This is a genomic window from Rhodoplanes tepidamans, assembly GCF_030813915.1.
Lineage (GTDB): Bacteria > Pseudomonadota > Alphaproteobacteria > Rhizobiales > Xanthobacteraceae > Rhodoplanes > Rhodoplanes tepidamans.
Genome location: NZ_JAUSUJ010000005.1, coordinates 1 through 57,671, shown reverse-complemented (window position 1 = coordinate 57,671; position 57,671 = coordinate 1). Strand labels below are relative to the sequence as shown.

At 71.6% G+C, this 57,671-nt stretch carries 42 protein-coding genes and 1 pseudogene (1 of these 43 running past the window's edge); 33 read left to right on the top strand and 10 right to left on the bottom strand.

The window, feature by feature from the left end:
- The 3 genes from J2S22_RS07715 to J2S22_RS07705 all read right to left on the bottom strand — a co-directional run.
- On the bottom strand, nt 1-512 hold the 5' portion of the coding sequence (locus J2S22_RS07715; RefSeq protein WP_272776642.1) for an SLC13 family permease. 859 nt of this gene lie to the left of the window's left edge; only the first 512 of its 1,371 coding nucleotides appear in the window; it begins with the start codon at nt 510-512; its stop codon lies beyond the left edge, outside the window.
- Nucleotides 513-756: 244 nt separating this feature from the next.
- Complete coding sequence (locus J2S22_RS07710; RefSeq protein ID WP_272776643.1) at nt 757-2,724, bottom strand: methyl-accepting chemotaxis protein; 1,968 nt, start codon at nt 2,722-2,724, stop codon at nt 757-759.
- Between the two features lie 218 nt (nt 2,725-2,942).
- Nucleotides 2,943-3,935, bottom strand: coding sequence for an aldo/keto reductase (locus tag J2S22_RS07705; RefSeq protein WP_272776644.1), 993 nt, complete (start codon nt 3,933-3,935; stop codon nt 2,943-2,945).
- A 132-nt stretch (nt 3,936-4,067) separates the two neighbouring features.
- On the opposite strand from J2S22_RS07705, the gene J2S22_RS07700 reads away from it, so the two are divergent.
- Together J2S22_RS07700 and J2S22_RS07695 are read left to right on the top strand one after the other, a co-directional pair.
- Nucleotides 4,068-4,982: a LysR family transcriptional regulator gene (locus J2S22_RS07700; RefSeq protein WP_272776645.1), complete on the top strand. Its 915-nt coding sequence runs from the start codon at nt 4,068-4,070 to the stop codon at nt 4,980-4,982.
- 89 nt (nt 4,983-5,071) lie between these two features.
- Nucleotides 5,072-7,159, top strand: coding sequence for a sulfatase-like hydrolase/transferase (locus J2S22_RS07695; protein ID WP_272776646.1), 2,088 nt, complete (start codon nt 5,072-5,074; stop codon nt 7,157-7,159).
- Nucleotides 7,160-7,198: 39 nt separating this feature from the next.
- Here the strand turns inward: J2S22_RS07695 and J2S22_RS07690 are convergent, their stop codons facing one another.
- The 5 genes from J2S22_RS07690 to J2S22_RS07670 form a co-directional block, all read right to left on the bottom strand.
- Complete coding sequence (locus tag J2S22_RS07690) at nt 7,199-7,966, bottom strand: glutamine amidotransferase (protein ID WP_272776647.1); 768 nt, start codon at nt 7,964-7,966, stop codon at nt 7,199-7,201.
- 185 nt (nt 7,967-8,151) lie between these two features.
- Entirely contained in the window at nt 8,152-8,976 is an 825-nt protein-coding gene (locus tag J2S22_RS07685; RefSeq protein WP_272776648.1) for an SDR family NAD(P)-dependent oxidoreductase, read from the bottom strand.
- Complete coding sequence (locus J2S22_RS07680) at nt 8,973-9,449, bottom strand: tellurite resistance TerB family protein (RefSeq protein WP_272776649.1); 477 nt, start codon at nt 9,447-9,449, stop codon at nt 8,973-8,975. The genes J2S22_RS07685 and J2S22_RS07680 overlap by 4 nt, the downstream gene beginning before the upstream one ends.
- Nucleotides 9,450-9,631: 182 nt before the next feature.
- Nucleotides 9,632-10,222: a tetratricopeptide repeat protein gene (locus J2S22_RS07675; protein ID WP_272776650.1), complete on the bottom strand. Its 591-nt coding sequence runs from the start codon at nt 10,220-10,222 to the stop codon at nt 9,632-9,634.
- A gap of 297 nt (nt 10,223-10,519) precedes the next feature.
- Nucleotides 10,520-11,407, bottom strand: a complete 888-nt coding sequence (locus tag J2S22_RS07670) for an NAD(P)-dependent oxidoreductase (RefSeq protein WP_272776651.1) — start codon at nt 11,405-11,407, stop codon at nt 10,520-10,522.
- Nucleotides 11,408-11,722: 315 nt separating this feature from the next.
- Here J2S22_RS07670 and cpaB point away from each other — a divergent pair, with 315 nt between their 5' ends.
- The 11 genes from cpaB (at nt 11,723) to J2S22_RS07615 (ending at nt 28,043) form a co-directional block, all read left to right on the top strand.
- Nucleotides 11,723-12,574, top strand: a complete 852-nt coding sequence (gene cpaB / locus J2S22_RS07665) for a Flp pilus assembly protein CpaB (protein WP_272776652.1) — start codon at nt 11,723-11,725, stop codon at nt 12,572-12,574.
- Nucleotides 12,575-12,655: 81 nt separating this feature from the next.
- The gene (locus tag J2S22_RS07660) at nt 12,656-14,167 is read left to right on the top strand and encodes a type II and III secretion system protein family protein (RefSeq protein WP_272776653.1); all 1,512 of its coding nucleotides are present in this window, start codon (nt 12,656-12,658) and stop codon (nt 14,165-14,167) included.
- Nucleotides 14,154-14,516, top strand: coding sequence for a hypothetical protein (locus J2S22_RS07655; protein WP_272776654.1), 363 nt, complete (start codon nt 14,154-14,156; stop codon nt 14,514-14,516). The genes J2S22_RS07660 and J2S22_RS07655 overlap by 14 nt, the downstream gene beginning before the upstream one ends.
- Before the next feature lie 43 nt (nt 14,517-14,559).
- On the top strand, nt 14,560-15,789 hold the full coding sequence (locus J2S22_RS07650) for a CpaE/TadZ family protein (RefSeq protein WP_272776655.1): 1,230 nt from the start codon (nt 14,560-14,562) through the stop codon (nt 15,787-15,789).
- A gap of 97 nt (nt 15,790-15,886) precedes the next feature.
- Nucleotides 15,887-17,314 carry a TadA family conjugal transfer-associated ATPase gene (locus J2S22_RS07645; RefSeq protein ID WP_370878188.1) on the top strand — a complete coding sequence of 476 codons (1,428 nt, stop codon included), beginning with the start codon at nt 15,887-15,889 and terminating at the stop codon, nt 17,312-17,314.
- A 13-nt stretch (nt 17,315-17,327) separates the two neighbouring features.
- On the top strand, nt 17,328-18,293 hold the full coding sequence (locus tag J2S22_RS07640) for a type II secretion system F family protein (protein WP_272776657.1): 966 nt from the start codon (nt 17,328-17,330) through the stop codon (nt 18,291-18,293).
- Between the two features lie 30 nt (nt 18,294-18,323).
- A complete protein-coding gene (locus J2S22_RS07635) occupies nt 18,324-19,274 on the top strand; it encodes a type II secretion system F family protein (RefSeq protein WP_272776658.1) in 951 nt (316 codons plus the stop codon).
- Between the two features lie 160 nt (nt 19,275-19,434).
- Entirely contained in the window at nt 19,435-22,200 is a 2,766-nt protein-coding gene (locus tag J2S22_RS07630; protein ID WP_272776659.1) for a bifunctional diguanylate cyclase/phosphodiesterase, read from the top strand.
- 3 nt (nt 22,201-22,203) lie between these two features.
- Entirely contained in the window at nt 22,204-23,292 is a 1,089-nt protein-coding gene (locus J2S22_RS07625; RefSeq protein WP_272776660.1) for a DUF2336 domain-containing protein, read from the top strand.
- Between the two features lie 100 nt (nt 23,293-23,392).
- Entirely contained in the window at nt 23,393-25,816 is a 2,424-nt protein-coding gene (locus J2S22_RS07620; RefSeq protein ID WP_272776661.1) for a putative bifunctional diguanylate cyclase/phosphodiesterase, read from the top strand.
- Nucleotides 25,817-25,961: 145 nt separating this feature from the next.
- Nucleotides 25,962-28,043 (top strand): hypothetical protein, encoded by a 2,082-nt coding sequence (locus J2S22_RS07615; protein WP_272776662.1) that lies wholly within the window; start codon nt 25,962-25,964, stop codon nt 28,041-28,043.
- A gap of 30 nt (nt 28,044-28,073) precedes the next feature.
- On the opposite strand, the gene J2S22_RS07610 is transcribed toward J2S22_RS07615, so the two are convergent.
- A complete protein-coding gene (locus J2S22_RS07610) occupies nt 28,074-28,379 on the bottom strand; it encodes a hypothetical protein (RefSeq protein ID WP_272776663.1) in 306 nt (101 codons plus the stop codon).
- 736 nt (nt 28,380-29,115) lie between these two features.
- On the opposite strand from J2S22_RS07610, the gene J2S22_RS07605 reads away from it, so the two are divergent.
- The 3 genes from J2S22_RS07605 to J2S22_RS07595 all read left to right on the top strand — a co-directional run bounded on the left by J2S22_RS07605 (nt 29,116) and on the right by J2S22_RS07595 (nt 29,941).
- The gene (locus J2S22_RS07605) at nt 29,116-29,313 is read left to right on the top strand and encodes a hypothetical protein (RefSeq protein ID WP_272776664.1); all 198 of its coding nucleotides are present in this window, start codon (nt 29,116-29,118) and stop codon (nt 29,311-29,313) included.
- Between the two features lie 35 nt (nt 29,314-29,348).
- Nucleotides 29,349-29,549, top strand: a complete 201-nt coding sequence (locus J2S22_RS07600; RefSeq protein ID WP_272776665.1) for a hypothetical protein — start codon at nt 29,349-29,351, stop codon at nt 29,547-29,549.
- A gap of 68 nt (nt 29,550-29,617) precedes the next feature.
- Nucleotides 29,618-29,941 (top strand): hypothetical protein, encoded by a 324-nt coding sequence (locus J2S22_RS07595; protein WP_272776666.1) that lies wholly within the window; start codon nt 29,618-29,620, stop codon nt 29,939-29,941.
- A gap of 61 nt (nt 29,942-30,002) precedes the next feature.
- On the opposite strand, the gene pcaB is transcribed toward J2S22_RS07595, so the two are convergent.
- Nucleotides 30,003-31,361, bottom strand: a complete 1,359-nt coding sequence (gene pcaB, locus J2S22_RS07590; protein WP_272776667.1) for a 3-carboxy-cis,cis-muconate cycloisomerase — start codon at nt 31,359-31,361, stop codon at nt 30,003-30,005.
- 107 nt (nt 31,362-31,468) lie between these two features.
- Here pcaB and J2S22_RS07585 point away from each other — a divergent pair, with 107 nt between their 5' ends.
- The 17 genes and pseudogenes from J2S22_RS07585 to J2S22_RS07505 all read left to right on the top strand — a co-directional run bounded on the left by J2S22_RS07585 (nt 31,469) and on the right by J2S22_RS07505 (nt 57,539).
- Complete coding sequence (locus J2S22_RS07585) at nt 31,469-32,602, top strand: TonB family protein (protein ID WP_272776668.1); 1,134 nt, start codon at nt 31,469-31,471, stop codon at nt 32,600-32,602.
- A 49-nt stretch (nt 32,603-32,651) separates the two neighbouring features.
- The gene (locus J2S22_RS07580; RefSeq protein ID WP_272776669.1) at nt 32,652-33,131 is read left to right on the top strand and encodes a DUF6790 family protein; all 480 of its coding nucleotides are present in this window, start codon (nt 32,652-32,654) and stop codon (nt 33,129-33,131) included.
- A gap of 413 nt (nt 33,132-33,544) precedes the next feature.
- Nucleotides 33,545-33,739: pseudogene (locus J2S22_RS07575) on the top strand ((2Fe-2S)-binding protein); the annotation flags it as partial.
- 526 nt (nt 33,740-34,265) lie between these two features.
- Nucleotides 34,266-34,745: a bacterioferritin gene (bfr, locus tag J2S22_RS07570; protein WP_272776670.1), complete on the top strand. Its 480-nt coding sequence runs from the start codon at nt 34,266-34,268 to the stop codon at nt 34,743-34,745.
- A gap of 389 nt (nt 34,746-35,134) precedes the next feature.
- Nucleotides 35,135-36,595, top strand: coding sequence for an efflux transporter outer membrane subunit (locus J2S22_RS07565; RefSeq protein ID WP_272776671.1), 1,461 nt, complete (start codon nt 35,135-35,137; stop codon nt 36,593-36,595).
- Nucleotides 36,562-38,079, top strand: coding sequence for an efflux RND transporter periplasmic adaptor subunit (locus J2S22_RS07560; protein ID WP_370878185.1), 1,518 nt, complete (start codon nt 36,562-36,564; stop codon nt 38,077-38,079). The genes J2S22_RS07565 and J2S22_RS07560 overlap by 34 nt, the downstream gene beginning before the upstream one ends.
- Nucleotides 38,076-41,228, top strand: coding sequence for an efflux RND transporter permease subunit (locus J2S22_RS07555; RefSeq protein WP_272776673.1), 3,153 nt, complete (start codon nt 38,076-38,078; stop codon nt 41,226-41,228). Before J2S22_RS07560 ends, J2S22_RS07555 begins: the two co-directional genes overlap by 4 nt.
- A gap of 214 nt (nt 41,229-41,442) precedes the next feature.
- Nucleotides 41,443-44,568, top strand: a complete 3,126-nt coding sequence (locus J2S22_RS07550; RefSeq protein WP_272776674.1) for an efflux RND transporter permease subunit — start codon at nt 41,443-41,445, stop codon at nt 44,566-44,568.
- A 319-nt stretch (nt 44,569-44,887) separates the two neighbouring features.
- Nucleotides 44,888-45,796 carry a metal ABC transporter substrate-binding protein gene (locus J2S22_RS07545; RefSeq protein ID WP_370878187.1) on the top strand — a complete coding sequence of 303 codons (909 nt, stop codon included), beginning with the start codon at nt 44,888-44,890 and terminating at the stop codon, nt 45,794-45,796.
- A gap of 95 nt (nt 45,797-45,891) precedes the next feature.
- On the top strand, nt 45,892-46,815 hold the full coding sequence (locus J2S22_RS07540; protein ID WP_272776684.1) for a manganese/iron ABC transporter ATP-binding protein: 924 nt from the start codon (nt 45,892-45,894) through the stop codon (nt 46,813-46,815).
- 10 nt (nt 46,816-46,825) lie between these two features.
- Complete coding sequence (locus tag J2S22_RS07535; protein ID WP_272776685.1) at nt 46,826-47,686, top strand: metal ABC transporter permease; 861 nt, start codon at nt 46,826-46,828, stop codon at nt 47,684-47,686.
- Complete coding sequence (locus tag J2S22_RS07530) at nt 47,683-48,540, top strand: metal ABC transporter permease (protein WP_272776676.1); 858 nt, start codon at nt 47,683-47,685, stop codon at nt 48,538-48,540. Before J2S22_RS07535 ends, J2S22_RS07530 begins: the two co-directional genes overlap by 4 nt.
- Before the next feature lie 301 nt (nt 48,541-48,841).
- The gene (locus tag J2S22_RS07525; protein ID WP_272776677.1) at nt 48,842-49,768 is read left to right on the top strand and encodes a DUF6662 family protein; all 927 of its coding nucleotides are present in this window, start codon (nt 48,842-48,844) and stop codon (nt 49,766-49,768) included.
- Between the two features lie 184 nt (nt 49,769-49,952).
- Nucleotides 49,953-51,377: a carbohydrate porin gene (locus tag J2S22_RS07520; protein ID WP_272776686.1), complete on the top strand. Its 1,425-nt coding sequence runs from the start codon at nt 49,953-49,955 to the stop codon at nt 51,375-51,377.
- Nucleotides 51,378-51,744: 367 nt separating this feature from the next.
- A complete protein-coding gene (locus J2S22_RS07515) occupies nt 51,745-52,980 on the top strand; it encodes an efflux RND transporter periplasmic adaptor subunit (RefSeq protein WP_272776678.1) in 1,236 nt (411 codons plus the stop codon).
- A 9-nt stretch (nt 52,981-52,989) separates the two neighbouring features.
- Nucleotides 52,990-54,201: an efflux RND transporter periplasmic adaptor subunit gene (locus J2S22_RS07510; protein ID WP_272776679.1), complete on the top strand. Its 1,212-nt coding sequence runs from the start codon at nt 52,990-52,992 to the stop codon at nt 54,199-54,201.
- A 170-nt stretch (nt 54,202-54,371) separates the two neighbouring features.
- Nucleotides 54,372-57,539, top strand: coding sequence for an efflux RND transporter permease subunit (locus J2S22_RS07505; RefSeq protein ID WP_272776680.1), 3,168 nt, complete (start codon nt 54,372-54,374; stop codon nt 57,537-57,539).
- The last annotated feature ends 132 nt before the right edge of the window (nt 57,540-57,671 follow it).

Below are 57,671 nucleotides of genomic sequence, written 5' to 3'. Positions count from 1 at the left end.
GCCAGCATCACGCCGGCGCGGCCGCGCGAGCCTTTCGGCAGGCCGGCGCGCTGCGCAAAGGCGGCGAGCAGCGGCGCCAGCAGGAAGATTCGGCCCATGCCGGACGGCATCAGGAAGGCGAGCGCGGTGCCGAACACGGCGACCCGGGCGATCACGGCCCGGAACGAGCCGTTGGCGATCGCCGCGAGCCTGGCGCCGAGCCGGTCGGCGAGACCGGTGTGGCCGAGCGAGGCGCCGATCACCGAGCCGGAGAAGACGAGCCACGCGGCCGGCCCGGTGAAGCCGGACAGGAACACCGAGGCGGGCGCCACGAGCCCGATGGCGCAGATCACGAAGAACACGAAGGCGGCGAGATATTCGGGGACCACCCGGGTCGCCCACATCAGCACGGTCGCCAGGACGACGAAGAAGGCGAGCCACAGGCTGTGGCCGCCGCCGGCGTGCTGGACCGCGGCCGCGATCGCCAGCGCGATCACCGGGACGGCGACGACGGCCGATTTCCACGCGGCCATCAGCGGGCCGCCCGGAACGGGGCCGGCATGGACACGGCCGGGCGGGGCAGGGTAGGGGCGGGCAGGCGGCGCAGGAGCGCGGAACGGGCGGGCACGGGTCGACCTCCGACGGGGGCGGAACCCATGCATGTGACAGGCCACGCGGCGCTCGACCACTGCGAAGTTGGAAACCGGCCCGTGCGGCCGGCGAGGGCCGCCGGCCGCCTGGTCTTCGCGATCGTCGTCGGGCCGGCGGCGCGGCGGATCAGGCCGCCCGCACGGTGGCGAGGAACTTCTCGACCTCGGTGCGGAGCTGGCTGCTTTCGAGGGCGAGCTGGCCGGCCGCGGTCAGGACCTCGCCCGAGGCGGCGCCCGTCTCCTCGGCGCCGCGGCTCACCTGGATGATGGTCGCGGCCACCTGCGTGGTTCCGGCCGCCGCCTGCTGGATGTTGCGCGAGATCTCCGCGGTCGCGGCGCCCTGCTCCTCGACGGCGGCGGCGATCGCCGACGCGACCTCGGCGATCTGCCCGATCGTGCCCGAGATCTCCCGGATCGCCGACACCGAGTCCCGGGTCGCCGCCTGCATGGCCGCGATCTGGGCGGAGATTTCGCCGGTCGCCTTGGCGGTCTGGCCGGCCAGCGCCTTCACCTCGGCGGCAACCACGGCGAAGCCCTTGCCGGTCTCGCCGGCGCGGGCCGCCTCGATGGTGGCGTTGAGGGCCAGCAGATTGGTCTGCTCGGCGATGGCGGTGATCATCTCGACCACGTCGCCGATGCGGGTGGCGGCCTGGGACAACTCGTTCACCCGTGCGTCGGTCTTGGCGGCCTGGGTGACGGCCTCGTCGGCGATCCGGCTCGACGCCTGCACCTGACGCGAGATCTCGCCGATCGACGAGGACATTTCGTTGGTCGCGGCGGCGACCGCCTGGACGTTGGTGGAGGCTTCCTCCGAAGCGGAGCTGACGGTCGCCGACATCTGCTGGGTGGTGTCGGCCGTGCGGGTGAGCGTCGTCGCGGTCGCCTCCAGCTCGGTCGCCGCCGACGACACCGTGCCGATGATGCCGCCCACCGTCGCCTCGAACCGATCGGCGAGCCGGACCATGTCGGCCCTGCGCTCGGCCGCGAAGGCCCGTTCCTGTTCGGCCTGGGCCATCGCCTCGCGCCGCGATCGGTCCTGTGCCTCGACCTTGAACACCTCGACGGCGCGGGCGATGTCGCCGATCTCGTCGGCGCGCGCCAGGCCCGGCAGCGCGACGTCGAAGTCGCCTGCCGCCAGCCGCTGCATGCCCGAGGTCATGGCCGACAGCGGCCGCGACACGGCGCGGGCGATCAGGAAAGCAATCACGCCGACGCCGAGCGTGACGACCACGATGGCGATCTGCATCAGCCGGCCGGTCTCGGTGCGCGAGGCCGTCTCGGCGCCTTCGCTGGCGGCGCGGGCCTGGTCGAGCGCCCGGTGGATGGCGTCGAACCGCGGCTCGATCCCGGCGAAGGCCTCGGACACCCGCTTCTGCGCCGCGGCGGCGCGGCCGGCCTCCGCCATCCAGGCGAGGACGTCGGTCTGGTAGGCGTCGAGCATCGCCAGAAGGTCGGCCCGCACGGTCTCCGGCACGGCGGAGGCGGCCAGCCGCGAGCGGAACTCGGTCGCGCGCGCCTTCATCTCGTCGCCGTAGCGCGGGTCGCCGCGCAGCATGAAGTCCTTCTCGTGACGGCGCATCATCAGCATGGTGACGGTGAGCCGCGGCTCGTCGAGGCTGCGGAGCCGGGTCTCGATGGCGTGCACCGACTTGCGCAGCCGCCCTTCCAGCCCGGCATTCTCGTCGAGGCCGAGGGCGGTGCGGGCGGCCGCGAGGTCGGCGAAGTGGCGCGCATAGGTCTCGAAGCCGGTCCGGACCGCCTCGAGATCGCCCCGGATCGTGCCGCCGGCGGCGGCCGTCATGGTCTGAAGAGCGGCGATCTCGTCGCCGATCGACCGGCTCAGCTCGGCGTGGCGGCGCACATACTGCTCGTCCTTGCGCAGCAGGAAGTCCTTCTCGGCGCGGCGGATGTCGAGGAGCCGCACGAGCAGGCGGTCGGCGCTGCGACCGATGGCGCGCGCGTCCTCGGCGGCCAGGCGGAACTGCGACTGGGTGGCGTTTCCGGCGAAATACAGGCCCGCGACGATGAACAGCCCGACGATCCCGAGCGCCCCGAGGCCCGCGATCTTGTGAGTGAGACGTAGCCGAAACGTCATGCGGGATCCTTTCGCCGTCGAGCGCCGCCGTGCGGGAGCGCTCGCATCTTTGCAATTTTCTGGTTGTAACGAGAGAAGGTAAATTCTTTCGCCGGATCGGTGCCGCGAGAGGCGCTTTGCGGTGCAGGGGAGCCATGCCCGTCCGGCGCCGATCCGCGTTCGGCGCGGGTCCGGTCGAAGCCGGGGGCGTCCCCGCCGGCCTTCGACCGCCGCTTCCGTCACCGCTCGGAGTCGAGCACCGCCATCTGCGCCTCGGCGTAGCGCGCGCCGGCGGCGGCCCCCTTCGGCACGGCCCGCTCGATCGCCGCGAGGTCGTCGGCCGACAGCGTCACGTCGAGGCTGCCCAGCGCCTCGGCGAGGCGGTCGCGGCGCCGCGCCCCGACCAGCGGGACGATGTCCGGCCCCTGTGCCGCCACCCAGGCGATCGCCGCCTGGGCCACGGTGATGCCGCGGGCCTCGGCGACCGTTCGCAGCGCCTCGACCAGGGCGAGGTTGCGGTCGGCATTGTCGCCCTGGAAACGCGGGCTGTGGGCCCGGAAGTCGGCCGCCGACGCAGCCTCCTTCGTCCAGTGGCCGCTGATCAGGCCGCGCGACAGCACGCCGTAGGCCGTGACCCCGATGCCGAGCTGGCGCAGCGTCGGCAGGATGGTCTCCTCGATGCCGCGCGAGATCAGCGAGTACTCGATCTGCAGGTCGCAGATCGGGTGGACGGCGGCGGCCCGCCGGATCGTCGCGGCGCCGACCTCGGAGAGGCCGATGTGCCGCACATGGCCGGCCTTCACCATGTCCGCGATGGCGCCCACCGTCTCCTCGATCGGCACGGCCGTGTCGAGCCGGGCCGGGCGGTAGACGTCGACATGGTCGGTGCCGAGCCGCTGCAGCGTGTAGGCCAGGGCCGTCTTCACGGCGGCGGGCCGCGCGTCGTAGCCGAGCCAGCTGCCGTCGGGGCTGCGCTGGGCGCCGAACTTCACGCTGATCCGCACCCTGTCGCGCGGCACCTGCTTCAGAGCTTCGGCGATCAGCAGCTCGTTGTGGCCCATGCCGTAGAAATCGCCGGTGTCGAGCAGCGTGACCCCGGCGTCGAGCGCGGCCTGGATGGTGGCGAGGCTCTCCGCACGGTCGGCCGGGCCGTAGAAGGCCGACATGCCCATGCAGCCGAGCCCGAGGGCCGAGACGGTGGGGCCGGTGTGTCCGAGCTGACGCTGTTGCATCGATAGTCTCCGTCGTGGGGGGGCGACCGGGGCTCCCGGTCCGCTGCGGCAGACTATGGGGGCTGGCGCTCTGTTCGATAACGCGGCAAACTCGGAACGGGTTGTTCGCTTGGCCGAACAGTGGCAGGGCCGATGGCACAGGCGGATCTGGCCGATCTCGACGCCTTCGCGGCGGTGGCGCGGGCGCGCAGCTTCCGCGGGGCCGCGGCGGTGCGCGGCGTGTCGCCGTCGAGCCTCAGCGAGGCGGTGCGGCGGCTGGAAGGGCGGCTCGGCGTCCGCCTGCTCAATCGCACGACCCGCAGTGTCACCCCGACGGAGGCCGGCACGCGCCTCCTGGAGCGACTCGGCCCGGCGCTCGGCGAGGTCGCGGCGGCGCTCGACGCCGTCAACAGCTTCCGCGACAGTCCGACCGGCACGCTGCGTCTTAACGTGCCGTCCATCGTGGCGCGCTGCGTGCTGCCGCCGATCGCCTGCGCGTTCCTGGCCCGCCATCCCGGCATCACCCTGGAGGTGGTCGCCGAGGACGGCTTCCTCGACGTGCTGGCGGCCGGCTTCGACGCCGGGGTGCGCTACGACGAGCGGCTCGAGCAGGACATGATCGCGGTGCCGATCGGGCCGCGGGTGCAGCGTTTCGTCTGCGGCGCGGCGCCGGCCTATCTGGCGGCACGCGGTGCCCCGCAGCACCCGCGCGATCTGCTGGAGCACGCCTGCATCCGCCACCGCTTCGCCAGCGGCATGGCGCTGCCGTGGGAGTTCGAGCGCGACGGCGAGGTGGTCCGCATCAGCCCGAAGGGGCCGCTCGTCGCGTCCGCCATCGATCTGGAGCTCGCCGCCGCCGAGGGCGGGCTCGGCGTCATCACGTCGTTCGAGGAGTTTCTCGCGCCGGCCTTCTCGCGCGGCACGCTGGTGCCGGTGCTCGCCGACTGGTGGCAGAGCTTCTCGGGGCCGTTCCTCTACTACGCCGGCCGGGATCACCTGCCGGCGCCGCTGCGTGCCTTCGTCGCCTTCCTGCGCGAGCGGGCCCGCGGCGGCGCGACCTCGGCGTGAGGCGCGGCCGCACGACTTGACAGCGGCGGACCCGATCGCATCTTCCGCGCTTTCCGCCGCGTTACCCCCGCCGAGAGTCCTGTCGTTTCATGACCATCGCATGTCTCGCGTCCGGTGCCTGCGCGGTGTCCGCCGGTCTGGTCGTGGTGGTCGCGCTCGTGACGGCCGGCCTCACCGCCCGCCGCATCGTCGCGATCGCCGACCCGCGTCGCCGGCTCGAATGGGCCGTGCTGGCGCCCGTCGTCTATGCCGTGGCTCTGCTGGTGCTGGCGCGCCCGCTGCTCGCCTTGCTGCTCGCCGAGGCGCTCGTCCGCCTTTCGATCGAGCTGCCGCCGCTGATCAAGGCGCTGCGCAAGGCCACGGACTCCGCCGCGGTGCTGCGGCGCGTCGCCCGGGCATGGCCGGCCGTGACGGTGCGTCTCGGGCTGCTCGCGACGGCAACCGTCCTGGAGCCGGTCCATCCCGGTCTGGCGGCGCTTGCCGCGACGGCGCGCGCCGGTCTCGACGGGCTGCGGCCGGCGGCGGGATGGCTGGTCGCCGCGCTGGTCCTCTACACGGTGGCGAAGCGCATCCTGCGCAGTGAGCCGGGCGCAGCCGACGCGCGCTTCGCCGGCGCCATCGCCCTGCTGGTCTTCTCGGTCGGGCTCGTGGCCGGCGGCCGCCCGGCCGCGGCGGCGCTCGCCGTCGCCGTGCTGGTCGATCTCCTGATGGCGCTGTCGGCCGCCAAGTTCCGGCACACCGGCATGAACCTGCACGCCTACGACCTCGTCGCCTTCCCGCGCGACCGGGCGGCGCTGCGGTTCCTGATCGGCACCCATCGCGGGCTGGTGATCCGCACGGCCGGCCGGGCGCTCGCCGGTGCCGTCCTGGTCGGCGCGGCGGCCGCCGTCGAGCCGGTCGCGATCGACCGGATCGCGGCGCTCGGGCTGTGCCTCGTGGCGGCCCTGCTGGTGGCGGCGACGCGGCGCGGCGTGCCGGCGCATCGCGACTTCGTGCACTACGCCCGTCCCGTGCATCTCGCCCGGCTCGCCCTGAGCGCCGGCGAGGCCCTGCAGGCCTGGCGGCGCGGCGGGGTCCTCGCGGTGGCGTCGCCGAACGGCCTGTCGTCGCCTGCCGGGCCGGTCCCCGGCGCCGTCGGCGCGCCCGACGACGCGCCGCCCGACATTGTCCTGATCCTGAGCGAGTCGACCTTCCCGCCGCCGCTGTACGGCATCCCGCTCGACCCGGAGCTCGCCGGCTTCTTTCGTTCGGCCGACGGGCGCAGCCGCGGACTGCGGGTCGAGACGTTCGGCGGCATGTCGTGGAGAACCGAGTTCTCGGTCCTGACCGGCATTCCGTCCGGGTGCTACGGCGCCTTCGCGACCCATGTCTTCCACTGGGCGACCGGACGCGTCCGCACCGGCCTGCCGGCCCGGCTCGCTCGCCGCGGCTACCGCAGCACGGCCGTCTATTCGAGCGTGAAGTCGTTCGTCGGCACCGGTGCGTTCTACGACTCCGTCGGTTTCGACACGGTGCTCGACCGCGACAGCTTCGGCATCGACAGCGACTGGGCGCCCGACCGGTTCTATTACGATCGCGCGCTCGACTGGCTGCAGGGCCATGCCGAGGCGGGTGGCGGCCCGGCCTTTCTCTATGTCGTCACCAGTTCGAACCACTTTCCGCACGACCGGCGTTTCGACGGCGGCATGGCGCCGCCGACGCCGCCGATCGCCGGCACGGAGACGGACGAGTACATGCGCCGTCTGCGCGCCTCGGCGCAGGACTATGCCGCGCTCCGGGAGGCGCTCGCCCGCCGCGTTCCGTCGCGCCGCGTCCTGATCGTCCGGTTCGGCGACCACCAGCCGCCCTTCACGGCGCGGCTGCTCGGGCACGACCCCGCGGCCGCGGCGTTTCCGGAGCAGGCGCCGCGTGAGGAGCTCGCCTATCGCACCTTCTTCGCCGTCGACGGGATCGGCACGACGCCGGTGCTCGATCACGAACTGCCCGACGAGATCGAAGCCGCCTATCTCGGCACCGTGCTGACGCGGGCGGCCGGGTTGCCGCTCGATCCGCTCGATGTGCTGCGCTACGGGCTGATGGTCCGGCTCGACGGCCGGCTGTACTTCGCCGACGACGGCCGCACGGCGGCGCGGCTCAACGGCCGCATGGTGGAGCAGGGGCTGCTGCTGCCGCACTGACCGGCGACGGTGGCGCGGTTCGGCCGGCGGCCGGCCGTCTCAGCCGGCCGCGTAGGGGCCGGCGGCCATCGCCATGCCGGTGACGCGCTCGGCACCGCGGCCGGGGCGGGCCTCGGACCGCGGGGCGAGCCAGCCGTCGAGGAACTCGGCGAGCCACGCCCGGATGGCGCCGTCGTACATGGGCCGCTCGGCGAAGTGGTCGGTGCGCGGCCGCGCCCCGGGCAGCGCCAGTCGCTCGTGGCCGCGGGTGGTCCAGCGGCACATCATCGCATGGGTGACCTCGGGGTGGAACTGGATGCCGTAGGCGGCCGGCCCGTGCCGGAACGCCTGCACCCGGAACATGTCGCCCTCGGCGAGCAGGCGCGAGCCCGACGGCAGCTCGAACCCCTCACGGTGCCACTGATAGACGTGATCGGGCCAGCGCGGGCAGACGCGGTGGCCGTCGAGGGTGGCGCGCAGCGGATAGTAGCCGATCTCGGCCTTGCCCTCGGGGTGCGGCGCGACGCGGGCGCCGAGGTGCCTGGCGAGCATCTGGGCCCCGAGGCAGATGCCGAGAAACGGCTTCTGCTCCTTCAGCGGCACGGCGAGCCAGTCGATCTCGGTCTTGATCCAGTCGTCGGGATCGTTGGCGCTCATCGGCCCGCCGAACACCACGACACCGGCATGCTCGGCCAGCGTCTCCGGCAGCCGCTCGCCGAAGCGGGGTCGGCGCACGTCGAGCGGGATGCCGCGCGCCTGCAGGAACTGCCCGACGCGCCCCGGCGTCGAGGTCTCCTGGTGCAGAACGATCAGAACGGGCTCGGGCATCGGCGTTTCGGTCCCTGGCAGCGGCTGGGAAGCAATCAATCTGCGAGCCTAAATGGGCCGCATTGCGACATGCAAGCCTCGCGCCACGCACAGCACGAAAGAGAAATTCGCATGCTGTCCGGTGCCGCAGGGCAGCATGGTCGTTCTTCGGTGCGAACCGGCGGAAAAACGGTTTGTCGGTCGGATCACAGACCGCCGCGGTGGCCGAGCCGGCGGATCTGGGTCGCGGCGATCAGGGCGATCATGGTGCGGCGCGGCAGCAGGCGGGCGAGCAGCGGCACCAGAGCGGCGAGACGCCCCGGTATCGCCATCCGGCGGCGGCCCATCAGGGCGTCGTAGCCGGTCTTCGCGGCCTCCTCCGCCGTGACGGTGAGGAAGCCCTGCGGCCCGGTCACGGTGACCCCGGCGCGCGCCTGGAAGCCGGTCGGCACCGGCCCGGGGCACAGCACCGTCACGCCGACGCCGCGGGGGCCGAGCTCGCGCCACAGCGCCTCGGAGAACGAGATCACGAACGCCTTGGTGGCGTAGTAGACGGCCATGCCGGGCCCCGGCACGAAGCCGGCGAGCGAGCCGACGTTCAGGATGGCGCCCTGCTGGCGGACGAGATCGTCGGCGAAGGCGAGCGTCAGTCCGGTGAGCGCCCTCACGTTGAGATCGATCATGGCGAGCTGCTCGGCCGGGTCGAGCGCGCTGGCGACCCCGAGCAGGCCGAAGCCGGCATTGTTGACCAGGTACCGGGCGACGAGCCCGCGCTCGCCCAGTGCGGCCTGCAACTGCGCCGGTGCGTCCGGGGCGGCGAGATCGAGGACCACGACGGTCGGGCGCGGCCGGCCATCGGCCGCGATCGCATCGGCGAGCGCGTTCAGCTCGGCGGAGCGGCGGGCGACCAGCACCACGGCGTGGCCGTCGGCGGCGAACAGTTTCGCCAGTTCGGCGCCGATGCCCGAGGAGGCACCGGTGACGACGGCGACGGGAGTCGACGTGACGGGGGGCGGCGTCTCCGCCGTCACTGCGGATCGTCCAGCGGATCGCGGCCGGCGGCGACCTCGCGCTTGAGCTCGATGCGCTCGCGGTTCGGCACCGCCAGGAGGTCGGCGACCCGCCACATCACGTTGTCCTCGAACTCGGTGACGCCGCCGTCGGCGAACACCATCTCCCACATCATGGCGACCACCTTGCGCCGCCCCTCCTCGTCGAGGGTGCGCATCAGCAGGCTGGTGAACTGGTAGAAGTCGACGGCGTCGCGGTCGGCCGCGACGGCGGCGTCGATCAGCTCGTCGGTCGCCGCGTCGTCGAGGGCGAAGCGGGTCTTCAGCAAGGTGTGCAGCTTCTCGCGTTCGACCTCCGACAGGGTCGCGTCGAGCGTCGCCACGTGAACCATCAGGGCGGCGGCGGCCAGCCGGTAGTCGTTCGCGTCGAAGCGGGCCGGGTGCTTGCCGCCGCTGGTCAGCTCGGCCAGGAATGTCTTGATGTCGGCGAACATGCGGGTCTGCTCCGAAAGCGGCGCGTGGACAGGGCGCTCGAGTCGACAGGGCGCTCGCGACGGCGCCTGGACGCCGGTCGACCGGGCGCCCGCCGGATCGGACGCCTTCTAGCGGATCTCGGGGCGAAACAGCAAAAGCCCACCCGCCGGGACGATCAGCCGCAGGGAGACGGTTGGTTCCGCTACCGGATCCCTTCCTTCGTGGCGGTCGCCTCGGCCAGGAGGGCGAGATTGTTCTGCACGAAGGGATTGGCCGGATCCTTGCCGGCCGCCTCGTTGAGGGTGGCGCGGGCGCGACGGTAGTCGCCGCGCAGCATGTAGGAATAGCCCATGTTGTTGAGCACGGCGGCGGTGCGGCCGGTGAGGCGGATGAGCTGCAGATAGGCGCGGTCGGCGAGGTCGAACCGCTTCAGCCGGTCGTAGGCGGCGGCGAGGCACAGCCAGGCGTCTGCCGATTTCGGCGACTGCTCGACGGCGCGGCGGCAGTGCTTCTCGGCCATGCCGTAGTTGCCCTGCCGGAACTGCTCGCGCCCGACGCTGAGATCGTCGCTGGGCGCGCTCGGCGTCATGTTGTCCTGGACGAGCTTGGGTGACGTGCCGCCGGTCGAGCCGGTGATGTCGCCGTCGGCGATCGCGACCGGCACCGTGCCGGTGACGTCGGTCTGGCCGAAGCTCGGCAGCTCCGGCAGCTTGACCGATGTGGTCTCGCAACCGGTGAGCCAGAGGAGCCCCACGACCGTCACGAACGCAAAACGCTGGAACTCGGCTCTCATGACACGCTCGGGACCGACGGCCCCTGCGGCGCAGACGGAAGGATGCGCGGCGAGGACTTCGAAGGGCTTTCCGAGAGCCTAGAAAACGACGGTTAAAATTTTGCCTTCTACGCAAAATTGCATTTCTTTGTCTGTAGGGCTCGCTGTGGTTGCAGGACGTGCGTCGCGGCCGGAAAACCACCTCGGCAGCTCACGACCAACGGGCCAGATCCGAGAGACGAGGCGGCGTGATGCGCGGCCTGGATCGAAGCCCGAAACGCGCTTCGGGCGTCGCGAGGCGTCGCCCAGCTCGCCTGTTCACCCCGCCGCGTCGGGGACCGCCGGCGCCTCGGCCCGGACCTTCGCCTGGGCCGGCGCGCTGCAGAAGCGCGCGAGGGCGTCGACGTCGGCTTCGCCCTCCTGCGCGGCGAGCCGGGCGTAGAGCAGCGCGACCGCGTGATAGAGCTCGCCGCAGGGCCGGTCGGCGTGGAGGAAGTCGGCGATCTCCTCCATCTCGGCGACGAAACGGTAGGCCTTGGGGAACATCGCCGGCACCTGCCGGGTCAGCCATTTGAGGAGCTGCGGCTGGCTCTCGGCCAGCTCCGCGGCGAGGTCCGCCGCGCAGCCGGCGCGCGTCGCGCCCAGCATCATGGCTGCCCCGATCGCAGTCAGCCCCTTGGTGATGCCCGCATAGGACATCTTCAGCGCCGAGGCGGCACCGACCGGTCCTTCCAGCACACGGATGTCGAGCCCGAGCTCGCGCATCGCCGCGGTCCGGCGGGCGGCCTCGCCGGCGACGTAGAAGACGGTCCGGCCGGTCGGGCCCGGCGGCGGACCGACGATGCCGCCGTCGACGAACGGGCAGCGGGTGTCGGCGAGCGCCGCCGCGATGTGCCGCACCGTGTCGGGCGACACCGCGTTGAAATCGACATAGACGGGCTTCTCGGCGAGGCGCGAGAGCTCCGGCCGCAGCCGCTTGGCGACCGCGACCGCCTCGCCGGGCGGCACGATCGAGAGCACCAGGCCGGCGCCGGCGACGAGCTCCTGGTCGGTCCCGACGACCGTGAGCCCGGCGCGGCGGGCCCGCTCGGCGCTCGCCTCGCTGCGGCCGGCGAGCGAGGTCGTCACCCGGGCGCCGCCCGCCACGAGGCGCGCCCCGACGGCCGCGCCCATCTCTCCCGGTGCGAGAACCGCGATGCTGATCATGTCGTCGAACCCCGTGCTGGGCGAACTATTCCGCAAGGCCGCGCAGTCCGCAACCACGGCCCGGCAGGGCGGGGGTGGGGCGAGGCCGCGCCGCGCCGCCGCATTGCGCCACCGGTTTCATGGCACCACTGCGGGCGGCATTCCTTAACGTGCGGCGGTGCGATCGCGGGGCCGTGCACGGTTCGTTGACGATAACCCTTGAGGCTGCCTTCAGCATACCGTCAGAACCCTGGTCCGGTTCACGAATTCCATACTCTCCAGGGGCCTAGTGGTCGGTCAGGAGCCGCATGGTGCGGGTCCGCGGGAAACCGACCGGTGCGCAGCAGCACAGTCATCATGATCGCGGTGGCGGCCGTGTTCGGCCTGCTCGCCGTGTTCGCGACGCGGAGCTGGCTCAACAGCCAGGCCGAGGCGCGCCTGCGCAGCCTGGAGGCCAACCGCGGGACCCCGGTCGCCGCCCGCACGGTCGTGGTGGCGGCGCGGCCGCTGCGCTACGGCCACGAGCTGTCGCCGCAGGTGCTGCGCGAGCAGCCGTGGCACGCCGAGACGCTGCCGAGCGGCGCGTTCGCCAGGATTTCCGACGTGCTCGGCGAGGGCAAGCGCGTCGTCCTCACGCCGATCGAGCCGAACGAGCCGGTGCTCGCGCTGAAGATCACCGGGCCGGGGCAGCGCGCCACCCTGTCGGCGCTGGTCGGTCCCGGCATGAAGGCGGTCACCATCCGGGTCAACGACGTCGACGGCGTCGGCGGCTTCGTGCTGCCGGGCGACCGCGTCGACGTCGTGCTGACGCGCCAGACCGACAAGGAGCAGGCCTCGACCCAGGTGCTGCTGCAGGACGTGCGGGTGCTCGCGGTCGACCAGGTCGCCGACGAGCGCGCCGCCAATCCGATGATCCCGAAGGCGGTGACGCTCGAGGTCGACACCGCCTCGGGACAGAAGCTCAGCCTCGCCGCGTCGGTCGGCTCGCTCTCGCTGCTGCTGCGCAAGGCCGGCGAGACCACCGAGAGCAAGACGGCGCGGGTCACCATCAAGGACCTGCTCAACGAGCTGGTCGGCGAGAAGCCGAAGAGCGACGTCACCACCGTGGTGGTGACGCGGGCCGGGCAGAGGCAGGACTACCGCGTGCCGCACGAGGGCGGAAGCGGCGCCTGGGCGGCGGCGGAATGAGAGAGGCGGCGGGCTCGTGCCGGGGGGCGCGGGGTCGCCGAGACCAGGACTTCGGGGGCTGAAATGGACGGGGACGGCATCATGGCGGAGAGGACGGCAGGGCCGTCGCGGAATGCGGCACGCGCGGCGGGGCGCCACCGGCGCACGCTCGCCGTCGCCACGGCGCTGGCGCTCGGCGGCGCGCTCGCCGCCGCGGCGCTGCCCGGCCTCGTCTCCGAGGCGCGGGCCCAGAAGGCGATCCAGTTCTCGGCCGGCAAGCGAACCCAGGCCGTCACCGTCCCGGTCGGCAAGTCGCAGGACATCCGCACCGACACGCCCTTCCTCGAGATCTCGCTCGGCGATCCGGAGATCGCCGACGTCAATCCGCTCACCGACCGCACGCTGTCGATCCTCGGCAAGAAGCTCGGCACCACCCGGGTGTCGGTCTACGGCGAGGGCAAGAAGCTGGTCGGCGTGTTCGACGTCGAGGTCTCCTACGACGTGTCGGCGCTCGCCACCGAGCTCGCCCACCGCTTCCCGGCCGCCAAGTTCCGCGTCACCAGCGTCAACGGCCGCATCCTGCTCGGCGGCACCGCGCCCGACTCGATCACCCTCGACCAGGCCCTGTCCATCTCCCGCGAGTTCGGCCCGCAGGTGATCAACGCCGTGCAGGTCGCCTCCCCCCAGCAGGTGCTGCTCGAGGTGCGCTTCGTCGAGGCGTCGCGCTCGGCCGGTCGCGAGCTCGGCGTGCAGTGGAACGCGTGGAGCAAGAACGGCCGCTTCACCGGCAATATCGGCGATCAGACGACCTCGCTGCCGGTCACCCAGGCGGTCGGCACCACGGCGGCCGGCGTGCTCTCCGGCGGCAACCCGTTCGGCTTCCTGGTCGGCAGCCTGGTGACCAAGGGCATGCAGATCGACGTCGCCCTGAACGCGCTGGAGGAGAAGGGGCTGGTGCGCCGGCTCGCCGAGCCGAACCTCGTCGCGCTCTCCGGCGACACGGCGAACTTCTTGGCGGGCGGCGAGTATCCGATCCCGGTGTCCGGCACGCTCGGCCAGATCTCGGTCGAGTACAAGCGCTACGGCGTCAGCCTCGCCTTCACGCCGACCGTGCTCAACGGCAGCATCATCAACCTGAAGATCGAGCCCGAGGTCAGCCAGATCGACAAGTCGACGACCGTGTCGGTCGCCAACGGCATCTCGGTGCCGGGCCTCACGGTGCGGCGCGCCTCGACCACGCTCGAGCTGCGCGACGGCCAGAGCTTCATGCTCGCCGGGCTCCTGCAGAACGACTCGACCACCGAGCAGGAGCAGTTCCCCTGGCTCGGCGACGTGCCGGTCCTCGGCACCCTGTTCTCCTCGAAGTCGTATCAGAAGAGGGAGACGGATCTCGTCATCATCGTGACGCCGCGCCTGGCGCGGCCGGCGCGGCCGGGCGATCCGCTCAAGACTCCGCTCGACAACACGCTGCCGGCCAACGACCTCGACTTCTTCGTCGGCGGCAAGCCCGAGCTCGACCGCGGCCCGGCGGTGCGGGGCGAGACGGCGGCGCTGCGGCCCTACACGGGGCACATGATCGAGTTCCCGGTGGGAGGCGTCTATGTGGTGCGCTGAGACGGTCCGGTTCCGCGCCCTCGGTGGCGCCCTCGTGCTCGCCGCGCTGCTCGGCGGCTGCTCGGACATCTACTACGATCGCCGCGAGACCCTGCTGTTCGGGGCCCAGGATGCGGTCGCCACCAACGCCGCCATCCACACGATCGATCCTTGGCCGAAGGCGGCGGCCGACCGGAACATCCCGGGCCAGGGCACCACGGTCGCCATCGCCGCCGAGCGCTACCGGCGCGGCCGGGTGATCAAGCCGCAGGGCCTCGGCACCACCTCCACCTGGAAGCAGTCGCAGGGCGCCGAGGGTGCACCCACGGTCGCCGGCGCAACCTCGGGAGGCGAGACCGTCAAGGACTGACCGCGGCGCCGCCGCCTTTCCGCGAGTCCGAAAGACCCCCATCATGCGAAGTCCCCGCACCAGATCCTCCGGAGCCAAGACGCGCGTCGTCGTCGTCACCCCCGATCCCGAGTTCGAGCGGGTCGTGCAGGAGACGTTCGCGGCCGCGCCGCAGATCGATCTCGATCTGCTGCCGGGGACCTTGGCCGGGCAGGCCGCCGCCGTCGCCGAATCCGACGCGACCGTGGTGGTGGTCGACCTGCACGCCGCGACGGCCGAGGAGATGGCGGCCCTCGACGGCCTGACGGCGCGGTTCGCCGGCTGGCCGCCGGTCGTCACCGTGACGGACGCCTTCGACAAGGAGGTGATGCGCCAGCTGCTGAAGATGCGAATCGCCGACTTCCTGGTGAAGCCGGTGCAGCCGGTCGAGCTGGTCCGCACCTGCGCCCGCGTGGTGCAGACGCCGACCGGCAACGAGTCGAGCGAGGCCGAGATCGTCACCTATCTGCCGGCGGTCGGCGGCGCCGGGGTGACCACGCTGGCGATCCAGACCGCGCTGCTGCTGCTCGGCAGCGGCACCCAGAAGACACGGCCGGCGACCTGCCTGGTCGATCTCGACTTCCAGCACGGCGCCTGCGCCGATTATCTCGACCTGGAGCCGCGGCTCGACCTCAACGAGATCGAGCCGCGCCCCGAACGGCTCGATCGCCAGCTGCTCGAGGTGATGCTCTCCTATCATGCCTCCGGCCTCGCCGTGATCGCGGCGCCGTGCCGGCCGGCCGAGATGCGCTCGTTCGATCCCGACACCGTGACGCGCCTCCTCGACCTCGTCTCCTCGCACTTCAACTACGTGGTGATCGACCTGCCGCGAACCTGGTTCGCCTGGACCGACAACGTGCTGCTCGGCTCCAACCGGCTGTTCGTGGTGAGCGAGATGACGGTCCCCGGCATCAAGCACGCCAAGCAGCTCGTCACCGCGGTGCGCGAGCGGCTGGAGGACGGTCCGCGCCCGCAGGTGATCATCAACCGTTTCGAGCAGCGGCTGTTCGGCGCCGGCCTGCGCCGCAGCGACGTCGAGCAGGCGCTCGGGGAGGACTTCGCCGCCACCATCCCGAACGACTACCGGCTGGTGCGCGAGGCGATCGACCGCGGCGTGCCGCTCGACGAGGTCAAGGCCGGCAACAAGATCACGACCCAGCTCCGGAAGCTCGTCGCGCCCGTGGTGCCGGCCGACAGGGCGGCCGCCGAGCCGGCCGGCAAGCGGCGTCTGGGCCTGTCCTGGGCGCGGGGATGATCGCGCCGCCGGGCGGCACGACGACGAGGTGACGAGAGGGGCCATGGCCGGACGTTTCAGCTTCCGCAAGGTACCGTCGCCGCCGGTCGAGCCGGCGATGCCCGACGAGACCGCGGCCGCGCCGGACGGCATCGCCTGGACCGTCTTCCCCGAAGGCGCGCCGGAGGCGGCCGCGGCGCTCGCCCCGCCGCCGCCGTCCCCACCGCCGCCGCCCGCGCCGGCCCCCTCCGTCGCCCCGGCGAACCCGGTGCTTCGCGAGAAGCTGCTCGACGCCAAGGTGCGGCTGCATCGCCGGCTGATCGAGGAGATCAACCTCCAGGCGCTCGAGAAGCTGCCCGAGGACGAGATCCGCAAGCACATCCAGCAGCTCGTCGCGCAGTACGTGCTGGTCGAGCGGCTGGCGCTCAACACCCAGGAGCTCGCCGACTTCGTCACCGAGATCCTCGACGAGATGACCGGGCTCGGGCCGATCGAGCCGCTGCTCAAGGACGCCTCGATCAGCGACATCCTGATCAACGGCCACGAATGCGTCTATGTCGAGCGCGGCGGCATGCTGGAGCCGACCGCGGTGCGCTTCAAGGACGAGACGCATCTCCTGCGCATCGTCAACAAGATCGTCTCGGCAGTCGGCCGGCGGGTCGACGAATCCCATCCGCTCTGCGACGCCCGCCTGCTCGACGGCTCCCGCGTCAACGTGGCGATCCGGCCGGTCGCGGTGGACGGCCCGCTGGTGTCGATCCGCAAGTTCTCCAAGAAGCCGCTCCACCTGAGCAAGCTCGTCGACGTCGGAGCGCTGCGGCCGCAGATGGCCGAGCTGCTCGCCGCGCTGGTCAAGGCCCGCGTGACGACCATCATCTCGGGCGGCACCGGCTCCGGCAAGACGACGATGCTGAACGCGCTCTCGGCCTTCATCTCCGACAAGGAGCGGCTGATCACCATCGAGGACGCCGCCGAGCTGCAGCTCCAGCAGCCGCACGTCGCCCGCATGGAGACGCGGCCGCCCAACGTCGAGGGAAAGGGCGAGATCCGCCAGCGCGACCTCGTCAAGAACGCACTGCGCATGCGGCCCGAACGCATCATCCTCGGCGAGTGCCGCGGCGAGGAGGCGTTCGACATGCTGCAGGCCATGAACACCGGCCACGAGGGCTCGATGGCCACCATCCACGCCAACAATCCGCGCGAGGCGATCTCCCGCCTCGAGCAGATGATCGGCATGGCCGGGCTACCGATGACCATCGCCTCGGTGCGCGGCCAGATCGCCGCCGCCATCCGCATCATCGTCCAGCTCTCGCGCCTCTCCGACGGCAAGCGCAAGGTGATGAGCATCGCCGAGATCACCGGCATGGAGGGCGACATCATCCAGATGCAGGAGATCTTCAAGTTCGTCCGCACCGCGACGCTCGAGGACGGCACCGTGCAGGGCCATTTCGTCGCCACCGGCGTGCGCCCGCGTGTGCTGACCGAGCTGACCGCCAAGGGCATCAAGATCCCGTCGAGCTACTTCGATCCGGGCCATCCGCTGTGACCGGTTGACCGCCATGCCCGACATCGATCCCGTCTACATGATCTACGCGCTGGCCGCCGCCTCGGCGATCATGTTCGGCGAGGGCGCCTATCTGCTGTTCTTCTCGGCGGCCTCCTACCGCAAGCGGGTCAACCGCCGGCTGGCGCTGCTCGCCGACACGCCCGACCGCGAGAGCATCCTGATCCAGCTCCGCCGCGAGCGCGGCCTCACCTCGGGCGGCGACCTCACGCTGCCGATCATGTCGTTCAACCGGCTGCTGCTGCAGTCCGGCATGTCGGGCGGCATCACCCGGCTGGTGATCTACACGCTGTTCGCCGGCGTGGTCGTGTTCGGCGCCGTCCTGACCCTCCGCAACAGCATGGTCGAGGCGATTCCGGCGACGCTCGCCACGCTCGCGCTCGGTCCGATCCTGGCGCTGAAGGTGCTCCGCTCGCGCCGGCAGAAGCAGTTCGGCGCCCAGTTCTCCCACGCCATCGACATCATCGTGCGGAGCCTCAGGGCCGGCCATCCGGTGCCGATCGCCGTCACCATGGTGGCGCGCGAGCTGCCCGATCCGATCGGTACCGAGTTCGGCATCGTCGCCGACGAGATCACCTACGGGGCCGATCTCGAGACCGCCATGCGCAACCTGTTCTACCGGGTCGGGCAGGACGACCTGCCGCTGTTCGTCACCGCGGTGGCGATCCAGGGCTCTACCGGCGGCAATCTCGGCGAGATCCTGGAGAACCTCTCCTCGGTGATCCGCGACCGCTTCAAGATGCGGCGCAAGGTCAAGGCGCTCGCCGCGGAAGGCAAGATGTCGGCGATGCTGCTGTCGGCGCTGCCGATTGGCATGTTCTTCATCGTCCAGGTGGTGTCTCCGGACTTCTACGGCAGCGTGTGGAAGTACGACCTGACCAAGTTCGGTCTCGGCGTCGCCGGCGCCTGGATGCTCATCGGGAACCTGCTGATGTTCCGCATGGTCAACTTCAAGATCTGATCGCGACACCGCACGGAGCCGGCCCGCCGCATGGACACGCTGATCGCCCAGAACACCGACCTGCTGATCACCGCCTTCGTGTTCGTGGCGGCGACCGCGGCGGCGTTCGGCGTGATGGCGGTGGTGCGGGTGCGCGGCGCGGTCAAGCGGCGCGCCGCCGGGATCGTCGGCGGCGGCAGCCTGGCCGAGAGCGGCGGCCGCCGCTCGTTCCGCCAGGCCAGCGTCGAGGCCGTGCAGAAGCTCGTCGACTACACCACCAGGCATTATGCGAGCCTCGACACCGGCAACATGAAGCTGCTGCGCGCCCGTCTGGTGCAGGCCGGGATCTTCGATCCGCGCGCCGTCGGCCTGTTTTTCGTGCTGCGCGGCGGTCTCGCGGTCGGCCTCGGCGGCCTCGCCTTCGCGCTGCTGCCGACCGTGATGGACGCCGGCGCCTCGTCGTTCTGGGGGCTGGTCGGGGTCGCCGGACTGGCCGGCTATCTCGGTCCGAGCCTGGCGCTCGACCGCATCGTCAGGCAGCGGCGCGACGAGTATCGCACCGGCTTCCCGGACTTCATGGATCTGCTGGTCGTCTGCGCCGACGCCGGGCTCGGCATGGAAGGCGCGCTCGAGCGCGTCGGCCGCGAGCTCGCCGATTCCTACCCGGCGCTCGCCCAGAACATCCACATCACCAATCTCGAGATCCGGGCGGGCCGCACCCTCACCGAGGCGCTGGAGCATTTCGGCGACCGCCTCGGGCTGGAGGAGGTGCGCTCCTTCGCGACGCTGATCCAGCAGTCCGACGAGCTCGGCTCCAGCATCACGGACGCCTTGCGCGTGTACAGCGAGGACATGCGCCACAAGCGCCTGTCGCTCGCCGAGGAGAAGGCCTACAGCCTGCCCGTGAAGCTGTCCGTGCCCCTGATGATCTGCGTGTTTCCGGTGCTGTTCGTCGTCATCCTGCTGCCCGTCTATGTGCGCGTGAAGATGGGCGCGTACTGAACGACGCGACGTCTCGCCTTGTTGCTAATGCTGAAGTACTACGTCGCTGCGTGCGGTTTCCTGCAGGCATTGCATGAATCCTTAGCACTTCCGCCGGCATGATGCGGCTCGCTTCCGCACCTCGTTCCCGTCGTTCCCGTACAGCCTCGCGACCCGCCTCATGTCCCGATCATGGACGTTCCGGGCCTTGTCTGCCGCCGCCGTGCTGGTGCTCGGACTGGCGACCGGCGGGGTGGGCGTCGCCCTCTATGTCGACCGTGAGCACGAGGTCCGCGGTGGCCTGCGCGAGGTGCAGAACGTCGCCGTGGTCCTGGCAGGGCAGCTCACCAGCTCGATCCAGGCGGTGGACATCGTCCTGCGCGAGCTGCAGGCCCGGCTGTCCACCGACGTGCAGGCGCCCGGCCACGATGCCCCCGCCATTCCCGACCCGCAGGCGTTTCGACTTCTCATGCTGGAGCGGCTCGCGCACCTGTCGCAGGCGTTCGGCATCACGGTGACGGACAGCGTCGGCAGGGTTGTCCTGACGACGGCGCGCTGGCCGACGCCGGACCTCGATCTCTCAGACCGCGAGTACTTCCTCGATCTCCAGGCCCACGACGACGATCGCCTGAGCACCCCGTTGCCGGTGAGGAGCCGCATCAACGGGGCCCAGACGCTGGTCCTGGCCCGCCGCCTGAACGGCGCGGACGGAAGGTTCCTCGGCATCGTCTATGTCAGCCTCGCGATGGATTACTTCGCGCGGGTGTACCGGCCGGTCGAGCGGTTGAACCGGCAGGTGTTCACCTTCGCGCGCGCCGACGGGCGGGTGTTCATCCGCTATCCCGATTCCGAGAGCCGCACCGGTACGATCGTTCCGCTGAACTCCCCCTGGCACGACGTGGTGGCCAACGGGGGCGGCACCTACTGGTCGTGGGGGCTGTTCGACGGGCGCCCCCGCTGGGTCGCCGTGCAGCCGCTGGACGGTTATCCGTTCGTCGTGAACGTCTCGGTGGAGGAGGCCGACGTCCTGGCGCCCTGGCGCCAGCGCTCGCTGGTGGTGGGCGCCGCGACGCTGGCCTTCCTGGTGGCCGCGACCGGTCTGCTGGTCCTGATGGTCCGGCAGTATCGTCGCACCAGCGCCTCGGAGGCGTCGCTCGCCGAGAAGTCGCAGGCGCTGGTCCGCGAGCACGCCGAGCTGCTCGCCCATCAGGCCGCGCTGCAGCTCCAGAACCAGCGCTTCGACGCGGCCCTCAACAACATGACCCAGGGACTCGCGATGTTCGACCGGAGCGCCTGCCTGGTGGTGTGCAACGAGCGCTACCGCGAGATCTACGGCATCCCGTCCGGCGACACCGTGCCGGGCACACCGCTCTACGCCGTGATCGCCGCCTGCGCCGACCTGCGTGATCGACCTGAGTCGATCGAGAAGGTGACGCGCGCCATACGCGAGCGCACCACGAGCGGCAGCGTATCGAGTCACGAGTTCACCCTCGGCAACGGCCGCACGATCCTGGTCGCCAACCAGCCGATGGAGGGTGGCGGCTGGCTGTCGACCCACGAGGACGTCACCGATCGCCGGCAGGCGGAGGAGAAGATCCGACGGCTCGCCCACAGCGACCTGCTGACCGGCGTCGCCAACCGTTCGCATTTCCTCGAGCAGATGGCGACGGCGCGCCGGCGTCTGGAGGCCGAGGAGAGGCCGTTCACGGTCCTGATGCTCGACCTCGACCGCTTCAAGCCCGTCAACGACACGCTCGGTCACGCCGCCGGCGACATCGTGCTGAAGGAGATCGCCGGCCGCCTGCAGAAGGCGTTGCGCGCCGACGACGTGCTGGCGCGGCTCGGCGGCGACGAGTTCGCCGTCATCCAGTCGCCGCCGCGCGACTTCGCACCGGGGGGCGACTGGAGCGAGGCGATGCACGAGAGCGCCGTCGTGCTGGCGAGCCGGATCGTCGATCTCGTCGACGAGCCGTTCGACATCGACGGGACCAAGGTCTCGGTCGGTGCCAGCATCGGCATCGCCATGGCTCCGAAGGACGCAACGCGGGCCGACGAGCTGATGAAGAAGGCTGACCTCGCGCTCTATGCCATCAAGGGCAACGGCCGGAACGGCTTCGCCTTCTTCGACACCTCGATGGCGGCCGAGGCGGACGAGCGCCACCGGCTGGAGATCGACTTCCGGGCCGGGCTGGCCCGCGGCGAGTTCGAGCTCCACTACCAGCCGATCGTCGAGGCGGGGACACGGCGGCTCGTCGGTCGCGAGGCGCTGATCCGCTGGAACCATCCCGACGAGGGCCTGATCGCGCCGGACCGCTTCATCGCCATGGCCGAGGACACCGGGCTCGTCGGAGCTCTCGGCGAATGGATCCTGCAGACCGCCTGTGCCGAGGCGGCGACCTGGCCGGACGACGCCACGGTCGCGGTCAACATCTCGCCCGTCCAGTTCCGCAAGACCAACCTGCTCGACGTGATCATGTGCGCCCTGGTCGACTCCGGGCTGCCGCCGGAGCGGCTGGAGATCGAGATCACCGAGCGGGTCCTCCTGGAATGGGAGGCCGATCACGTCTCCACCCTGCATCAGCTCAAGAATCTCGGTGTGTCCATCGCGCTCGACGACTTCGGCACCGGCTACTCGTCGCTCAGCTACCTGACCACCTTCCCGTTCGACAAGCTCAAGATCGACCGCTGCTTCACCCGCGATCTCCTGGCCCGGGACGGTTGCGGTGCCATCGTGTGCGCCATCGTCAATCTCGGCCGTTCGCTCGACATGGTCACGGTCGCCGAGGGGGTCGAGACGGAGACGCAGCTGCGGCTCCTGCGGGCCGCCGGCGTCGATCAGGTGCAGGGCTATCTGGTCGGGCGGCCGGCGCCCGCGACGGCGCTGGTCGCCGCCCCCGCGCCGGGCGCCGCCCCCGCGGCGGACGCCGCCATGGTCCGGTCGGCCTGACCCATGAGAGAGAACCGCACCATCATCGAGGAGCTCGAGGAGGCGCTCTCCAACCGTGCGATCGGCTACCGGGCCGAGGCGCTGCGGCGCATCGCCGACCTGTTCCTCGGCCGCGCCGCCGAGTACGACGAGGAGGAGGTCGCGCTGTTCGACGACGTGATGGTGCGGCTGATCGGCGAGATGGAGACCTCGATGCGCGCCGTCCTGGCGCAGCGGCTGGCCGCCGTGCCGAACGCGCCCAGGACGCTCGTGCGCATGCTCGCCCGCGACGAGGCGATCGACGTCGCCGGTCCGGTCCTCGCCGGCTCGGAACGGCTCGGCGAGGAAACGCTGGTCGAGACCGCCAGCACCGCCAGCCAGGCGCATCTGCTCGCCATCTCGAAGCGGGCCGTGGTCAGCGAGGCGGTGTCCGACGTGCTGGTCACGCGCGGGGACCGCGCCGTCGCCCTGTCCACGGTGGCCAATGCCGGCGTGCGCTTCTCCGAGCACGGCCACGGCATGCTGGTCGAGCGCTCCAAGGACGACGACGCGCTGGCCGCGGGCGTATGGGTCCGCCGCGACATCCCGCGCCAGCACCTCCTCAAGCTCTTCACGGTCGCCTCGGAGAACGTGCGCCGCACCCTCGAGACGGTCGAGGGCCAGAGCGGCAAGGTCTTGCGCGAGATGCTGTCCGACGTCGCCGGACGTGTGCAGGCCTCGGTGCGGCGGCAGTCCGGCGACTACACCGAGGCGCGCCGCGCCGTCGCCGAGCTGCGCCGCTGCGGCGCCCTCGACGAGGTGAAGATCCGCGAGTTCGCCGCCACCGGCCGTTTCGACGAGACCACGGTGGCGCTCGCCGAGATGTCCGACCTGCCGGTCGACGCCTGCGAGCGCGCGATGGTGCAGCCGCGCGGCGACCTGGTCATCCTGCTCGCCAAGGCGATCGGCCTGTCGTGGAACACCACCAAGACCATCCTGCGCCTGCGCGACGGCGGCGCGCTCGTCCGCAGCAACGAGTATCTCACCGCTTATACCAAGCTGCGGCCGGAGACCGCCCGCAAGGCCGTGCAGTTCCTCCGCCTGCGCGGGCGTGCCGCCCAGGCCCAGGGCTGACGGGGCGCCGCGCCGTGCCGCCGTGCGACGATGCCGTTCGGAGAGAAATTCTTAGAGATCCTTGCATAGGCTACCTCCCTCGGAGTCCGGGGTGGCGGGAATGCAGGTAACGGCAGGGAGGAAGCTGTTCGGCGGCCACGGGCGGAAGCGGTTGCCCGCCGACGTTCATGCCGAGCTGATCGCCGGGCTCTACACGCCGTTGCCCTCCCTGATGCTGGGGTGGGGGAGCAGCGTCCTGATCGGCGCCGTCGTCAGCCTGCGGACCGGCAGCGCCTGGCTGACCGCCGTCTCCGTTACGCTGGCGCTCGTCGCGGCCGCCCGGCTGTGGCTCGTGCTGGCTTATCGGCGTGCTCCGATCGGGCCGCACAGCACGGTCCAGACCGTGCGCCGCTGGGAGACCCTGTGGGTGGCCGGCGCCTGGTCCTTCGCGGCCCTGCTCGGGCTGCTCTGCCTCGCCGCCAGCCTCGCCGTCGACGATCCGGTCGTCCATCTCCTGGCCGACGCCGCCACCATAGGCTACACGGCCGGTGCGACGGCTCGCAATGCCGGCCGGCCGCCGGTGGCGATCGTCCAGATCGTCCTCACCCTCGTGCCGATCGCGCTCGGCGCGCTGCTGCACGGCGGCGCCGCGTATCAGATCTTCGCCGTCGTCACGCTGCTCTATCTGGCGGCCGCGGTGGAGCTCGCCGTCACACTCGGCCGGCGCAGCCTGCGCCATCTGCTCGAGCAGCGCGAGAAGAGCGCGCTGGCGCGCTCGCTCGCCGACCAGAACATGCGGTTCGAGGCGGCGCTGAGCAACATGTCGCACGGCCTGTGCATGTTCGACCGCCGCGGTCGGCTGGTGGTCAGCAACACCCGCCTGTGCGAGATCTACAGGCTGCCGCCGGGCACGTTCCGGCCCGGCATGACGGTCCGCGAGATGCTGGCGCGCAGCATCGGGGCCGGCAACCATCCGGGGCGAGACGCCGCCGAGATGACGGCCTTCTTCGAGGGCCGGCTCGCCGGGGGCGCCCCGAGCAGCTCCACCATGGCGATCGCCGGCGATCGCACCATCCTGCTGTCGCAATGGCCGATCGCCGACGGCGGCGCCGTCGTGCTGTTCGAGGACGTCACCGAGCGCGAGCGGGCCGTCGCCCGGGCCGAGTGGCTCGCCACCCACGACGAGCTGACCGGGCTGCCCAACCGCGCCCTGTTCGGCCGCACCCTGGACGAGGTCGTCGCCCGCGCCGGCCGGCGGCGCTTCGCCGTGCTGTTCCTCGATCTCGACCGCTTCAAGTACATCAACGATACGCTGGGGCATGCCGCCGGCGACCTGCTCCTGAAGGAGGTCGCGACCCGGCTCGCCAGCTGCGTCGGCGCCGACGACGTGGTCTCCCGGCTCGGCGGCGACGAGTTCCTGGTGCTGCTGCGCAGCGTCTCCGACGCGGACGGGGTCGCCGAGGTCGCCCGCGCCATCCTGGCGGCCGTCGCCGCCCCGATCGTGGTGCTCGACCAGGAGTGCCGGATCTCGGTCAGCATCGGCGGGGCGTTCTATCCGACCGACGGTCACGACGCGGAGACTCTGGCCCGCAACGCCGACGCCGCCATGTATCTCGCCAAGGAGGAGGGCCGCGGCTGCTTCCGCCTGTTCTCGCCCGTCATCGAGCGCCGCTCCTTCGAGCGGCTGGTGCTGGAGACCGGCCTGCGCGGCGCGCTGGAGCGAAACGAGCTGGTGCTGCACTATCAGCCCAAGCGCCGGATCGCGACCGGGGACATCTCCGGGATCGAGGCGCTGGTGCGCTGGCGCCATCCGGCCCTCGGCCTCGTGTCGCCGGCCCGCTTCGTCCCGCTCGCCGAGGAGACCGGGCTGATCGTCCCGATCGGCCGCTGGGTGCTGGCGACGGCCTGCGCCCAGGCGGTGGCGTGGCAGAACCAGGGGCTCGCGCCGCTGCGGGTCGCCGTCAACCTGTCGCCGCGCCAGTTCGCCGACGAGTCGCTGCTCGCCGACATCGAGGCGGCGCTCGCCCAGTCGGGGCTGCGGCCCGATCTGCTCGAGCTCGAGATCACCGAGACCGTGGTGGTCGAGAACTTCGAGCGGACCCTGCCGCTCCTGACGGCGCTGCGCGAGCGCGGCGTCCACCTGGCGATCGACGACTTCGGCACCGGCTACTCGTCGATGGCGCTGGTCAAGCAGTTCCCGGTGGACACGATCAAGATCGACAGCTCGTTCATCCGCGACGTCCTCGACAATCCCGACGATGCGGCGATCGCGGAGGCGATCCTGGCGCTCGGAAAGGCACTCGACGTCGCCATCGTGGCCGAGGGGGTCGAGACCGAGGCGCAGGAGGCTTTCCTGCGCGCGCGCGGGTGCGACCAGATCCAGGGCTACCTGTTCAGCCGGCCGCTGCCCGCCGACGAGATCGCCGCCTTCGTGGCGAGCTACGAGCTGTCGCGGCTGAAGGCCCTGACGGCCACCGCGGTGGGGCCGTCGCGGCCGCGTGCGACGCCGGCCGTCCGCCGGCCGAAGCGCGCCCATCCGGCCTGATCGCCGTCCCCGCGGCTCGCCGCACGACGGTTGCGCGACGGGGCGGTCGATCGTATCGGTTGGGTCGTCGCCCGCCGGATCGACAGGGTCGCCGCGCCGGTGGCTCGTGTCGCTCGCCCGGGATCGCCCGTACCCGCAGCCGCCCATGTCCGTCCTCGACGTCTGTCGGCTCGTCTGGCTCCTGGTCGCGGCGCTGCTGATCGCCGCGGCCGGCCGGCCCCGGCCCGATCCGGGCGGGCGCGACCGGCGCATCGCGGGCGCCTTCCTGGGTGCGAGCGTCGTCCTGGTGGTCGCGGTGCGGGCGACCGTCTTCGCCTACGATCCGGTGCTCAATCCCGACGAGGCACTGTTCGCCGCCAACGCGCTCCGGGCCTCCTTCGGCTGGCTCGACTGGACGGTCGCCGATCCGACCACCTCGGGGCCGCTCGCCGGCATGGTGCTGACCTGGCCGCGCCTGTTCGGCGGCGACATCACCCTCTATTCCGGCCGCCTCACCGCAGCCGCTCTGACCTGCCTCACCATCGCGGGCCTGTTCGCGGCGGCCCGCCGGCTCGCCGGGCTCGCCGGCGCCATGCTGGCGACCGTACCCGTGGTTCTCTTCTTCGGGTCGGCCCTGGGGCCGGACTTCGTCCATTACTCCAGCGAGACGCTGCCGATCACCCTGGTGGCCGTGGCGCTCGCGCTGCTGGCGTGCGGCACCACGGGCGCGGGGGGCCTCTCGCTGGCGGCCGCCGCCGTGGTGCTCGGGGCAGTGCCGTTCGCCAAGCCGCAGGCGGTCCCGCTGGCCGCCGCGGTCGGGCTGTTCGTCCTCTGGGCCGGCGCCGCCACGGCGGCCACCATGACGGACCGCGTCGGCCGGGCGGCCGGGCTCGCCGCGGCGGCCCTGATCCCGGCCGCCGTGATCCTGGTGCCGGTCGGGCTCGCCGGCGGGCTCGACGATGCCTTCAGAAGCGCCGTCCTCCAGCAGGTGCTGCGGGCCGGGCCGCCGGGCCCGTCGGCGCTCGCGGCGCTGCTGTGGCGCAATCCGGCGGTGCTCGCCCTGATGATAGGCACCGCGATCCTCGGCCTCGCTGCGATGGTCCGCCTCGTCCTGCGCGACAGGCCGCGCACGACGTCGCTGCAGCGCCGGGCCGCGCTCCTGCTGCTGGTGCTCGCGCCCGCCACCGTGCTCGCCATCGAAACGCCGCGCCGGCTCAGCGACCATTATCTGTTGCTCGCCGTGCCGGCCCTGGCGGTCGCCGCCGCGCTCGCGGCGTCGGTCCTGCTCGACCGGACGGCCGCGTCGGTCCGGCGGGGGCTGGCCGTGGCGGCGCTCGCCATCGCCTGCGCCGGGCCGGGGCTGGCCGGCGGCCGCTGGCAGGCGGCCTATCTCGCCGCCTATCGGGCCGGGCCGGGCGAGGTCTTCCTGACGGCGAAGCCGTTCGAGGCGCCACGGGCGCTGCGCTGGCTGCGGCCGGCCGCCGACGAGGCCATCGTGTGCTGGGGGTGGCGGGCCGAGTGCCACGTCGATAATGCGCTGCCGCCGGCGACCCGCGACGCCACCAGCGAGAACCAGGTCTACGACACGGCGCTGCAGCCCTACTTCCGCGACCGCTTCATGGCGGATTTCGCCCGCCGCCGGCCCGACATCGTGGTCGACGTGGTGTCGCCGGGCGCGTTCGGCTTCACCGACCCGGCGCGGCAGGGCGTGGCGTCCTTCCCGGCCTTCGCGGCGGTCCTGGCCGAGGAGTTCGTGCTCGCCTCGCGAGTCGTGCCGCCGGAGCGCTGTCCGCGGCTCTACCTGCGGCGCGACCGGCTGGCGCGCCTGGAGGCGAGCCTCGTCGCCGTCGCCCGGGTGGAGGGCGAGGCGGCGGACCCCGCGCATCCGGCTGCCGCGGTCGACGACCGCAGCGTGTTCGAGATCTGCGACGATCACTGGCTGGCGCCGGCCGGCACGCCCGGGGTGCTGACCATCACGTTCCGGGCGCCGAGCCCGGTGCGCCGGCTCGCCCTCCTCGGCACCCGCAACGGGGGAGCGGCGGACCGCGCGACCGAGCGGATCCGTGCCGTCTTCCTCCAGGGTGGACGGCCGGTCCGCACCGTCGAGCTCGCGCTCGCGCCGTTTCCCTGGTGGACCGAGCGCACGCTCGACCCGCCGGTGCCGTCGAGCGATGCGGTGCGTCTCGAGGTGCTGTCGTTCCGCGGCGCCGGCGGCGGCCTGAACGAGGTCAAGCTCTACGTCGACTGAGAGTGCCGCTCGGGAGGCCGCCGGGCGCCGTCACTGCAGCGGCGGTTCGGGGACGGCGGTTTCGCCGTCGCTCTCCCAGACGAAGTTCATGCCGCCGTCGCCGAGCGTGAACCAGCGCCGGCGCTGGGGGCTTTCGATGCGGTGGAACCCGACCACCACCTCGCCGGTCGTTCGGTTCACGGCGATCACGGCCGCCTTGGCGAGCAGCAGGCCGCGCAGCAGGTTGGCGTCGCGGACCGTGCAGCCCGACATCGACAGAGCGCGGTCGAGCGTCGACAGCGCTTCCATCTCGTCCCGGATGACCGCTGCGTGTCGAAGCTCCGGCGGGAGCGGCATGGTGCGTTCTCCGGTCGGCGACCCGCGAGACGAATGTTCGATGCTCGTGCGGCCTTCGGGTCGGCGGCCCGGCTCTCGGCTGTCGGCGCCCCGTGCGACCGACAAGATCCTGCGCCCACTGGGACATTGCCCCCGACATCCGCCTTCCAACAGCAAAGTACGGCCGCAGTCCTGATCTGGATCAAATAACGCATAAGAAGATGTCGCCGGCACCCGATACCGCCGAGTGACGGGTCGGGTGCCAATTCCGGAGAAAGGCCTCGACGTTCGCCTGCCGAACCCCCACATTGAGGCGACTGGCGGCGCGCTCCGACTGCGCCGCGGGACGAGGAACCGATCGCGCTCCAGCCATCCCGGGGCGCCGAGGTGACGTTCATTCGGGCCGGACCCCGATCGAGGACTGGGGTTCTCACGGGATCGACCGCTCGTGCAGTCTCGCGCGCCACGATCGACGGCGGCGCGGTGCTTGGTCGATCGTCCGGTCGATCGTTTCTCCGGACCGTCCCGTGTCCGGATTCTCGTCTGTCGAATGTCGCAGGCAGCCGGTGGTGCGGCGCCGGTGGTTCCGATCCGGCCGGATTGTGTCGAAGCGGAGGACATCGTCGGCGGAGGACACCGTCGGACACGTGTCTCGTCTTCGGACCCGTCTCTTCGGGCACGCTGCATCGCTGGAGGTGTCGCCGGTGCCGGCATGGCCGGACGACATCCGTGGACATGCCGGTTGTGGAGTGACGACATGAATCACAAGTTTCGTCCCGGACAGAACGTGCGCCTTCTCGGCGGAATGCTCCATCGCCAGGTCACCGAAGGGCCGTGGGAGATCGTTCGTCAGCTTCCTTACACGGACGGCGACTTTCAGTACCGCATCAAGAGCGGCCGCGAGGTCTGCGAGCGGGTCGTCAGGGAGAGCGAGATCGAGGTGATGCGCCGCTGACGGGCTGCGCGGCCTCGGAAGCCGGCGGATCGACCATGGCCGAGACCCGTGACACCGCCATCGGCGGTGAGTTCACGTGCGAGAGCTGCGGCGCCTTGTATGCGGTGCGCATCGAGGAGACGGCGGTGCAGGACCGCAGCGGCGTGTGTTGCGAGGTGTGCGGGCATGTCATGGCCGACTGGCAGTCCGGCCATCACCTGCTGTTCGTCCTGAAGGAGCGCCCGCGGACGTCGTGATCGCGGATGCGAATGCATGTCCCCTGATCCGCCGCCACGGCCGGCTGTCGAGAGAAAGCAGGAAGCCCATGTCCATCACGACGCCCGGCCTGTGGACGTCCTCTCGCTTCGATCGGGCGACCATCGCGGCCATGGAGGAGGCCTTCGAGAGGGTCTGCGGCACCCTCCACTGCGGTCAGGCGCTCACGCTCGTGAAGGCCGCCGCAGCCATGCACATCATGACCCGGGCGACCGAGGGGGAGCGGGATCCCGCCAGGCTGTGCGCGCAGGCGCTGGAGGCGATCGGATTCCGGCAGCCTACCGGTCGTGCCGAGAAGCCACCGGCCGTTCCGGCGGAGCACGGGGCGGCCGCCGTGGCGCCGCTCGCCCCGTCCGGGGAGCCGGTCGCCTGATCTCGCGTGCGAGGCGAGCGCGGCCGACGCAGGCGCGGCTCGCCGATGCGGCCCGGCCGGCTCAGGCGTCGCGTGCCGCGTGCAGCGCCAGCACCCGGTCGACGGCGGCGCCCGCCGACCCGGTGTAGTTCGCCGGATCGCAGAGCTGGTCGATGGCGTCGGGATCGAGATGCCGGGTCACCGCCTCGCTCTCCTTCAGGAGATCGGCGAGCGCACGCCCGCTCTTCAGCGCCTCGCGCGACAGCTCGGCGACGAGGTGATGGGCCGTCGCCCGGCCCATCACGGGCGCGAGCCCCATGGCGACGGCTTCCGCGGTCACCAGCCCGTTGGTGATGCCGAGATTGCTCCGCATCCGGCCGGCATCGACGGTCAGGCCGCTCACCAGGGCGCGGGTGTGGGCGAGGACGCCGGCGGCGAGACAAAAGATCTCCGGCACCACGATCCACTCGATCTGCCAGGCGCCGCTCGCCCGCTCGTGATCCTCAACCATCGCCTCGAACAGCGTGCCGGCGAGCTGGCGCACCACCGGCACGGCCGCCTGGATCATCACCGAGGACACCGGATTGCGCTTCTGCGGCATGGTGCTGGACGAGCCGCGGCCGGGCGCCGCGGCCTCGGCCGCCTCGGCGACCTCGGTCTGCATCAGGAGCGTCACGTCGCGGGCGAGCTTGCCGCAGGTGCCGGTGGCGAGCGCCAGGAAGGCGCCGGCCTCGGCGACGCGGTCGCGCGCCGTGTGCCAGGCGATTTCCGGGGCGGCGAGCCCGAGCTCCGCCATCAGGGCGGCGTGCACGGCCGGCCCCTTGTCGCCGAGCGAGGCGAGCGTCCCCACGGCGCCGCCGAACTGGCCGACCAGCACGCGCGGCGAGAGCTGGGCGAGACGCGCCCGGTCGCGCAGCACGGCGGCGAGCACGCCCGCCATCTTGAAGCCGAACGTGGTCGGGATGGCGTGCTGGAGCTGGCTGCGTGCCGCCATCACGGTGTCGCGGTGGCCGCCGGCGAGATCCGCCAGCGCCTCGGCGATGTCGGCGAGCTCGGCGTCGATCATCGCGAAGGCGGCGCGCATCTGCAGCGCCGTCGCCGTGTCCATGATGTCCTGGGTGGTGGCGCCGTAGTGGCACCACTGGCCGAGGTCGTCGCGGCACAGTGCCGTCAGCTGCGCGACCACGGGCTGCACCGGGGCACCGATGCGCTCGGTGTCGCGCTTGAGCTTCTCCAGGTCGAATTCGTCGACGGCGCAATGACGTGCGATCTCCTCGGCCGCCGCGGCCGGAATGACGCCGAGCTCCGCCTGCACCCGGGCGAGTGCCGACTCGATGTCGAGATAGAGCTTCAGCCGGTGCTCGTCGGAGAAGATCCGGCGCATCGCGGTGGTGGCGAAGACGTCGCGCAGGATCATCGAGTCGATGGCGGTGGCGGGCATGGGGTCCTTCGGCGGCGGGGCAGGGCCGGTCGGGAACGGCGGGCCGGCATACCGGTGTCACGGACTTGGCGGATACGGTAGACTAACGGTCCGTACGAAGCAGCTCCATGCCCCAAGTGTCGTCGCCCCAAGTCTCGCCCGTAGCGTCGGATCTCCGGCCGCGTCCGGCCGGTGCCGGCTCGGCGCCCGACCTGCGCGCGCCGCCGGAGGTCCGGCCGGCGCCGCCGCCCGGCCGGGCGGTCGACGTGCCGCTGCCCGAGGGCGACAACATCGTTCCGTTTCGCCGGCCAGCCGGCACCGACACGGCCGCCGCACCGGCGGCGGTCGCCGAGGCGCATCGTCCGGCGCCGCTGTGGCGGCACCCGTCGCGCACCGGCCTGCTGATCGGCACGCTCGCGGCGTCGATCGCCGCCCATGCGGCGCTCTACGCCCTGTTCGATCGGCCGGTGACGCCGCTCGCCAGCATCGGGGTCGAATCCGTGTCGGTCGAGCTGGTGCTGGGCGCCGACAGCGCCGCCGGCACCGCCGCCACCCCGGGCCCGGAGGAGGCCGAATCGTCCGCCGCGGCGACCCCGGCCGGTCCGCCCGACGGGCCCGAGACCGCGCCGCCGCCGGAAGCGCCGCAGGAGCCGCCGCAGGAGCCGGTCGCGACCGCCGAAGCGCCGCCGCCCGCCGAGACGGCGGTCGAGCAGCCGGCCGAGCAGCCGCCCCCGCCGGCTCCGGTCGAGCGGGTGCTGACCACCGAGATGCCGGCCGCCGAGACGGCCGCCGTGCCGGCGCCGCCGGAAAAACCGCAGGCGGCACCGACGGTTCAGACCGAGCCGGTCCCCGTGCGGCCGCCGAAGCCGAAGGTCGCCAAGCCATCGGCGGCCAAGCCGCGCGGGCGCGCGGGCACCGAGACGCGGGTCGCGGTCGCCGCCCCGTCGGCCGGGTCGAGCGGCATCGGGATCGGCCGCTCCGACGCGCATTCGAACTATCCGGGGCTGGTCGCCGCCCATCTGGCGCGCCACAAGCGCTATCCGGCCGAGGCCCGCTCGCAGGGCCAGGGCGGCACCGCCACGGTGCGCTTCACGCTCGACGGCGGCGGCCGGGTGACCGGGGTAACCCTCTTGCGCGGCAGCGGAAATCCGCACCTCGACCGGGAGAGCGTCGAGGTCGTGCGGCGCGCCTCGCCGTTCCCGGCGCCGCCCGACGGGCATGGCCGCGGCTTCACCCAGCCGATCCGTTTCGGCATACACTGAGCGCCGCCGCGGCGGGCCCGGGCCGCGCGCGCGACCCGGAGGCCCCCCCATGGTGTCGATCGTCCCGGTGGCGAGCTGGCTCGCCGCCCTCGTCCTCGCCGCCCTCGTCGTCGCTCGTCGTCCGCGGCCGCTGCACGCCGTCGCCGTCGTCGACGTCCTGCTGCGCTGGATCCTGGTGTTCCCGGTCGGGCTGATGGGCCTGTGGGGGGCGCTCGGGCACATCGCTTTCCCGGCCGAGGCGGCGGCGTCGATCGGCTGGGCGCCGAGCCCGTTCCAGTACGAGGTCGGGGTCGCCAATCTGGGCATCGGGCTGGCCGGCCTCTACGCGGCCTTCCGCGGCTTCGAGGCGCGGCTCGCCACCGCCCTGATGGTCGCCGCCTTCCTGGGCGGGGCGGCGCTCGGCCATGTCCGCGACATCGTCACGGCCGGCAACCTCGCCCCCGGCAATGCCGGCCCCATCCTGGTGACCGACATCGCCACCCCGCTGGCGCTCCTGCTGCTGCTCGCCCTGGCCCGCCGCCGCGCCTGAAAATCGTTGCTGCGACACTGTTTACGTATTCGACCGGAGGCCCCCGGCGGGGCCCGGCGGAGCGTGCGGTTCAAGACAACCGCCAGACGAATCTGCGACGCGCTCGCAGGAACAGCCACGCCGCGGCCGACCCCGTCCTCTCGGCGAAAGTAAAGCCTTGAAGGATTCAAGACGAAGAAAGGTCGAGTCGTCGAGGTCCGCGTGGCACTAGACCTGTACTTTGGAGTCCTTCTCGGGGTGGAGATTGTCCAAACTCGTGGCCGCTAGTGTTGCGTATGCTGGAGTATTTCTCGAAATCACGTCACTTAGAACGGTTTAAAAGAGAGTTTTTCTTTTGCAATCCAGTCCACCTTGCCCTATTTCAGGATCGCGCTTGCGTTCGTCGATCGTCTCCACGGGAAATCGCGTCCGCCATGATCGTCTGTTCCTGCAATGTCCTGTCGGACCGCCAGATTCGCGACGTGGTGGCGGAGCGCGGCACGCGGATGACCAGCCAGGTCTATGGCTGCCTCGGCTGCAGCGCCCAGTGCGGCCGCTGCGCCCGCACCATCCGCAAGATCATGGACCAGGCGCTGCTGACCTGCGCCAAGGACTGCGCCTGCTGTCCCGCCGGCGGCCGCGACGCGCACGACCACGATCATCACGCCGACAGCCACCACGACCACGCGCACCACGATCACGCGCACCACGATCACCCGCATGCGCATCACGACCATGCGCACCATGATCATGCGCACCATGATCACGCGCATCACGAGCATGCGCACCCCGCGCACGGGTCCGATGCGGAGCGGCACGCGCCGCAGGCGCATCCGGCGGCCGACCTCGCCCACGAGCACGATCACCCGACCCGCCGCCCGCCGGCCGGCCCTCAGGCGGGCCCGCGCGATCCTGCGCCCGGGCGCTCCGGGCACGCCCGGCTCGGCCACCCCCACCCGGTGCACGGCGCGGCCGACTGACCGCGGGAGACGGGGTGTGGGTGCCACCGGGGCGGGACGAATTCAGCCCTGCCGGTAACGTGATGGTTCTTTTTTGAGCCAATCGCGCCCTTGCTTTGGTGCCTCGGTTCCCCCAGTTTAGAATCGCGCAAAGGAGCGCTGGGCGCCCCTCGGCGCCAGGAACGGAGCACGCAGGATGAAGGGCGACGCCAAAGTCATCGACTACTTGAACAAGGGGCTGCGGAGCGAGCTCACCGCGGTCAACCAGTACTGGCTGCACTACCGGATGCTCGCCAACTGGGGCTACAACGACCTGGCGAAGAAGTGGCGCGCGGAATCGATCGAGGAAATGCAGCACGCCGACAAGTTCGTCGACCGCATCCTCTTCCTCGACGGCTTCCCCAACATGCAGGTGCTCGACCCGCTGCAGATCGGCCAGACCGTCAAGGAGGTCCTGGAATGCGACCTCGCGGCCGAGCAGGGCGCCCGCGCCCTCTACCAGGAGGCGGCCGCCTACTGCCAGAGCGTGCAGGACTTCCCCTCCAAGAATCTGTTCGAGGAGCTGATGGCGGACGAGGAAGGCCATATCGACTTCCTCGAGACCCAGCTCGATCTCGTCTCCAAGCTCGGGCTCGAGCTCTACGCCCAGCACCACATCGGCAAGCTCGAGGACTGAGCGGCCGATCGACCGGGATCACGGCGGGCGCCTGCGCCCGCCGCGCGATATGGCCGGGCCTGCGCCTGGCCATATTCCGTTCGGACCGGTCGCGGCCGGTGCGGCGCCGGGACGGCGTCGGCGTGCAACCCCGCCGTCGCCGGCGCCCGGCCTCCGTGCGTCGTTGTCGCATTTCCGCAACGGCGCTCCGCCATTCCTCGGCCGGACGAAGGAATCCCGGGCTCCTGTCGTATTTGTAATGACGGTCCCGTCGCTGGCCGGCTTTAGAATTGCCTGAAACGGGGTCGACTACGGACGGACCACTGTTCACTGGACGCACGGCGCATCGGCCTTGCCGCGTCCATCCCACTCCGCCCGTCCCGGACGACCCGACCACGACGATGTGCAGCATGGACCAGAGCGAGGCTTGTGAGGGCGGACGATCCGGGTCCGGACGGGCCGGACGTCCCACCGCGATCGCGTGCCTGCTCGCGCTCGCTCCGCTGCTGGGCGCCTGCTTCGTCGACACCGAGAAGCCCGAGCTCGCGCTCGACGTCCCGCGCCAGTACAAGGAGGGCCGCGGCAGCGCCGAGCAGGGCCCCGGCCTCGACTGGTGGCGCGGCTTCCGGTCGGGCGAGCTGACCGTGCTGATGGAGGAGGCGCAGACCTCCAATCTCGACATCGCCGCCGCGGTCGCCCGCATCATGCAGGCCGACGCCCAGGCCCGGATCAGCGGCTCGGCGCTGCTGCCGAGCCTCTCCGGGGCCGGCTCGGCCACCCGCACCCGCACGGCCGGCGCCTCGACGAGCTCCGGCGTCAGCAGCGAGCGGTCGAGCTACACGACCTATCTGACGGCGAGCTACGAGCTCGACTTCTGGGGCAGGAACCGGGCGACCCTGCTGGCCGCCCAGGAGTCCGCGGTGGCGACGCGGTTCGACCGCGACACCGTCGCCCTCACCGCGATGGCCAACGTCGCGACCTACTACTTCCAGCTGCTCGCCGCCCAGGACCGGCTGCGCATCGGCCGCGACAATCTCGCCGCGTCGAGCCGCATCCTCGCGCTGATCAAGGAGCGCTTCGCCGCCGGCACCGCCAACAGCCTCGACGTGTCGCAGCAGGAGTCGCTGGTCGCGACCGTGCGGGCCAACCTGCCGGCCTACGAGATCACCATCCGGCAGAACGCCGCCTACCTCGCCGTGCTGGTCGGCCGCACGCCCGAGCACTTCGCCGTCAAGGGCGGAACGCTCGACAAGGTCGCGGTGCCGCGCATCCCGATCGGCCTGCCGTCGGACCTGATCAACCAGCGGCCCGACATCCGCGCGGCCGAGGCGAGCCTCGTCTCGGCCAACCACTCGGTCGAGGCGGCGCGGGCGAGCTTCTTCCCGACCATCGGCCTCACCGCCCAGAACGGCGTGCAGAGCGCCGCGCTGTCGAGCCTGTTCGGCCCGGGCGCGTGGTTCTACACGGCGACCGCCTCGCTCACCCAGCCGATCTTCGACGGCGGCAACCTGCAGGGCCAGCTCGAGCAGACGCAGGGGCGCCAGCTCGAGCTGCTGCAGACCTACCGGCAGGCGGTGATCAACGGCTTCGCCGACGTCGAGCGCGCCCTGGTGTCGCTGCACCAGCAGACCGAGCGCGAGCGCCTGCAGGCCGTCGCGGTGCGCACCGCCCGGGAGGCGTTCCAGATTTCCGAGTCCCGGCTGCGCGAAGGCATCGTGGACTACGTCACGGTGCTCAACACGCAGCAGACCCTGTTCACGGCCCAGGACACGCTCGTCCAGGTGCGACTGGCCCGGATGCTGGCGGCCGTGAGCCTGTTCCAAGCGCTCGGTGGCGGATGGCCGCCGCGCATCGGAGGCAATCCCGCGTGACCAGCGGACCTGACGTGAGAACCGACGGCGCGGCCGAGCCGCAGCCGGCGACGCGGCCGCGTCGGCGCGGCCGCACGGCTCTCGGCTATCTGATCACGCTCGCCGTGATGGCGGGCGTCGCCTGGCTGATCGTGACGCAGACCGGCTTCAAGCCCGGCGGCGGCGAAGGGGCGCCGCCCGGCCCGCCCGGCATGATGCGGGGCGGCGGAGGCGGCGGCCCGGGCGGACGCTTCGGCCGCGACATGGCCGTGCCGGTGCTGGCCGCGACCGCCGAGACGGCCGACGTGCCGGTCTATTTCGACGGCGTCGGCACGGTCCGGGCCCTCAACGTCGTCACGGTGCGCAGCCAGGTCGACGGCAAGCTCCTGAAGCTCAACTTCACCGAGGGCCAGGACGTCGAGCGCGGCTTCGTGCTCGCCGAGATCGACCCGACCATCTACCAGGCCCAGTACGACCAGGCGGTCGCCAAGAAGGCGCAGGACGAGGCCCAGCTCGCCAATGCGCGGCTCGACCTCGAGCGCTACGTGCGCCTCGCCCAGTCGAACGCCGCGACCAAGCAGCAGGCCGACACCCAGCGCGCCACCGTGGCCCAGCTCGAGGCGCAGGTGAACGCCGACCAGGCCGCGATCGACAACACCAAGGCCTATCTCGACTACACCAAGGTGGTCGCGCCGATCTCGGGCCGCACCGGCATCCGGCTCGTCGACGTCGGCAACCTGGTCAAGGCCACCGACACCACCGGCCTCGTCGTGATCACCCAGATCCGGCCCATCTCGGTGATCTTCACGCTGCCGCAGCAGCAGCTCGCCACGGTCAACAAGGCCTTCTCCGAGGACCGGCTGCCCGTGCTGGCGCTCGGCACCGACAACCGCACGGTGCTCGACCGCGGCGTCCTCCAGGTGATCGACAACCAAGTGGACTCGACCACCGGCACCGTGAAGCTGCGCGCCCAGTTCCCTAATGCCGACCTGCAGCTCTGGCCGGGCCAGTTCGTCAACGTCAAGCTCCTGGTCGATACGCTGAAGCAGGTCGTGACGGTGCCGACCGCCGCCGTGCAGCGCGGCCCGAACGGTCCCTTCGCCTATGTGGTGAAGGGCGACGCGGTCGCGGTGACGCCGCTCACGGTGACCCAGCAGGACGACACGACCGCCGTGATCGCCACCGGCCTCTCGGCCGGCGACCGGGTGGTGACGACCGGCTTCGCCCAGCTGGCCGACGGCAAGCGGGTGACCGTGTCGGGCAACGCCGCATCGCCGGGCGCATCGCCCGGGGCGGCGCCCGGCCCGGGTGGACCGCCGGCGGGTGCGGCGCCGGGCGGACGCCGCCGCTCGGGCGGCGAGCCCCAGGCGCAGGGCTCGGGCCCGGGCCCCGGCTCGGCGATGCCGCCGCCGAGCGCCGGCACGACGGACCCGGGCGACGCGCAGCGCGCCGCCGGAGAGCAGCGCCGACGGACCGAGGGAGCCGGCGGGAGCACGGTCCGATGAGCGTCTCCACGCCGTTCATCCGGCGGCCGATCGCCACCTCGCTGCTCGGCGTCGCCGTGATGCTCGGCGGACTGCTCGGCTACTGGCTGCTGCCGGTCGCCTCGCTGCCGCAGGTCGACTTTCCCACCGTCCAGGTGACGACGCGGCTGCCCGGCGCCTCGGCCGACACCATGGCGTCGCTGGTCACGGCGCCGCTGGAGCGACAGTTCGGCCAGATCCCGGCGCTCGACCAGATGGTCTCGTCGAGCTCCTACGGGGTCAGCCAGATCACCCTGCAGTTCGACCTCGGCCGCGACATCGACGCCGCCGCCCAGGACGTGCAGTCGGCCATCAACGCGGCCGGCTCGACGCTGCCGCGGAACCTGCCCTATCCGCCCGCCTACTCGAAGGTGAACCCGGCCGACGCGCCGATCGTCACCATCGCGCTGACCTCGAAGACGATCCCGCTGCGGGCGATGAGCGATCTCGCCGACACCATGATCGCCCAGCGCCTCTCCGAGGTGAGCGGCGTCGGCCGCGTCTCGGTGCAGGGCAATCTCAAGCCCGCGGTGCGCATCCAGGCGGATCTCGCGCGGCTCGCCGCCTACGGGATCGCCCTGGAGGATCTCCGCGCCACCATCATCAACGCCAACGTGGCCGGACCGAAGGGCTCGCTGGACGGGGCCCACCAGTCCTACACGATCGCCGCCAACGACCAGCTGGAGGCCGCCGAGGCCTACCGGGCCCAGATCATCGCCTGGCGCAACGGCGCGCCGGTGCTGCTGCGCGACGTCGCCGACGTGGTCGACGGGCTGGAGAACAGCAAGGTCGGCGGCTGGTACGACGGGCAGCCCGCCGTCGTCATCGACATCCAGCGCCAGCCCGGCGCCAACGTGATCGAGACGGTCCGCCGCATCATGACCGAGCTGCCGCGGCTGCGTGCCGCCATGCCGGTCGGGGTCGATCTCTCGGTGGTCTCCGACCGCACCGACACGATCCGGGCCTCGGTGCGCGACGTGCAGTTCACCCTGGTGCTCGCCATCGGCCTCGTCGTGCTGGTGGTGCTCTTGTTCCTGCGCAGCGCCCGGGCGACCGTGATCGCCGGCGTCGCCCTGCCGCTGTCGCTGGTCGCCACCTTCGGGGTGATGTGGTTCTGCGGCTTCAGCCTCAACAACCTGTCGCTGATGGCGCTAACCATCGGCACCGGCTTCGTCATCGACGACGCCATCGTGATGATCGAGAACATCGTCCGCCACGTCGAGGACGGCGAGCCGCCGCTCCAGGCGGCGCTCGACGGCGCCCGCGAGATCGGCTTCACGGTGATCTCGCTGACCGTGTCGCTGATCGCCGTGTTCATCCCGCTCCTGTTCATGACCGGGATCGTCGGGCGCATGTTCCGCGAGTTCGCGCTGACGCTGACCATCGCGGTCGTGGTCTCGGCCGTGGTGTCGCTGACGCTGACGCCGATGATGTGCGCGCGGCTGCTGCGCCGCCACGACGCCGGCGGCGGCGCCGTCGGGCGCGCCTTCAACCGCCTCGTCGAGGCGAGCATCGAGGGCTACCGCAGGAGCCTCGACTGGGTGCTGGAACGGCAGGTCGCGACCCTCGTGGTGACGGCCCTGACGCTGCTCGCCACGGTGTGGCTCTACATCGTGATCCCCAAGGGCTTCCTGCCGCTGCAGGACACCAGCATGATCACGGCCGTGACCGAGGCCGGGCCCGAGGTGTCGTTCGCCGAGATGCAGCGCCTGCAGGACCAGGTGGTGACGGCGATCCGCCGCGATCCCGACGTCACCGGCGTCGTCTCGGTGGTCGGCGTCTCGACCATGAACCCGACGCCCAATGCCGGCCGGCTCTCGGTGATGCTGAAGCCGCGCAGCGAGCGGCCCGACTTCGTCGACGCGGTGATCGACCGGCTCAAGCGCGAGGTCGCGCCGATCCCCGGCATGGTCGTCTACTTCCAGCCCGTGCAGGACATCCAGATCGGCACCCGGGCGAGCCGCGCCCAGTACCAGTACACGCTCACCGGGGTGGACTCGGCCGACGTGTCCGGCTGGGCCGACCGGCTGGTCGCCGCGCTGCGCGAGGATCCGCGGATGCGCGAGGTCGCCTCCGAGGCGCAGGATGGCGGGCTGCGGCTGTTCGTGCGCATCGACCGCGAGGCGGCGGGCCGGCTCGGCGTGCCGATGCAGTCGATCAACGACACGCTCTACGACGCCTTCGGGCAGCGCCAGATCTCGACCATCTACGCGCAGGCGAACCAGTACCGGGTGATCCTGGAGGCCAAGCCCGAGTACCAGACCGATCCGACGACGCTCTCGAAGCTGTTCCTGCCGGTCGGCTCGACGGCGACGACCACCTCGGTGACCAGCTCGACCTCGGCGACCTCGACGGCACCGTCGATCTCCACCAGCCTGGTGCCGCTCTCGGCGGTGGCGACGCTGGAGCGCACCACGGCGCCCCTCGCCATCATGCACGAGGCGCAGTTCCCGGCCGCCACCGTCAGCTTCAACCTGGCGCCCGGCGCCTCGCTGTCCGACGCGGTCGCGGCGGTGACGCAGGCCGAGCACGCGATCGGCATGCCGGCCACCATCACGGGCAGCTATTCGGGCGACGCCGCCGAGTTCGCCAAGTCGCTCGCCGGCGAGCCGTGGCTGATCCTGGCCGCCGTGGTGGCGATCTACATCGTGCTGGGTGTGCTCTACGAGAGCTACATCCACCCGCTGACCATCCTGTCGACGCTGCCGTCCGCCGGCGTCGGCGCGCTGCTCGCCCTGATGCTGTTCCGCCAGGACCTCTCGGTGATCGCGCTGATCGGCATCATCCTGCTGATGGGCATCGTCAAGAAGAACGCCATCCTGATGATCGACTTCGCGCTCGACGCCGAGCGCGAGGAGGGGCTCTCTCCGCGCGACGCCATCGTCAAGGCGTGCCTGCTGCGCTTCCGCCCGATCATGATGACGACGCTGGCGGCGCTGTTCGGCGCCCTGCCGCTGGCGGTCGAGAGCGGCACCGGCTCGGAGCTGCGCTTCCCGCTCGGCATCACCATCATCGGCGGCCTGCTGCTGAGCCAGGTTCTCACGCTCTACACGACGCCGGTGATCTACCTCTGGATGGAACGCCTGCGCGCCCGCATCGCCGGCCCCGCCGTCGTGCGGCCGGCGGAGTAGGGGCGATGAGAGAGCGGAGCGCGAGCGGAGTATATGGCCGGTCATTCCGGGGCGGCGCGCAGCGCCGAACCCGGAATCCAGCCCGGAATGTCGAGTTCGTCGCTGGATTCCGGGTTCGCGCCTTCGGCGCGCCCCGGAATGACGGGGCTCACGAACACCTTCTTGCGCGGACGACCGACCCTCTCCCCGAGGGAGAGGGTCGGAGGGCGCCGTCATGAACTTCTCCGGCCCGTTCATCGCCCGGCCGATCGCCACGACGCTGCTGGCGATCGGGCTGTTCCTGGTCGGGCTCGTCGCCTACCAGAACCTGCCGGTCGCCAGCCTGCCGGCCGTCGACCTGCCGACCATCCGGGTGTCGGCGAGCCGGCCGGGCGCCGACCCGATGATCATGGCCGCGACCGTGGCGGCGCCGCTGGAGCGCCGCATCGGCGAGATCCCCGGCGTCACCGAGCTGACCTCGACCTCGTCGCTCGGCTCGACCTCGATCATCGCCCAGTTCGACCTGTCCCGGAATGTCGACGGCGCGGCGCGCGACGTGCAGGCGGCCATCAACGCGGCGCTGTCCGACCTGCCCGGCGACATGCCGTCGCGCCCGACCTTCCGCAAGCTCAATCCCGCCGCGGCGCCGGCCCTGATCCTGGCGCTGACCTCGAAGACCATGCGGGCGAGCACCATCTACGACGTCGCCGACACCGTGGTCGCCCAGCGCATCGCCCAGGTCGACGGCGTCGCCGAGGTCAGCGTCTCGGGAGCCGACCAGCCGGCGATCCGGGTGCGGGTCGATCCCGCCGCGGTCGCCGCCATGGGCCTCGCGCTCGAGGACGTGCGCAAGGCGATCGTCGACGCCAACGCCACCGGGCCGCTCGGCACCTTCGACGGCGCGCGGCTCGGCGAGACGATCGGCACCAACGGCCAGCTCCGCGACGCGCGCGACTACGAGGACATCATCGTCCGCGTCAAGGACGGCGTCGTGGTGCGGCTGTCCGCGGTGGCGACCGTCGAGCAGAGCACCCGCAACAGCCGCTCCGCCGCCTGGTTCGATCGCGATCCCTCGGTGCTGCTGGTGATCACCAAGCAGGCCGACGCCAACGTGATCGCCATGGTCGACCGCATCCGGGCGCTGCTGCCCGAGCTGCGGCGCTGGGTGCCGGCCGACCTCGAGATCGCGATCCTCACCGACCGCACCGACACCATCCGGGCGAGCGTGCACCACATGCAGTTCACGCTCGCCGCCACGGTGGTGCTGGTGATGCTGGTGGTGTTCGTGTTCCTGCGCCACGGGGCGGCGACGATCGCGGCCGGCGTCACCGTGCCGCTGTCGCTCGCCGGCACCTGCATGGCGATGTGGGCGTTCGGCTACTCGATCAACAACCTGTCGCTGATGGCCCTGATCGTCTCGGTCGGCTTCGTCGTCGACGACGCCATCGTGATGATCGAGAACACCTTCCGCAACCTGGAGAAGGGCCTCCCGCCGATGCGGGCGGCGCGCGAAGGCGCCCGCCAGATCGGCTTCACCGTGGTCTCGATCAGCCTGTCGCTGATCGCCGCCTTCATCCCGATCCTGTTCATGGGCGGCATCGTCGGCCGCTTCCTGCGCGAGTTCTCGGTGACCCTGGCCGCCGCCATCGTGGTCTCCACCGTGGTGTCGCTGTCGGTGACGCCGATGATCTGCGCGCATTTCGTCAGGCAGCCGCCCGGCCACGTGCGCCGCTTCGACCGGATCGTCGACGGCGTGCTCGGCGCCATGGTCCGGGCCTACGGCCGCAGCCTCGACGTGGTGCTGCGCCACCGCTTCATGGCGGTGCTGTCGCTCCTGCTCACCATCGGCCTCACCGTCTATCTCTACGTCGTCACGCCCAAGGGCTTCATGCCCCAGGACGACGCCAACCTGATCTTCGGCGGCGTCGTCGCCGCGACCGACGTGTCGTACCAGGAGATGCTGCAGCTCCAGCAGCGCGCCACCGAGATCGTGCTGTCCGATCCGGCCGTGTCGGGCGTCGGCTCCTCGGTCGGCGGCTCGGCCTTCGGCGGCTCGATCAACAGCGGCCGGCTGTTCATCAGCCTCAAGCCGCTGGCCGAGCGCGGCATGCCGGCGCAGCGCGTGGTCGACCGCCTGCGCGGCAGGCTGATGGGAATCCCGGGCGTGCGGGTGTTCATGTTCCCGGCCTCGGACGTGCGGGTCGGCGGCCGCTCCAGCCGCTCGCAGTACCAGTTCACCCTGTGGGGCCCGAATTTCGACGAGCTGCAGGCCTGGGTGCCGAAGGTGCAGGAGCGGATCGCCAAGGTGCCGGGCGTGATCGACGTGTCGACCGACCGCGAGCAGGGCGGCCTGCAGGCCGACGTGGTGATCGACCGCGTCGCCGCGGCCCGCCTCGGCGTCGACGTGCAGGAGATCAGCGACGCGCTCAACAACGCCTTCTCGCAGCGCCAGGTCTCCACCATCTTCACCCAGCGCAACCAGTACCGGGTGGTGCTGGAGGTCGACCCGCGGTACCAGCGCGATCCCTCCGACCTCGACCGCGTCTACGTGCAGGCGAGCAGGGGGACGCAGGTGCCGCTCTCGGCCGTGGCGCGGTTCGAGCGCGGCCTCGCGCCGCTGGTCATCAACCATCAGGGCCCGTTCCCGGCCGTCACCATCACGTACAACCTGACGGCCGAGATGCCGCTCGCCACCGCTACGGCGGCGATCCGCCAGGCGGTCGACGAGATGCACCTGCCGGATTCGATCCGCGCCGACTTCGCCGGCGACGCCAAGAACTTCGCGCAGAGCGCCGGGGCCCAGCCGATCCTGCTGCTCGCGGCGCTGCTCGCCGTCTACATCGTGCTCGGCGTGCTCTACGAGAGCCTCGCCCATCCGCTGACCATCATCTCGACGCTGCCCTCGGCCGGCCTCGGCGCGCTGCTCGCGCTCAACATGTTCAAGGCCGAGCTGACCGTGATCGCCTTCATCGGCATCATCCTCCTGATCGGCATCGTGAAGAAGAACGGCATCATGCTGGTCGACTTCGCCCTGGAGGCCGAGCGCGCGCGCGGCCTGTCGCCCGACAAGGCCGTGCACGAGGCCTGCATCGAGCGCTTCCGGCCGATCCTGATGACCACCTGCGCGGCGCTGCTCGGCGCCCTGCCGCTGGTGCTCGCCACCGGCCCCGGCTCGGAGCTGCGCCGGCCGCTCGGCATCACCATCATGGGCGGCCTCGTGGTCTCGCAAATCCTGACCCTCTACACGACCCCGGTGATCTATCTGCTGCTCGACCGCCTGCACCGCCGCTGGTGGGGCCGGGGGCAGGCCGGCCGCGCCGGCGGACCGGGTGAGGCCGCCCGGGTCGCGCCGGCCGAGTAGGCGGCCGTCCTCCGCCCGCCGGTCGCGCCGCCGCGCGACCCGCCGCCCCTCGCCCAGGCCCCGCTTCTCCACCATCCCCCCTCACGCCGATCCCGCGCCGCAGGCGGCCCGCCGCCGCGCCGGCTCCCTGCCGCGTCGAAGGGCCGCTGCCCGTATTTGCGAGCCATTCGCAAAAACGATTGACAAGCCGGCGCGGCGGCACCACTTTACTTGCGAATAATTTGCAATTGCGAGATTGCGCGCCATCCGAGGGGAGAGAGACGTCATGACCATCGTCGCGCGTGCCGGCGCCGTGCTGGCGCGGCTCTGCGGGATCCCGGTGCTGCTCGGGGCGGCGCTGCTCGCCGGTGCCGCCGGTCCGGCCGTCGCGCAGGCGTCCGACCCCGGATCACCCGCCCGGCCGCTGGCCCGGCCCCTGAAGGTCGTCACCACCTTCACGGTGATCGCCGACATCGCCCGCAACGTCGCCGGCGACCGCGCCGTGGTGGAGTCGATCACCAAGCCGGGCGCCGAGATCCACGACTACCAGCCGACCCCGCAGGACATCGTGCGGGCCCAGGGCGCCGACCTCGTCCTGTGGAACGGCCTCAACCTGGAGCGCTGGTTCGAGCGGTTCTTCGAGACGCTGCGCGAGGTGCCGAGCGTCGTGGTCACCGAAGGCATCGCGCCGATGGGCATCGGCGAGGGGCCCTACACGGGCAAGCCCAACCCGCACGCCTGGATGTCGCCGACCAACGCCCTCGTCTATGTCGAGAACATCCGCAAGGCGCTGGCGGCGCGCGATCCGGCGAACGCCGAAGCCTATGGCCGCAACGCCGCCGCCTATGCCGAGACGATCAGGGCGCTCGACGCGCCGCTGCGGGCGCGGCTCGCGGCGATCCCCGAGCCGCAGCGCTGGCTGGTGACCAGCGAAGGGGCGTTCTCCTACCTGGCGCGCGACTACGGCCTGCGCGAAGCCTATCTGTGGCCGATCAACGCCGACGAGCAGGGCACGCCGCGGCAGGTCCGCAAGGTCATCGACCTCGTCCGCAAGAACAGGATTCCGGTGGTCTTCTCGGAGAGCACCATCTCGGACCGGCCGGCCCGGCAGGTCGCCCGCGAGTCCGGGGCGCGCTACGGCGGCGTGCTCTATGTCGACTCGCTCAGCGCCGAGGGTGGGCCGGTGCCGACCTATCTGGATCTCCTGAAGGTCACGGTCGAGACCATCGCCACGGGGTTCGGGACGTGAACGCGCCGGTGCCGGCCGATCGCCTCGCCGCCGCGGCCTCGACCGCCGCGGCCTCGACCGCCGCGGCCTCGACCGCCGCGGCCTCGACCGCCGGGGTGCCGCCCGCCGCCGCGGCGCCGCGCGGCGACGGCATCCTGGTCGACCGCCTCTCGGTCACCTATCCGAACGGCATGACGGCGGTGCGCGACGCCTCCTTCGCGCTCGACCCCGGCACCATCTGCGCCCTGGTCGGCGTCAACGGCTCGGGCAAGTCGACCGTGTTCAAGGCGATCATGGGCTTCGTGCGGCCCTCCGCCGGCACGGTGCGGCTCACCGGCCTGCCGGTCCCGCAGGCGCTGAAGCGCAACATCGTCGCCTATGTGCCGCAGAGCGAGGAGGTCGACTGGAACTTCCCCGTGCTGGTCGAGGACGTGGTCATGATGGGCCGCTACGGCCACATGAACCTGCTGCGCGTCGCCTCGCGCGACGACCGGCGCAAGGTCGACGCGGCGCTGGAGCGGGTCGGCATGACGGCGTTCCGCAGGCGCCAGATCGGCGAGCTCTCGGGCGGGCAGAAGAAGCGCGTCTTCCTCGCCCGCGCCCTCGCCCAGGAGGGCCGCATCATCCTGCTCGACGAGCCGTTCACCGGCGTCGACGTGACCACCGAGGCGGCGATCGTCGCGCTGCTGCGCGACCTGCGCGACGCCGGCCACGTGATGCTGGTGTCGACCCACAATCTCGGCAGCGTGCCGGACTTCTGCGACCAGGTGGTGCTGCTCGACCGCACCGTGCTGGCCGCCGGCCCGACCGCGGCCGTGTTCACCCGGGCCAATCTCGAGCGCACCTTCGGCGGCGTGCTGCGCAACTTCAGCCTCGGCGGCGCCGCCCTGCACGCCGACGCCGATGCCGACCGCCGCAGCCTCACCGTGCTGACCGACGACGAGCGGCCGCTGGTCCTCTACGGCGACGACGCCGGCCGCGACGCCGACGGGCCCGACGCGGCCGACGCGGCCGGGCGCGACGACGAGAGGCGGCGCTGACATGGACACGCTGGTCGCCGAGCTGCTCATCCCCTTCGGCTACGACTACATGCGCAAGGCCATGTGGGTCAGCGCCCTGGTCGGCGGCACCTGCGCGTTCCTGTCGGCCTATCTGATGCTCAAGGGCTGGTCGCTGATGGGCGACGCGCTCGGCCACGCCATCGTGCCGGGCGTCGCCGTCGCGGCGATCGCCGGGGCGCCGTTCGCGGCCGGCGCCTTCGCGGCCGGCCTGCTCGCCTCGCTCGCCATGCACGTGGTGCGGCAGAAGTCGCGGCTGCGCGAGGACGCCGTGATCGGACTCGTCTTCACCACGCTGTTCGCGCTCGGCCTGCTGATCGCCTCGCTGCGGCCGACCGCGGTCAGCATCCAGACCATCGTGCTCGGCAACATCCTCGCCATCGCCGACGAGGACGTCGTGCAGGTCGCGGTCATCGCCGCCGTGTCGCTCGCCGTGATGGCGGTGGTGTGGAAGGACATGATGGTGACGTTCTTCGACGAGGCGCACGCCCGCAGCATCGGCATCCGGGTCGGCGCCCTGAAGGTGGTGTTCTTCACCCTGCTCAGCGCCTGCACGGTGGCGGCCCTGCAGGCGGTCGGCGCCTGCCTGGTCATCGCCATGGTGGTGACGCCCGGCGCCACCGCCTATCTGCTCGCCGACCGCTTCGGCCGGCTCGTCGCCATCGCGGTCGCGCTCGGCACGACCACCAGCGCGGTGGGGGCGTATCTCAGCTACTTCCTCGACGGCGCCACCGGCGGCGTCATCGTCACGCTGCAGACCGTGCTGTTCGGCCTCGCCTTCGTGTTCGCGCCGAAGCACGGCGTGCTGGCCGCCCGCCGGCGCCGCGCCGCGACCCTGGAGGCGACGCCGTGACCGCCGTCCTCGACTGGATCACCGGGCCGCTCGCCTATCCGTTCATGCAGCGCGGACTCGCGGTGTCGGTCATGGTCGCCGCCGTCTGCGCGGTGCTGTCCTGCTACCTGGTGCTCAAGGGCTGGTCGCTGATGGGCGACGCCGTCTCGCACGCGGTGCTGCCCGGCATCGTGCTGGCCCACGTGCTCGCCCTGCCGCTCGCGGTCGGCGCCTTCGCGGCCGGGCTCTCCTGCGCGCTGCTCACCGGCTTCGTGAAGGAGAACAGCCGGGTCAAGGAGGACACCGTGATGGGCATCGTGTTCTCCGGCATGTTCGGCTTCGGCCTCGTGCTGTTCACCTGGGTCGAGACCGACCAGCACCTCAACCACATCCTGTTCGGCGACGTGCTCGGCGTGTCGGCCCGCGACGTGATCGAGACCGCCGTGGTGGCCGGCGGCACGCTCGCGATCGTGCTGGCGTTCCGCCGCGACCTCCTCCTCTACTGCTTCGATCCCGCGCACGCCCGCACCATCGGCCTGCCGGTGCGCCTGCTGCACTACGGCCTGCTGGTGCTGCTCGCGCTCACCATCGTCGCCTCGCTCAAGGCGGTCGGCATCATCCTGGTGATCGCCATGCTGATCGGCCCCGGTGCCACCGCCTATCTGCTCACCGACCGGTTCGGCCGCATGCTGGCGATCGCGACCGCGACCGCGACGCTCTCGGCCGCCGCCGGGACGCTGGCGAGCTTCCACATCGACGGCGCCCCCGGCGCCTGCATCGTGCTGACCCAGGCGACGCTGTTCGGCCTCGCCTTCCTGTTCGCGCCCCGCCACGGCGTGCTGGCGCGGCGGCGGGTGTCGGCCGGGACCGCGTGAGGGTTGTGCGCCGGCGGAATCCGGCGAGCGTGACGGTTCGGCAACAGTGCGGCGAAGTGCCTGCGCAGGAGCGACAAACACGAGTTTCGAACCGTTCTAACCTATTGAATTAGTTGTCAAACTAACTTGACGCGAACGACTCGCAACCACACGGTGCGGCCATTGCGGCCGCGGGGGTGGCCAAAGGGGGATTGTCATGTCACGCACGCGTCGTGCGGCCTCGCGCCGCATCCGTTCCGTTCTCGCGAGACGCCGCGCGGCGGCCGGCCGTTGCACGGCCGGGGTTCTCGGCCCTGCGCTGATGCTCGCCCTCGGCGGGCTCGGCGGTCCGGCGCTCGCGGCCGAGCGGCCGCAGCCGCAGTGGCTCGCCGCCTATGCCTCCGCCACCGAGGCGGCGGCGGCCGCGAAGGCCGGCGCGCATGATCACGGCGGCGACGATCACGTCGACACCGAGCACATCTTCGGCTTCACGATGGGATCCGACATCGGCGAGAAGGGCGAGGTCGAGCTCGAGATGGAGACGACCGGCGGGTTCGGCAAGCGCCACGGGACCTACTGGACGATCTCGACGCTGAGCCTGGTCAAGTACACGGTCACCGACAGCTTCCGCGTCGCCCCGGGCGTGATCTTCGGCGGCAGCAAGGTGAAGAACGTCCCGGGCTTCGACGACCGCCAGCAGGCGTCGGTCGAAGGCGCCGTGTTCGAGATGCGTTACAAGGTGCTCGACCGCGCCGTGGCGCCGTTCGGCCTCACCCTGCACGTCCAGCCCGGCTGGAACCGGGTCGACGAGGCGACGGGCCTCCGGGTCGAGTCCTACGGCAGCGAGTTCGCCGCCCTGTTCGACAAGGAGATCCTGCCGAACCGGCTGTGGGCCGCCGTGAACCTCTGGTACGGCACCGGCGCCTCGCGCGACATCGCCACCAGCGAATGGTCGCACGACTCCGACGTGGCGATCTACGGGGCCGTGGCGACACGCGTCGCGCCCAACCTGATCCTCGGCGGCGAGCTGCGCTATCTGCGCGCCTACGAGGGCATGGGGCTCGACCGGCTCAAGGGCGAGGCGCTCTATCTCGGTCCGACCTTCTCGTGGCACATCGCCAGGAACGCCGGCCTGTCCGGCACGGTCGGCTTCCAGGTCGCCGGCAAGGCGGTGGGCGATGCCGCCTCGCTCGATCTCGAGAACTTCGAGCGCATGCAGGCGATGCTGCGCTTCAACCTGCTGTTCTGATCGACCGGGCCGGCCGGCATGGCGGTCGCCACGGGCGCCTGACGCCCAAAAGCCACAGCGTCCCGCGAAAAGAGCCCCGCCGCGCGCCGCGCTCTTGCGCCGCGCGACCAGGCGCGCGCATCCGTCATCGTCCTGTCATGTGCCCGCCCGGATAACCGCCGCGGGGGGCGAGGCGGTGGTGCGGATGCGGCTGTGGGAGTCGATCGCGGGGCGTCTCGGGTGCCGGCGGCCCGCCGCCCGGCAGGGCGCCGCCGCGGGGCTGGTCCTGATCACGACGGCCGCCGTCGCGACCGCTGCCGCCGCGACCGCTGCCGCCGCACAGGAGGGGCCGACCCCGGGCGGCTGGACCGCGCCGTCGATCGCGACCAGCCTGCCGGCGAACGGCGACCCGACCGGCGCGCGGGCCTGGCTCGCCGCCCGCGGCCTCACCTTCAACCTGATCTACACCAACGACCTGCTGTCCAACATCAAGGGCGGCCTGCGCACCGGCACGGTCGACCAGGGCAAGCTCGAGCTGCAGGTCAGCTACGACTTCGAGCCGCTGACCGGCTGGAAGGGCCTGACCTTCTACACCGACGCCTATCAGATCCACGACACCGGCCGTTTCCGCCGCGACTATGTCGGCGGGGTGAACACCATCGCGGCCATCGAGGCGATGCCGACGACGCGGCTCGCCGAGCTGTGGCTGCAGCAGTCGTTCCTCGGCGAGACGGCGAGCCTGCGGGTCGGCCAGCTCGCCGCCGACGTCGAGTTCTTCTACTCGTCGCTCAGCTTCATGTTCCTGCAGAGCGACTGGCCGACCATCACGGCCCTGAACCAGCCGAGCGGCGGCCCGGCCTATCCGCTCGCCACCCCCGGCATCCGGCTGAAGGTGGATCCGCACGAGGATCTCTCGGTACTGGTCGCGGTGTTCAACGGCGATCCGGCCGGTCCCCCGCCGCCGGCCGACGAGCAGATCCGCAACCGCTACGGCGTCAACTTCCGGGTCCAGGATCCGCCGCTGATCATCGGCGAGGCACAGCTGCGCCGGAACCACGGCCGGGACGACGCCGGCCTCGCCGCCGGCCTCAAGCTCGGGGTCTGGTCGCACATGGGCGAGTTCGACGACTGGCGTCTCGCCGCGGACGGCACCCTGCTGGCGGATCCGAACGGCTCCGGAATCGCGCTGCGGCACCGCGGGAACTGGGGCGTCTACGCGGTGGTCGAGCAGCAGCTCTACAGGCCGAAGGGCGGCACCTGGGACAGCGGCGTCTCGCTGTTCGGCCGCGTCTCGGCGAGCCCGTCCGACCGCAATCCGGTCGATTTCTACGTCGACGGCGGCATCGTGTTCGCCGGCCTGGTGCCGGGCCGCCCCGACGACAAGTTCGGTGCGAGCGCCATCTACACCCGCTTCTCCGACGCGCTGCGCGCCTACGACCGCGACGCGATCGCGCTCGGTGGAGGGACCGGCGTGGTGCGCGACTTCGAGGCCAATCTCGAGCTCAACTATACGGCCCAGATCGTGCCGGGCTGGCTCGTGCAGCCGGTGCTGACGCGGGTGTGGCATGCGGCGGGCGATCCCCGCCGCAACGCGCTCGTCACCGGCCTACGCTCGATGTGGCAGTTCTGATCACGTCGTTCGGGGGCGCCGCGGAGCCGTATCCGCCGGCCTGTTCCGACGCCCGTTCCTTCGGTGTCGTGATCTGAATATCTGTTCAGGCTGCCGTCGCGCGCGTCGCGAAATGCGATGGTGCTGCGCGAAGACCGCGTGGCGGATGTCGTGATTCGGCATCGCAGGCGTGCAGAACGGCGCCGCTTCAGCTTCTGTAAGGTTGCTGTAAGCGGCCGGTGCCAGATTGCGGTCGACCGGCGCCCCGGCACTTCCGCGTTCCCCAGCACGGACACACCGATGAAACCGATCCTCGCCAGAGTCCGGCATCGACGCGCCGTCGCCGTGCCGCACGACGCGTGAACCCGAGCCGATCGGAGGAGCAGCCATGGCGGGACGCATGAGCTGGCGCTGGCGCATCGTCGCCGTGATCGTTCTGCTCGCGGTCGCGGCCGGCGCCGGCGCGACCTGGACGCTGGCCGGGCGCAGCGGCAGGCAGGCCGCCACGAGCGCGACCACGGCGCACGCCAAGCCGCAGCGCACCGGCTTCTACACGCCGAAGGACGCCGAATGGACCGCGGTCGCGGTCCAGCCCGTGGCCGAGCACGCCTTCCGGTCGGAGCACGTCACCGAAGGCAAGATCCAGATCGACGAGGACCACGCGACGCCGGTGTTCTCCCCCTATGCCGGCCGGGTCACCCGCATCCTCGCCAGGGCGGGCGACGCCATCGTCCAGGGCCAGACGCTGTTCGTCGTCGAGGCGAACGACATGGTCCAGGCGCAGACCGATTTCGTCGCCGCCGTCACGGGCCTCGCCAAGGCGCGCGCCGCGGCCGACTTCGCCCGCATCACCGACACGCGCAACCGCGACCTGTTCGCGGCCAGGGCGGTGCCGCTCAAGGAGCTGCAGCAGGCGCAGGCGGCGCTCGCGGCGGCGCTGAGCGACCTGCGCTCGGCCGAGACCGCCGTCGACGTCGCACGCGACCGGCTGCGCCGCCTCGGCGCCGCCGAGGAGACGGTGGCGAACCTCGCGGCCGGCGGCCGCATCGATCCCGACATGCCGATCCCGGCGCCGCTGTCGGGCACCGTGGTTCAGCGCAAGGTCGGGACCGGCCAGTACGTCAACGCCGCCGCCGGCGAGCCGGTGCTGGTCGTCGCCGATCTCTCCAAGGTGCGGCTCGTCGCCTTCGTGCGCGAGACCGACGCCGCCCTCGTGCGGGTGGGCCAGCCGATCGCCTTCACGGTGCAGGCGTGGCCGGACCGCGTGTTCCACGGCGCGGTCGACTACGTCGCCTCCGAGATCGACGCCGGCAGTCGCCGCCTGATGGTGCGCGCCACCGTCGACAACGCCGACGGCCTGCTCAAGCCGGAGATGCTGGCGAGCGTCACCATCGCCACCAACGGCACCGTGATGGCCGCCGGCGTGCCGCGCGAGGCGCTGATCGTCGAGGGCAACGTCGCCAAGGTATGGGTGGTGCGCGACGACAAGGGGCTCGAGCTGCGGCGCGTCGGCACCGGCATGGTCGACCAGCGCATCGTCGAGATCGTCGACGGGCTCGCGCCCGGCGAGCGCATCGTCGCCGGCGGCAGCCTGCTGATCGACCGCATCGCGAGCGGACGCTGAGGACCGGCGATGCGTCGCTTCACCCGGACGATCCGCGCGGCCGGCGCCGCCGGACGGCACGCCGCGGCGACGTGCGCGGCGGCCGCCCTCGCCGTCGTTCTCGCGTCGGCCGGCGCCGTCGCCTTCGTGCCGAGCAAGAGCGGCGACCGGGTGAGGGTGACGCCCGACCAGGAGCACCAGATCGTCGTCGAGCGCGTCGAGACGCGCGACTTCCGGGTCCGCAAGCTGGCGATCGGCAAGGTCGGCTACGACCAGGACGCCACCACGGTCGTGTCCTCGCCGTTCTCGGGGCGCGTTGTCAGGCTGATCGCCCGGCTCGGCGAGCGCGTCGCGCCGGGTGCGCCGCTGGCCGAGCTCGACAGCGTCGAGGTGCTGCCGCCCCAGAACGATCACGTCGCCGCGGTCGGCACGCTGGCCAAGGCGCGCACGCAGCTCGATCTCGCCCGCGTCGCCGAGACGCGGGCCCGGGGCCTCTACGAGCAGAAGGCCGGCGCGCTGAAGGACTGGCAGCAGGCGCAGGCCGCCCTGGTCGCCGCCGAGAACGACGCCAGGGCGGCCGAGACGGCGCTCGAAGCGACGCGCCAGCGGCTGCGCATCATCGGCCGCGACGACGACCAGATCGCCGAGCTGGAGGCGCGCGGGATCACCAGCCGCAGCGTGGTGATCCGCGCCCCGATCGCCGGCACCGTGACGGCCCGCAAGGTGGCGGTCGGCCAGCACGTGCGCGGCGAGCTCTCCGAGCCGCTCTACGCCATCTCCGACCTCTCGACCATGTGGCTCGAGGCGCAGGTGCCGGAGGCCGATCTCGCCGCCGTGCGGGTCGGCGACACGATCGAGGTCAAGGTCTCGGCCCTGCCGGGCCGGACGTTCAGGGCGCGCGTCGCGGTGATCGGCTCGCTGTCCGACGCGGTGACGCATCGCGTCGTGGTGCGGGCCGTGCTGCCGAACCCGGACGGCGCCCTCAAGGCCGAGATGTTCGCGGCGGTGACGATCGAGACGTCCGAGGGCCGCGCCGCGCCGGCCGTGCCGGTCCGCTCGGTGATCCGCGAGGGCAGCCGCGACGTGGTCTGGGTGGAGACCGAGCCGATGGTCTTCCAGCGCCGCGACGTGACGCTCGGCATGGAGCAGGACGGCCGCTTCGAGATCCGCGCCGGCCTCGGCGCCGGCGACCGGGTGGTCACGATCGGGGCCATCTTCATCGAGAACGAGTGGCAGCAGTAGGCGAGAGCGGCGTCGGTGGGGGCTCATCTGCACGACGACATCGCTCGTCCCCGCGACGGCGGGGACCCAGGGGCGACACGGCCGGGGACTCCGGGGCCCCGCCTGCACGGACATGAGCGGAATGCGGGGCGGCCCCCGTCCTCACGGCACTGAACGGATTCGGCGGTTCCATGTTGCGGCAACTCATCGCGTTCTGTCTCTCCCGGCGCCCGCTGGTGATGATCGCCTATCTGGCGTTCCTGGCCATCGGCTGGGTCGCCTTCACGACGCTCAACATCGAGGCCTATCCGGACCCCGCGCCGCCCATCATCGAGGTCATCGCGCAGCGCTCCGGCCAGTCGCCCGAGGAGATGGAGCGTTACGTCACCATCCCGATCGAGGTGGCGGTGGCGAGCACGCCCGGGCTCAAGTTCATCCGCTCCAACACGGTCTACGGCCTGAGCTTCATCCGCCTGCAGTTCGAGTACGGCCGCGACTACCACTTCGTCCGCCAGGAGGCGCTCAACCGGCTCAAGGACGCCGAGCTGCCGGAGGGCGTCCAGCCGGTGATCTCGCCGGCCGGCACCATCAGCGAGATCTTCCGCTACGAGCTGGTCGGTCCGCCCGGCATGGGCGTGATGGAGCTGAAGACCCTGCAGGACTGGGTGGTGGAGCGGCAGCTGCGCATCGTGCCGGGCGTCTCGGACGTGCTGGTGCTGGGCGGCAAGACCAAGGAGATCCAGGCCGAGATCGACATGGTGCGGATGATGGCACACGGCATCACCATGCCGCAGATCATCCAGGCCATCTCGGCCGGCAACTCGAACGTCGGCGGCCGCACCATCGAGATGGGCGAGCAGCAGGTGAACGTCCGCGGCATCGGCGTCGCCGGCTCGCTCGACGACATCAAGAACATCGTGCTGTCGCAGCAGGGCGGCGCGCCGGTGATGCTGTCCGACGTCGCCAACGTGCAGATCGGCCACGCGCCCCGCCTGGGCATGGCCGGCCGCGACGACAAGACCGACGTCGTCACCGGCATCGTCCTGATGCAGAAGTTCGAGCGCACCATGGACGTGGTGAAGCGGGTGCGCGCGGCGGTGGAGCGGATCAACAGCGACGGCAGCCTGCCGCCCGGGGTGAGGATCGTGCCGTTCTACGACCGCGGCGACCTGGTCGCCGTCACGGTCGACACCGTGCTGCACAACATGCTGTTCGGAATCGCGCTGATCTTCCTGATCCAGTGGGTGTTCCTCGGCAACCTGCGCTGCGCCCTGATCGTCGCCGGCACCATCCCGGTGGCGCTGTTCCTGGCCGTCATCATCACGGTGCTGCGCGGCGAGTCGGCCAACCTCCTGTCGGTCGGCGCCATCGATCTCGGCATCATCATCGACGCCACCGTGATCATGCTGGAGAACATCTACCGGCACCTCTCCCATCCCGTGCCCGTCGTCCCGGGCTCCGGCCGCGCCGAGCGGCTCGGCGACAAGCTGCACCGCGTGCTGGTCGCCGCCGTCGAGGTCGACAAGGCGATTCTGTTCTCGGTGGTGATCACCATCGCGGCCTTCATCCCGCTCTTCACCATGCGGGGCGTCGAGGGCCAGATCTTCGGCCCGATGGCGCGCACCTACGCCTACGCGCTGATCGGCGCCGTGATCGCCACCTTCACGGTGACGCCGGTGCTCTCCTCGATCCTGCTGCCCGAGCGGGTCGAGGAGGTCGAGACCTTCCTGGTGCGCGGCCTGCGCACCGTCTACATGGCGGTCCTGCCGCGCGCCGTGCGGCACTACCGGATCGCGGTCGCCGTCGCGGTCGCCTTCCTGGCGCTGTGCAGCGTCGCCGGCATGCGGCTCGGCACCGAGTTCCTGCCCAAGCTCGAGGAGGGCAATCTCTGGGTCCGCGCCATGATGCCGCCGACCATCACGCTGGAGGCCGGCATCGAGACGGTGGCGCGCATCCGCGACGTCATCCACAGCTACGAGCCGGTGCGCACCGTGTTCTCCGAGCAGGGGCGCGGCGACGACGGCACCGATCCGGACGGCTCGTTCCTGGCCGAGTTCTTCGTGCCGCTGAAGCCGTTCGACCAGTGGCCGGCCGGCATGACCAAGGAGGATCTGGTCCGCGCCCTCTCCGAACGGCTCAACCGCGAGTTCGTCGGCATCGACTTCAACTTCTCTCAGTACATCCAGGACAACATCGAGGAGGCGGTGTCGGGCGTGAAGGGCGAGAACTCGATCAAGATCTTCGGTCGCGACCTCGTCGAGCTGGAGCGTCTCTCCAAGGCCGTCAAGGCGGAGATCGGCAAGGTGCCGGGCGTCACCGATCCGGCCGTGTTCAGCCTGCTCGGCCAGCCCAACCTGATCATCCGCATCGACCGCGCCAAGGCGGCCCGCTACGGCTTCTCGATCGCCGACATCAACGCCGTCGTGCAGGCGGCGATCGGCGGTCAGCAGGCGGCGCGCGTCTACGAGGGCGAGATGAACTTCGCCCTCACGGTGCGGCTCGCGCCCGAGTATCGCCGCAACGTCGACGCCATCCGCTCGATCCCGGTGGCGCTGCCCAATGCCGACCCCAAGGCGCCGACCTCCTACGTGGCGCTCGGCGAGCTCGGCGAGGTCAAGCTGGTCACCGGCGCGGCCTACATCTACCGCGAGAACAGCCAGCGCTTCGTGCCGCTCAAATATTCGGTGCGCGGCCGCGATCTCGGCTCGACGGTCGCCGAGGCGCAGGTGCGCATCGCCGAGACGGTGCCGATGCCGCCCGGCTACCGGATGGAGTGGTCGGGCGAGTTCGGCGCCCTGCAGGAGGCCAAGGCGCGGCTCGCGCTGATCATCCCGCTCAGCCTGCTGATGATCCTGATGCTGCTCTACAGCCTGTTCGCCAGCGTGCGCGACAGCCTGCTGGCGCTGTCCGGCATCCCGTTCGCGGTCGCCGGCGGCATCATCGGGCTCTACGTCGCCGGGCTGAACGCCTCGGTGTCGGCGGCGGTCGGCTTCATCTCGCTGTTCGGCGTCTCGGCCATGGACGGCATCCTGCTGGTCTCCTACATCCGCCGCGCCCTGGAGCAGGGGGAGGGCACCGAGCGCGCCATCGTCGGTGCCGCCGAGACGCGCATGCGACAGATCTTCATGACCGGCTTCTCGGCCTGCATCGGCCTCGTCCCGGCGGCGGTGTCGACCGGCATCGGCGCCCAGGTGCAGCAGCCGCTCGCCGCCGTCATCGTCGGCGGCATGCTGTTCTCGCCGATCTGCAGCCTCCTGGTGATCCCCAGCCTCGCCCGCCTGGTGATGCCCGAGGTGACCCCGCGCGCGGCCGCACCGGCCGCGGCGGCCGCAGCCGGTGCCGCCACGCCGGCGCATTGAGGGCCAATCCCGTCGTTCCGGGGCGCGGCGCCGCGGGGCGCCCCCGGACCCACCCCCCGCGCGTCATGACCGCCCGGGGGGGGCCGGCCGGCCACGCGGCGCGGGCCAGGAGGGTGTGGCACAGCGGCACGG

Bases quoted from the DNA above. Each gene is read 5' to 3' on its own strand.
- J2S22_RS07625 (WP_272776660.1), top strand. From the start codon at position 22,204: ATGAGAGAGAACCGCACCATCATCGAGGAGCTCGAGGAGGCGCTCTCC.
- J2S22_RS07580 (WP_272776669.1), top strand. From the start codon at position 32,652: ATGGTGTCGATCGTCCCGGTGGCGAGCTGGCTCGCCGCCCTCGTCCTC.
- J2S22_RS07550 (WP_272776674.1), top strand. From the start codon at position 41,443: ATGAACTTCTCCGGCCCGTTCATCGCCCGGCCGATCGCCACGACGCTG.
- J2S22_RS07675 (WP_272776650.1), bottom strand. From the start codon at position 10,222: ATGAGAGCCGAGTTCCAGCGTTTTGCGTTCGTGACGGTCGTGGGGCTC.
- J2S22_RS07510 (WP_272776679.1), top strand. From the start codon at position 52,990: ATGCGTCGCTTCACCCGGACGATCCGCGCGGCCGGCGCCGCCGGACGG.
- J2S22_RS07560 (WP_370878185.1), top strand. From the start codon at position 36,562: ATGGCCGCCGCGCATCGGAGGCAATCCCGCGTGACCAGCGGACCTGAC.
- J2S22_RS07670 (WP_272776651.1), bottom strand. From the start codon at position 11,407: ATGATCAGCATCGCGGTTCTCGCACCGGGAGAGATGGGCGCGGCCGTC.
- J2S22_RS07645 (WP_370878188.1), top strand. From the start codon at position 15,887: ATGCCCGACGAGACCGCGGCCGCGCCGGACGGCATCGCCTGGACCGTC.
- J2S22_RS07705 (WP_272776644.1), bottom strand. From the start codon at position 3,935: ATGCAACAGCGTCAGCTCGGACACACCGGCCCCACCGTCTCGGCCCTC.
- J2S22_RS07655 (WP_272776654.1), top strand. From the start codon at position 14,154: ATGTGGTGCGCTGAGACGGTCCGGTTCCGCGCCCTCGGTGGCGCCCTC.
- J2S22_RS07630 (WP_272776659.1), top strand. From the start codon at position 19,435: ATGTCCCGATCATGGACGTTCCGGGCCTTGTCTGCCGCCGCCGTGCTG.
- J2S22_RS07640 (WP_272776657.1), top strand. From the start codon at position 17,328: ATGCCCGACATCGATCCCGTCTACATGATCTACGCGCTGGCCGCCGCC.
- J2S22_RS07695 (WP_272776646.1), top strand. From the start codon at position 5,072: ATGACCATCGCATGTCTCGCGTCCGGTGCCTGCGCGGTGTCCGCCGGT.
- J2S22_RS07690 (WP_272776647.1), bottom strand. From the start codon at position 7,966: ATGCCCGAGCCCGTTCTGATCGTTCTGCACCAGGAGACCTCGACGCCG.
- J2S22_RS07620 (WP_272776661.1), top strand. From the start codon at position 23,393: ATGCAGGTAACGGCAGGGAGGAAGCTGTTCGGCGGCCACGGGCGGAAG.
- J2S22_RS07600 (WP_272776665.1), top strand. From the start codon at position 29,349: ATGGCCGAGACCCGTGACACCGCCATCGGCGGTGAGTTCACGTGCGAG.
- J2S22_RS07595 (WP_272776666.1), top strand. From the start codon at position 29,618: ATGTCCATCACGACGCCCGGCCTGTGGACGTCCTCTCGCTTCGATCGG.
- J2S22_RS07505 (WP_272776680.1), top strand. From the start codon at position 54,372: ATGTTGCGGCAACTCATCGCGTTCTGTCTCTCCCGGCGCCCGCTGGTG.
- J2S22_RS07660 (WP_272776653.1), top strand. From the start codon at position 12,656: ATGGCGGAGAGGACGGCAGGGCCGTCGCGGAATGCGGCACGCGCGGCG.
- bfr (WP_272776670.1), top strand. From the start codon at position 34,266: ATGAAGGGCGACGCCAAAGTCATCGACTACTTGAACAAGGGGCTGCGG.
- J2S22_RS07610 (WP_272776663.1), bottom strand. From the start codon at position 28,379: ATGCCGCTCCCGCCGGAGCTTCGACACGCAGCGGTCATCCGGGACGAG.
- J2S22_RS07710 (WP_272776643.1), bottom strand. From the start codon at position 2,724: ATGACGTTTCGGCTACGTCTCACTCACAAGATCGCGGGCCTCGGGGCG.
- J2S22_RS07565 (WP_272776671.1), top strand. From the start codon at position 35,135: ATGGACCAGAGCGAGGCTTGTGAGGGCGGACGATCCGGGTCCGGACGG.
- J2S22_RS07525 (WP_272776677.1), top strand. From the start codon at position 48,842: ATGCTCGCCCTCGGCGGGCTCGGCGGTCCGGCGCTCGCGGCCGAGCGG.
- J2S22_RS07635 (WP_272776658.1), top strand. From the start codon at position 18,324: ATGGACACGCTGATCGCCCAGAACACCGACCTGCTGATCACCGCCTTC.
- J2S22_RS07615 (WP_272776662.1), top strand. From the start codon at position 25,962: ATGTCCGTCCTCGACGTCTGTCGGCTCGTCTGGCTCCTGGTCGCGGCG.
- J2S22_RS07520 (WP_272776686.1), top strand. From the start codon at position 49,953: ATGCGGCTGTGGGAGTCGATCGCGGGGCGTCTCGGGTGCCGGCGGCCC.
- J2S22_RS07700 (WP_272776645.1), top strand. From the start codon at position 4,068: ATGGCACAGGCGGATCTGGCCGATCTCGACGCCTTCGCGGCGGTGGCG.
- J2S22_RS07650 (WP_272776655.1), top strand. From the start codon at position 14,560: ATGCGAAGTCCCCGCACCAGATCCTCCGGAGCCAAGACGCGCGTCGTC.
- J2S22_RS07605 (WP_272776664.1), top strand. From the start codon at position 29,116: ATGAATCACAAGTTTCGTCCCGGACAGAACGTGCGCCTTCTCGGCGGA.
- J2S22_RS07515 (WP_272776678.1), top strand. From the start codon at position 51,745: ATGGCGGGACGCATGAGCTGGCGCTGGCGCATCGTCGCCGTGATCGTT.
- J2S22_RS07585 (WP_272776668.1), top strand. From the start codon at position 31,469: ATGCCCCAAGTGTCGTCGCCCCAAGTCTCGCCCGTAGCGTCGGATCTC.
- pcaB (WP_272776667.1), bottom strand. From the start codon at position 31,361: ATGCCCGCCACCGCCATCGACTCGATGATCCTGCGCGACGTCTTCGCC.
- J2S22_RS07680 (WP_272776649.1), bottom strand. From the start codon at position 9,449: ATGTTCGCCGACATCAAGACATTCCTGGCCGAGCTGACCAGCGGCGGC.
- J2S22_RS07555 (WP_272776673.1), top strand. From the start codon at position 38,076: ATGAGCGTCTCCACGCCGTTCATCCGGCGGCCGATCGCCACCTCGCTG.